At 35.3% G+C, this 57,671-nt stretch carries 47 protein-coding genes and 1 tRNA gene (2 of these 48 only partly in view); 22 read left to right on the top strand and 26 right to left on the bottom strand.

Annotated elements, in window-relative coordinates; genetic code table 11:
- The 3 genes in view from F1003_RS07035 to F1003_RS07025 are tightly spaced (at most 7 nt apart) and all read left to right on the top strand, a layout consistent with a single transcriptional unit that may run on beyond the window.
- Positions 1 to 522: the 3' portion of an RNA polymerase sigma factor gene (locus F1003_RS07035; protein ID WP_155088495.1), read on the top strand. It extends 57 nt beyond the left edge of the window; 522 of the gene's 579 nt are visible here — the last part of the coding sequence; its start codon lies off the left edge, out of view; the stop codon is at positions 520 to 522.
- Positions 523 to 527: 5 nt separating this feature from the next.
- Positions 528 to 1,262, top strand: a complete 735-nt coding sequence (locus F1003_RS07030) for a tetratricopeptide repeat protein (protein ID WP_235898285.1) — start codon at positions 528 to 530, stop codon at positions 1,260 to 1,262.
- A 7-nt stretch (positions 1,263 to 1,269) separates the two neighbouring features.
- Positions 1,270 to 4,512 carry a CHAT domain-containing protein gene (locus F1003_RS07025; RefSeq protein ID WP_162306914.1) on the top strand — a complete coding sequence of 1,081 codons (3,243 nt, stop codon included), beginning with the start codon at positions 1,270 to 1,272 and terminating at the stop codon, positions 4,510 to 4,512.
- Between the two features lie 5 nt (positions 4,513 to 4,517).
- On the opposite strand, the gene F1003_RS07020 is transcribed toward F1003_RS07025, so the two are convergent.
- Positions 4,518 to 4,976 carry an RNA methyltransferase gene (locus F1003_RS07020; RefSeq protein ID WP_155088492.1) on the bottom strand — a complete coding sequence of 153 codons (459 nt, stop codon included), beginning with the start codon at positions 4,974 to 4,976 and terminating at the stop codon, positions 4,518 to 4,520.
- A 105-nt stretch (positions 4,977 to 5,081) separates the two neighbouring features.
- Between F1003_RS07020 and F1003_RS07015 the strand changes: the two genes are divergently transcribed.
- Positions 5,082 to 5,621 (top strand): hypothetical protein, encoded by a 540-nt coding sequence (locus F1003_RS07015; RefSeq protein WP_155088491.1) that lies wholly within the window; start codon positions 5,082 to 5,084, stop codon positions 5,619 to 5,621.
- A gap of 48 nt (positions 5,622 to 5,669) precedes the next feature.
- Here the strand turns inward: F1003_RS07015 and F1003_RS07010 are convergent.
- The 7 genes from F1003_RS07010 to F1003_RS06980 form a co-directional block, all read right to left on the bottom strand.
- Positions 5,670 to 5,742 (bottom strand) — tRNA-Met (locus tag F1003_RS07010).
- Between the two features lie 173 nt (positions 5,743 to 5,915).
- A complete protein-coding gene (locus F1003_RS07005; protein WP_235898284.1) occupies positions 5,916 to 6,758 on the bottom strand; it encodes a leucine-rich repeat domain-containing protein in 843 nt (280 codons plus the stop codon).
- A gap of 131 nt (positions 6,759 to 6,889) precedes the next feature.
- Positions 6,890 to 7,072, bottom strand: coding sequence for a CPXCG motif-containing cysteine-rich protein (locus tag F1003_RS07000; protein ID WP_155088490.1), 183 nt, complete (start codon positions 7,070 to 7,072; stop codon positions 6,890 to 6,892).
- Positions 7,073 to 7,083: 11 nt separating this feature from the next.
- Positions 7,084 to 8,403, bottom strand: coding sequence for a TolC family protein (locus F1003_RS06995; RefSeq protein ID WP_155088489.1), 1,320 nt, complete (start codon positions 8,401 to 8,403; stop codon positions 7,084 to 7,086).
- Positions 8,393 to 11,608, bottom strand: coding sequence for an efflux RND transporter permease subunit (locus F1003_RS06990; protein ID WP_155088488.1), 3,216 nt, complete (start codon positions 11,606 to 11,608; stop codon positions 8,393 to 8,395). The genes F1003_RS06995 and F1003_RS06990 overlap by 11 nt, the downstream gene beginning before the upstream one ends.
- A gap of 3 nt (positions 11,609 to 11,611) precedes the next feature.
- Complete coding sequence (locus F1003_RS06985; protein ID WP_155088487.1) at positions 11,612 to 12,781, bottom strand: efflux RND transporter periplasmic adaptor subunit; 1,170 nt, start codon at positions 12,779 to 12,781, stop codon at positions 11,612 to 11,614.
- 62 nt (positions 12,782 to 12,843) lie between these two features.
- Complete coding sequence (locus F1003_RS06980) at positions 12,844 to 14,754, bottom strand: ABC-F family ATP-binding cassette domain-containing protein (protein ID WP_155088486.1); 1,911 nt, start codon at positions 14,752 to 14,754, stop codon at positions 12,844 to 12,846.
- Between the two features lie 110 nt (positions 14,755 to 14,864).
- Between F1003_RS06980 and F1003_RS06975 the strand changes: the two genes are divergently transcribed.
- Positions 14,865 to 15,260: a DUF983 domain-containing protein gene (locus F1003_RS06975; protein ID WP_155088485.1), complete on the top strand. Its 396-nt coding sequence runs from the start codon at positions 14,865 to 14,867 to the stop codon at positions 15,258 to 15,260.
- Between the two features lie 28 nt (positions 15,261 to 15,288).
- On the opposite strand, the gene F1003_RS06970 is transcribed toward F1003_RS06975, so the two are convergent.
- The 9 genes from F1003_RS06970 to F1003_RS06930 all read right to left on the bottom strand — a co-directional run bounded on the left by F1003_RS06970 (position 15,289) and on the right by F1003_RS06930 (position 26,405).
- Positions 15,289 to 16,335, bottom strand: a complete 1,047-nt coding sequence (locus tag F1003_RS06970) for an NAD(P)/FAD-dependent oxidoreductase (RefSeq protein ID WP_155088484.1) — start codon at positions 16,333 to 16,335, stop codon at positions 15,289 to 15,291.
- A 110-nt stretch (positions 16,336 to 16,445) separates the two neighbouring features.
- Positions 16,446 to 17,354 carry a type IX secretion system ring subunit PorN/GldN gene (gene porN, locus F1003_RS06965; RefSeq protein ID WP_155088483.1) on the bottom strand — a complete coding sequence of 303 codons (909 nt, stop codon included), beginning with the start codon at positions 17,352 to 17,354 and terminating at the stop codon, positions 16,446 to 16,448.
- Between the two features lie 68 nt (positions 17,355 to 17,422).
- Entirely contained in the window at positions 17,423 to 19,003 is a 1,581-nt protein-coding gene (porM, locus tag F1003_RS06960; RefSeq protein ID WP_155088482.1) for a type IX secretion system motor protein PorM/GldM, read from the bottom strand.
- Positions 19,004 to 19,056: 53 nt separating this feature from the next.
- A complete protein-coding gene (porL, locus tag F1003_RS06955; RefSeq protein ID WP_155088481.1) occupies positions 19,057 to 19,689 on the bottom strand; it encodes a type IX secretion system motor protein PorL/GldL in 633 nt (210 codons plus the stop codon).
- 88 nt (positions 19,690 to 19,777) lie between these two features.
- A complete protein-coding gene (porK, locus tag F1003_RS06950; RefSeq protein WP_497986919.1) occupies positions 19,778 to 21,124 on the bottom strand; it encodes a T9SS ring complex lipoprotein PorK/GldK in 1,347 nt (448 codons plus the stop codon).
- A gap of 166 nt (positions 21,125 to 21,290) precedes the next feature.
- Positions 21,291 to 22,457 carry a formimidoylglutamase gene (locus tag F1003_RS06945; protein WP_155088479.1) on the bottom strand — a complete coding sequence of 389 codons (1,167 nt, stop codon included), beginning with the start codon at positions 22,455 to 22,457 and terminating at the stop codon, positions 21,291 to 21,293.
- 6 nt (positions 22,458 to 22,463) lie between these two features.
- On the bottom strand, positions 22,464 to 24,971 hold the full coding sequence (gene topA / locus F1003_RS06940) for a type I DNA topoisomerase (protein ID WP_155088478.1): 2,508 nt from the start codon (positions 24,969 to 24,971) through the stop codon (positions 22,464 to 22,466).
- A 159-nt stretch (positions 24,972 to 25,130) separates the two neighbouring features.
- The gene (locus F1003_RS06935) at positions 25,131 to 25,568 is read right to left on the bottom strand and encodes a hypothetical protein (RefSeq protein ID WP_155088477.1); all 438 of its coding nucleotides are present in this window, start codon (positions 25,566 to 25,568) and stop codon (positions 25,131 to 25,133) included.
- A gap of 45 nt (positions 25,569 to 25,613) precedes the next feature.
- Positions 25,614 to 26,405, bottom strand: coding sequence for a hypothetical protein (locus F1003_RS06930; protein WP_155088476.1), 792 nt, complete (start codon positions 26,403 to 26,405; stop codon positions 25,614 to 25,616).
- A gap of 162 nt (positions 26,406 to 26,567) precedes the next feature.
- On the opposite strand from F1003_RS06930, the gene miaB reads away from it, so the two are divergent.
- The 8 genes from miaB (at position 26,568) to groL (ending at position 34,282) form a co-directional block, all read left to right on the top strand.
- Entirely contained in the window at positions 26,568 to 28,016 is a 1,449-nt protein-coding gene (miaB, locus tag F1003_RS06925; protein ID WP_155088638.1) for a tRNA (N6-isopentenyl adenosine(37)-C2)-methylthiotransferase MiaB, read from the top strand.
- Between the two features lie 16 nt (positions 28,017 to 28,032).
- Positions 28,033 to 28,968, top strand: a complete 936-nt coding sequence (locus F1003_RS06920; RefSeq protein WP_155088475.1) for a hypothetical protein — start codon at positions 28,033 to 28,035, stop codon at positions 28,966 to 28,968.
- Between the two features lie 2 nt (positions 28,969 to 28,970).
- Positions 28,971 to 30,236 carry a sigma-54 interaction domain-containing protein gene (locus F1003_RS06915; RefSeq protein WP_155088474.1) on the top strand — a complete coding sequence of 422 codons (1,266 nt, stop codon included), beginning with the start codon at positions 28,971 to 28,973 and terminating at the stop codon, positions 30,234 to 30,236.
- An 82-nt stretch (positions 30,237 to 30,318) separates the two neighbouring features.
- Positions 30,319 to 30,819 (top strand): LptE family protein, encoded by a 501-nt coding sequence (locus tag F1003_RS06910; protein WP_155088473.1) that lies wholly within the window; start codon positions 30,319 to 30,321, stop codon positions 30,817 to 30,819.
- 3 nt (positions 30,820 to 30,822) lie between these two features.
- Positions 30,823 to 31,746, top strand: coding sequence for a DUF8458 domain-containing protein (locus tag F1003_RS06905; RefSeq protein WP_155088472.1), 924 nt, complete (start codon positions 30,823 to 30,825; stop codon positions 31,744 to 31,746).
- Position 31,747: 1 nt separating this feature from the next.
- Complete coding sequence (gene secG / locus F1003_RS06900; protein ID WP_155088471.1) at positions 31,748 to 32,092, top strand: preprotein translocase subunit SecG; 345 nt, start codon at positions 31,748 to 31,750, stop codon at positions 32,090 to 32,092.
- A gap of 174 nt (positions 32,093 to 32,266) precedes the next feature.
- Complete coding sequence (locus F1003_RS06895) at positions 32,267 to 32,542, top strand: co-chaperone GroES (protein WP_155088470.1); 276 nt, start codon at positions 32,267 to 32,269, stop codon at positions 32,540 to 32,542.
- Positions 32,543 to 32,650: 108 nt separating this feature from the next.
- The gene (groL, locus tag F1003_RS06890; protein ID WP_155088469.1) at positions 32,651 to 34,282 is read left to right on the top strand and encodes a chaperonin GroEL; all 1,632 of its coding nucleotides are present in this window, start codon (positions 32,651 to 32,653) and stop codon (positions 34,280 to 34,282) included.
- 481 nt (positions 34,283 to 34,763) lie between these two features.
- Here the strand turns inward: groL and F1003_RS06885 are convergent, their stop codons facing one another.
- Positions 34,764 to 38,687 carry a LamG domain-containing protein gene (locus F1003_RS06885; RefSeq protein ID WP_155088468.1) on the bottom strand — a complete coding sequence of 1,308 codons (3,924 nt, stop codon included), beginning with the start codon at positions 38,685 to 38,687 and terminating at the stop codon, positions 34,764 to 34,766.
- 261 nt (positions 38,688 to 38,948) lie between these two features.
- Here F1003_RS06885 and F1003_RS06880 point away from each other — a divergent pair, with 261 nt between their 5' ends.
- Positions 38,949 to 39,587: a DUF6090 family protein gene (locus F1003_RS06880; protein WP_155088467.1), complete on the top strand. Its 639-nt coding sequence runs from the start codon at positions 38,949 to 38,951 to the stop codon at positions 39,585 to 39,587.
- 31 nt (positions 39,588 to 39,618) lie between these two features.
- On the opposite strand, the gene F1003_RS06875 is transcribed toward F1003_RS06880, so the two are convergent.
- The 5 genes from F1003_RS06875 to xrtF form a co-directional block, all read right to left on the bottom strand.
- Complete coding sequence (locus F1003_RS06875) at positions 39,619 to 39,993, bottom strand: heavy-metal-associated domain-containing protein (RefSeq protein WP_155088466.1); 375 nt, start codon at positions 39,991 to 39,993, stop codon at positions 39,619 to 39,621.
- Between the two features lie 123 nt (positions 39,994 to 40,116).
- Positions 40,117 to 42,354 (bottom strand): TonB-dependent receptor, encoded by a 2,238-nt coding sequence (locus F1003_RS06870; protein ID WP_155088465.1) that lies wholly within the window; start codon positions 42,352 to 42,354, stop codon positions 40,117 to 40,119.
- An 85-nt stretch (positions 42,355 to 42,439) separates the two neighbouring features.
- Complete coding sequence (locus F1003_RS06865; RefSeq protein WP_368732357.1) at positions 42,440 to 42,853, bottom strand: HYC_CC_PP family protein; 414 nt, start codon at positions 42,851 to 42,853, stop codon at positions 42,440 to 42,442.
- 49 nt (positions 42,854 to 42,902) lie between these two features.
- A complete protein-coding gene (locus F1003_RS06860) occupies positions 42,903 to 43,331 on the bottom strand; it encodes an exosortase F system-associated membrane protein (RefSeq protein WP_155088464.1) in 429 nt (142 codons plus the stop codon).
- Positions 43,324 to 43,875 (bottom strand): exosortase family protein XrtF, encoded by a 552-nt coding sequence (gene xrtF / locus F1003_RS06855; protein ID WP_155088463.1) that lies wholly within the window; start codon positions 43,873 to 43,875, stop codon positions 43,324 to 43,326. Before xrtF ends, F1003_RS06860 begins: the two co-directional genes overlap by 8 nt.
- 94 nt (positions 43,876 to 43,969) lie before the next feature.
- Between xrtF and F1003_RS06850 the strand changes: the two genes are divergently transcribed.
- Positions 43,970 to 44,425, top strand: coding sequence for a GAF domain-containing protein (locus tag F1003_RS06850; protein ID WP_155088462.1), 456 nt, complete (start codon positions 43,970 to 43,972; stop codon positions 44,423 to 44,425).
- Positions 44,426 to 44,478: 53 nt separating this feature from the next.
- Here F1003_RS06850 and F1003_RS06845 read toward each other — a convergent pair whose 3' ends face one another.
- Positions 44,479 to 45,732: an ABC transporter permease gene (locus F1003_RS06845; protein ID WP_155088461.1), complete on the bottom strand. Its 1,254-nt coding sequence runs from the start codon at positions 45,730 to 45,732 to the stop codon at positions 44,479 to 44,481.
- A 145-nt stretch (positions 45,733 to 45,877) separates the two neighbouring features.
- Between F1003_RS06845 and purH the strand changes: the two genes are divergently transcribed.
- The 6 genes from purH to rodA all read left to right on the top strand — a co-directional run bounded on the left by purH (position 45,878) and on the right by rodA (position 53,101).
- Positions 45,878 to 47,407 carry a bifunctional phosphoribosylaminoimidazolecarboxamide formyltransferase/IMP cyclohydrolase gene (gene purH, locus F1003_RS06840; protein WP_155088460.1) on the top strand — a complete coding sequence of 510 codons (1,530 nt, stop codon included), beginning with the start codon at positions 45,878 to 45,880 and terminating at the stop codon, positions 47,405 to 47,407.
- A gap of 113 nt (positions 47,408 to 47,520) precedes the next feature.
- Positions 47,521 to 48,549: a rod shape-determining protein gene (locus F1003_RS06835; RefSeq protein ID WP_155088459.1), complete on the top strand. Its 1,029-nt coding sequence runs from the start codon at positions 47,521 to 47,523 to the stop codon at positions 48,547 to 48,549.
- Positions 48,550 to 48,559: 10 nt separating this feature from the next.
- Positions 48,560 to 49,381 (top strand): rod shape-determining protein MreC, encoded by an 822-nt coding sequence (gene mreC, locus F1003_RS06830; protein WP_155088458.1) that lies wholly within the window; start codon positions 48,560 to 48,562, stop codon positions 49,379 to 49,381.
- Positions 49,374 to 49,880 carry a rod shape-determining protein MreD gene (locus F1003_RS06825; RefSeq protein ID WP_155088457.1) on the top strand — a complete coding sequence of 169 codons (507 nt, stop codon included), beginning with the start codon at positions 49,374 to 49,376 and terminating at the stop codon, positions 49,878 to 49,880. Before mreC ends, F1003_RS06825 begins: the two co-directional genes overlap by 8 nt.
- A complete protein-coding gene (gene mrdA, locus F1003_RS06820; protein ID WP_155088456.1) occupies positions 49,877 to 51,817 on the top strand; it encodes a penicillin-binding protein 2 in 1,941 nt (646 codons plus the stop codon). The genes F1003_RS06825 and mrdA overlap by 4 nt, the downstream gene beginning before the upstream one ends.
- 3 nt (positions 51,818 to 51,820) lie before the next feature.
- Complete coding sequence (rodA, locus tag F1003_RS06815; RefSeq protein WP_155088455.1) at positions 51,821 to 53,101, top strand: rod shape-determining protein RodA; 1,281 nt, start codon at positions 51,821 to 51,823, stop codon at positions 53,099 to 53,101.
- A 61-nt stretch (positions 53,102 to 53,162) separates the two neighbouring features.
- On the opposite strand, the gene F1003_RS06810 is transcribed toward rodA, so the two are convergent.
- Positions 53,163 to 55,796: a valine--tRNA ligase gene (locus F1003_RS06810; RefSeq protein ID WP_155088454.1), complete on the bottom strand. Its 2,634-nt coding sequence runs from the start codon at positions 55,794 to 55,796 to the stop codon at positions 53,163 to 53,165.
- Between the two features lie 187 nt (positions 55,797 to 55,983).
- Between F1003_RS06810 and F1003_RS06805 the strand changes: the two genes are divergently transcribed.
- Positions 55,984 to 56,412 (top strand): DUF1573 domain-containing protein, encoded by a 429-nt coding sequence (locus F1003_RS06805; RefSeq protein WP_155088635.1) that lies wholly within the window; start codon positions 55,984 to 55,986, stop codon positions 56,410 to 56,412.
- 30 nt (positions 56,413 to 56,442) lie between these two features.
- Here F1003_RS06805 and F1003_RS06800 read toward each other — a convergent pair whose 3' ends face one another.
- Positions 56,443 to 57,671, bottom strand: the 3' portion of a protein-coding gene (locus F1003_RS06800; RefSeq protein WP_235898282.1) for a pepsin/retropepsin-like aspartic protease family protein. The gene runs 61 nt beyond the window's last position; 1,229 of the gene's 1,290 nt are visible here — the last part of the coding sequence; the start codon falls outside the window, past its right edge — the gene reads right to left on this strand; its stop codon occupies positions 56,443 to 56,445.

Genomic DNA, 57,671 nt, shown 5'->3' with positions numbered 1-57,671 from the left:
AATGATTCTTCAACTTTAAAAAGTATTTACACCAAAAATTACCCGAAAGTTGAAATTCTTGTATTAAAAAATAATGGCACAAAAGAACATGCCAAGGACATTTATCAAGAAGCTTTTTTAGCCCTTTGGCAAAATATAAAACAAGATAAATTTGTTCCAGCAACAGAATCATCCATCAACGGTTACCTTTATACCATTGCTAAAAACAAATGGATGGATGTACTGCGTTCAAAAGGCTATAAAAAAACGATCGTAGCTTCCCAATTACAACATTTTGAAATAAAAGATGAAGAAGATAATGGCATCGATGATGACATTTTAAAGGATAAACGATTAGAAGATGTAATGCTAGCCTTTAAAAATTTAGGTGAAGCATGTAGAAGCTTACTACGTATGTTTTATTTTGAAAAAAAGTCCATGAATCTTATTGCTGAAGAGCTATCATTAGATTCTGCTTCAACCCGAAATAAAAAGTATCGTTGTATGCAAAAATTAAAACAAATAGCCCTAAAAAACAGTTAATAGTGATGAACCTAAATGATATTTCACAAGAAGAATTTGAAAGCATTGAAGCTTACCTTAATGGTCAGCTATCAGATGAAGATGTGATGGTATTTGAAAACAGACTGAAAAATGAAGAGGGTTTCGCCTCAAAGGTTGAAGACATAAAAACCATTTTAACAGGTCTTGAAACCCAAGTGATGAAAGAGCAATTAGATGAATTTCATGATGAAATGCCTAATTCGCAAGAAGACATTACAACTAATGAGCCAAAAGTTAAGTCACTCCACTGGAAACGTATAGCCGTTGCCGCAGTATTAATCATTGGGTTAGGAAGTTTTTGGCTATTCAATGGCAATAGCAACGATAGGTTGTATTCAAATTATTTTACGCCAGATCCTGGATTGCCTACCACCATGAGCAGTACTGATAATTATGAATTCTATGAAGCCATGGTAGATTACAAGCAAGGTGATTATAATACGGCTGGTCAAAAATGGAAGGTATTGCTAGAAGCTAAACCGAAAAGTGATACACTAAACTACTTTATAGGTTCAGCACTGATGGCAAATGATAAAATTAATGAAGCTATAAACCACCTTAAAACAGTAACCGAATCGAATGATGGTGCCTTTAAAAATGAGGCTTACTATTATTTAGGATTGGCATATTTAAAATCTGGTAATACAGATGCAGCGATTAGTGCTCTTAAAAAAACGAATGTACCCAAAAGCAAAGACCTACTTAAAAAACTAGACTAAGATGTATATGTCTAAAGCTTTTACACTATTACTTTTAGCATTAGTGGGCCTTGTTGGCTCAGTACATGGTCAAAACACTACAGAACAAAATCTAAAGCAACTAGACAAATTCCTTGCTGAAGGTAACCTTAAAAGCGCAAAGGCATTTACTACCAAACATATCGATTCCCTCATTGCAAGAAAGGAATTTATTAAGGTCGCCGATTATGTTTACTATTTAGGCAAAATTGAATCAAAAACAATCGGCAATACCTCTGCCAATAAGGCAATTAACAGCTTTGAAACTAAAATTGAGTCCTTAACGGATAACAAAAAAGCATTAAGGCAACTGGCATTAGAAACTGGCGCCTTTTATGAGTCTATTGGAGATTCTGAAACTGCAAAAAACTATAACCACAAAGCTTTGGAACTTACAAAACAAATGCCAAATGCTTCAGGAAGAGACTATGCTTTAGTACAGAGTAACCTTGGCGTATTCTACTCAAGGCTAGGGGACATATCCAAAGGAACAGAATATCACAGAAAAGCCCTTAAGTCTTTACAAAGCGATACTGATTCTGATAACGACAGCTATTATCGCACTTATAATTCTATGGGAGCCATGATGTGGTACGCTTCAAAATACGACAGTGCCGTCTATTACTTCAAAGAAGCAGAAAAAACACTAAAGTTATTAGAGAAAACACCATGGAATATGTATTACCGTCCTGCTTCACTAAATAACAATATCGCAGGTGTACATAGCCTCAAAGGCGATATGGATGCTGCTATTGCAGCCATGCAAACCACCGTTAACAACCTGTCGTCTTATTTAAAAGAGGATATTAGTGATGCACGGCGAAACAATACACGCGAATTTCTGTTTCAGGCCATAGAGAATTACGCTGGTATGTATAAAGATATTGGCGATTTTAAAAAAGCCCATCAGCTTATTACCTATGCTTACACACAAAAAATAAAACATCTAAATCCTGAGAGTCCAGAAATCACGAAAGGAAAAATATTGTTGGGACAAGCCAATTTAGCTTTAAAAAATTATGAAGAAGCTGATAGGTTTTTAGATGAAGGTATTAGAGCGTTTAGCACGAATAAGGGAGGAAATAACTATTGGTTAGCAGATGCCAATTACCACAAAGCCATGTTAAAGCTAGATACTGAAGACATAGTTGAAGCAAGAAGACATTTTGAAGAAAGTGAAAAATACTATAAAGCGTCATTGGGTAATTATTACGATGAGATTTATCTCGATTTTACTGTTAATGCTTCTAATTTCTATGCCCAAATAGGTGAAAAAGACAAAGCATTGTCCATGGCAACTGAAGCTTTGGAATATATTAAGGCCAATCAAGGAGAGCACACGTTGCTAGAGTATTACCAGAAACTCAATTTAGCTGACATTTATTATCAACTCGGAGATTATGAAAATGCGTTGTCCTATTGCAATGAAGCTATTGATTTATTAGACTCCAACGATTTTGTAAAAAATAGCCAACTAAACAACCTTCAAGTGGAAACTAATAGGGTTAGTGGTATTTTATTGAAGGTAAAAACAGAGTTAAAATTAAATCCATATAAAAGCATAGCCTTCTTAAAAGCTAAGCTGGTAGAAATCGACAACGCTATAAACATTTTAGAGGAAAAAAAATCAATCATTACCAATGACAGTTCAACTGCAATTTTAATTCAAGATAATATTGGTGTTTTTAGAGTTGCTAAAGAATTGAACTTAGAACTATTTAATCTAACACAAGAGGAAAAATACCTTGAAGATTTACTAGGCTATCACGAGTCTATGATTTATCACAAAATAAGAAATAGACTAAATTCTACTTCAGTTGAGCTTACCGCTAATTTACCTTCTGATGTTCTTGAAAAAGAAAGAACACTACGAAATCGACTTAACAGTTTTCTAGAGGGAGATGCTAATTTCAACACATTTATAGAAAATGAAAAGGCATGGAATAGTTTCTTAGAAGAACTTAAAGAAGACCATCCTGAATACTATAAACTTCGTTATTCATCCATATCTCAATCGCTTCAAAATATAAAGGATAAAATTCCTGAAGCATCCACTTTAGTGAGATATCTTTTCATTGATAATCAATTATATGCTTTTGTGATCAGCAGTTCTAAAATTGAATTGGCACCTATTGCATCAGATAATTTAAAATTCAAAATTTCGGAATTAAATGCCAAACTAAAGCAATTACAACCGTCCTTTCAGCTTCAATCAGAACTGTATAATATACTTTGGCAGCCGATAGCTAAGCATATTAGCACTAAGCGTGTTATTATAATTCCAGATAAAGAACTCTTTAACCTCAGCTTCGACTTATTGACTCCAGAGCCATGTGAAACATACAGTGAGCTCCAAACCAACAGCCTTTTAGCACAGCACCAGATCTCATACAATTACAGTTTATTTTTAATTGACAAAAACAGTCAACCTGTTGGGTATGACTCTAACTTTATTGGGTTCGCACCAGAGTTTAGCGAAGACATGAAAAACAATTACAAAATAGCAATTAAGGATTCGGTAAATATTGACTACACCTATTTAAAATTATTACCTCAGCCATTTGCCAAAGACCTAGCAGAGAGCTATTCGAAGTTCTTTAACGGAGATTCATTTTTAAATGAAAAAGCTTCAAAACAAGTTTTTACCAATAGTGCCAAAGAGCATAAAATTATTCATATTGGAACACATGCAGAATCAGATAATGTGTCCCCTGAATTTTCGAGGTTAATTTTTGCTAAAAATACTGAAGACGAAAACAATTCGCTTTACACGTTCGAAATCTACAACCAAAATCTAGCTTCTAACTTGGCAATTCTGACGGCTTGCGAAACAGGAAAACCTACATTTCAGCCAGGAGAAGGAATGATATCCTTAGCCCACGCATTTAATTATGCTGGTAGTGAAAGTATTTTAACCAGTTTATGGAAGATTGACGAAAAATCTAGCTCCAAGATTATTGAAAATTTTTACGGTCATTTAAAAATGGGGTTACCCAAAGATGAAGCTTTGCAAAAAGCCAAGTTAGACTATCTGTCAACTGCTGAAGGCAGAACTCTCTCTCCTGAATATTGGGCTGGGTTGGTATTGATTGGTGATGCTAGTCCAATTGATTTTCAACCTTTTAATTTATGGTGGATTTGGGCATTGCTCTTTGTAATTGTGCTTTTTGCATTGTTCTTTTTCGTAAAAAACAGAATAGCTTCAAAAAGAAGATTGAGAACATCTAAATAATTAACTTAAGAACGTGGTTTAGCTAAGCCACGATCGTACATTACAATACTTCCAGCAACAGAAACATTAAGGCTCAATTGCGACTTAAACTTAACCAAGAAGTGACTTTTCTCTATCGCTCGTTTAGACAGACCATGATCTTCTGCTCCTAATAAATACACACAACGTCTCGGATGATGAAATGTTTCTAAATCCTCTGCTTCATCAGTCAATTCAACTCCAACCAATCTTGCCCCTTTTGGCAAATTATTGAAGAATTCTTCAAACGTTTCATAATGAAAATAAGGCATAGATTTTACAGCATTATGTGTGTCACAGGCTTGTTTTGCATAACGATTGCCAATAGTAAAAATAAAACTGGCGCCAAGATTTTGTGCGGAACGCCAAAGTACACCTAAGTTTTCTGGTGTCTTTCCGTTTTGGATGCCTATTCCAAAGAATTCGTTGGTTAAATTGTCATTCATACAAATGCAAAAATAAAACTATCTGACAAAATGTAAGGCTCAGTATAAATTGGCATTTTTTTTGCGCAAAATTTAAGGTATTGTATAACTTAAAATTGTAATAAAATGAAAAAAGTAATGCTCTTTTTGTTTGTAGCAATTTTAGCTACAAGCTGTAACGCACAGAATTCCGAAACACCAAAAGATAAAATCGTAAAGTCTGAAACATCACAAGACTCTAATGCGAAACCTAAAGGTAGTTGGAAAGTCAATAAAGAAGTTGATGAAAATGGAAATATAATCCGTTACGATTCTATTTATTCTTGGTCTTCATCTGATAACTTAAAAGGCATGGACAATGATAGTATTTTCAATGAAATGCAGTCCATGATGCGCAAGCGTTTCTCAATGTTTCAGTCACAAAACGGCAATGGCTTTATGAAGCACGATTCTATTATGAAACAGTTCTTTTCTGATGATATTTTTAAGGAAGACTTCTTTTCAGGTGGCCTTAACTCAAATTTTCCAAATATGGACGATATGATGAAGCGTATGGAAGCCATGAGGCAACAGTTTTTTAATGACAACCATAGATATATCATCCCACCAGAAGAGACTGAAAAGAAAGAAAAGAAAACAAACACTATTGAAAAGAAGCGTGTTTAGCAGAATCGAAAAATAAAAGCCTCTTGAGAAATCAAGAGGCTTTCTTTGTAGCGGGAACTGGACTCGAACCAGTGACCTTCGGGTTATGAGCCCGACGAGCTACCTACTGCTCTATCCCGCGATTTAATTTCCAATGCTTCACTTAGCTTTTAACCTTCGGTTCATAATGCCGACAGAAATATTGGACTGCAAATATACAACGCTTTTTAATTTTAGCAAGTATTAAAACAAAAAAATAACGCTTAGATTATTTACTAAGCGCTATTAACTAACTCTTTTATAAGTAAGATTATTTTAATCGTCGTCGTCTTCAGTATCTAATGTCGCTAATGCACCTTTTTTATTAGCATCATCTATATCAAAATCTACGATGTTAGGCAGCTTATCCTTAAGCGCGGCATAATTACCTTTAAAACCATTATTACTTAATAACAAAGTCTTAAGATTAGTTAATTGTGCTAATTCACCTGGTAAATTTCCATAAAATGCATTGTTAGATAATACCAATTCCTCTAATTGGGCCAACTCACCTATTGCGGATGGAATCGTGCCTAATAAAGCATTATCAAAAAGACTTAAGACCTTTAAAGATTTGAGTTGAGAAATACTTACGGGCAATTTTCCCATTAATTGATTACTACTTAAGATTAATATTTCTAATTTAGATAAATTTCCTATAGAAGTTGGAATCTCACCAAAAAAGTCATTATTATATAATTCCAAAGATTTCAGATTAGTTAAATTTCCTATTTCTGAAGGAATAGATCCATTGAAATTATTTGAAAATAACTTGAGTTCCTCTAGACTCAACATTGTAGTTAGTGTTTTAGGTAATTCTCCCTCTAATTTATTAAAAGAAAGGTTTAAAACTCTAAGTGATTCTAAACTAGAAATTTCATTCGGTAATTGACCAACAAGGTTGTTAAAGCTTAAGTTAATAGCTACAACTTTATCGTTTTCAATAGTTAATCCATACCAATCTGAAACTGGCTGATCAATATCCCAAGAGGTATTCCATGAACTACCATTAGTCGCATTATAAAGTGCTAGTAGAGCGTCTTTTTCGCTTTGGGATACGTTTGCAAATGTAAATGCAGAAAGCAAGCAACATAGTAGTGTTAGTTTTATAGTTTTCATAATAGCAGATTTTTGTGGAGGGGCACATAAACTATTCGAATATAGATGCTATTCGCTTAAACTGCAAATTTTTTCGATGAACTGCATACTTAAAAAATATATAATGTTGATTTTCAGATACATAAGTATTTTTACTGTTCTATGTTTTCGGCCTGAAAACTTGTGATTTCTTGATCTAAAACAGTAATTGAAAGTTGAATAGGGTTGCAACATATTTCACAATCTTCAATGTAGATTTGGTGATGTTGTGAAGTATCAATTAACATGGAGATCTGCTCCCAGCAATATGGACATTGAAAAAATTGCTCTTCCATTTTACCAAATATTATAATTGAACATTTAATAATTCACCACTTAATTGCAGCACGGTCAGTTCCGCTAATTTAGCATCGTATTTTGCTTGATTCCGGCTTAGTTCTGCGTTTAGCAAATTGAGTTGCGCTTGTCTAAATTCTATTGATGTTACCTGACCTAATTTGAATTTTTCCTGCGTACGTTCAAAGTTATTTTCTGATGTTTTAATATTTTTTTCCTGAACTTGGTATATTACTAATTTATTTTGGTAATCATCCCATGCATTGTTGAAATTACGTTCTACATCCATCAACAACTGTTCTTGCTGAAGCTTTTGATTTTCTAATAAAATCTTAGTGTTTTTAACTTGAGTTATTGTACTACCTCCATCAAAAAGGTTCCAAGTAAGATTTAATCCTGCAGAAACACCAGAACTTGTATTCTGGAGCGTAAAGGCTAACGGACTATTATTATTGGATTCATTCCAACCGTAAGAACCTACCAGACCAAGATTTGGTAAAAATCGAGCCTTACTAGACTTTATATCAAATTGGCTTATGTTTATATTTCTCTGTGCCTGCAGAAGCGTTACGTTATTGGCTATCATCTTCTCTAACAATGTTTCCTTATCGAGTTGCAGTAGAAAATTGAGATCTGTATCTACATTAAAGTCTTGGGCATAAGCATTACCCATTACTACGTTTAAATCGCGTTTCGTATTTTTAAGTTGTTGCTTAATGTTTATTAAATTAATACTATCATTGTTGATATCTACTTCAGCATTTAAAACTTCAAGCTTAGTGCTTTGCCCATAATCAAATTGATAACCAGCCCGTGTCAATCGGTCTTTAGAGATTAGGAGTGTTTCTTCCAATGCCTCAGTGTTTTCAGAAAGTTGTGCCACAGAATAATATATGGTGAACATTTGTAACATCGTAGTTTCAATTGTTTCTCGAGCTTCCAATTCTGACAACTGATATTGTTCTTTTAAACGTCTGTAATTGTACAATCTCCCCAATCCATCAAACAGTGTGTAATTGAGGTTTATTGATGCATTGTATCGTCGTGTTTCCGCACCTTCTGCGACTCTTGTTTCTCCATTGGCCAGCTGACCTTCAGTGTTTTGAACGTCTATTGATGCTCCTGCATTTCCCGTAAGTGTTGGCAGATAACCAGAGTTTAAAATACCTTGGTTGTTATCGGCAACTTCGACATTATTTGTTGTAATTTTTATACCGTAATTGTTTTCCAACGTTAACCTAACAGCTTCTTCGGTAGAAAGTACCTGTTGTGCGTTCAAAAACATTCCGAAGACAACTGAAACTAATGTGATATATACTTTAATGTGCATTGCTTTCATTCTGTTCTTTAATGGCGCGTTCTACTTCTTCTTTTGAGATATCTCTATTCGTAACTAACCATTTTGTTTTCTGTTTTAGGAAATTACTAAAGGACAAGAAAATTGGCAAAACCACCAATGTTAAAACCGTGGCAAAACCAATTCCATAGGCAATAGAAACTGCCATTGGGATTAAAAATTGTGCCTGCCTACTTTCTTCAAAAATCAATGGTGCCAGACCTGCAACCGTAGTTATCGAAGTTAAAAATATAGCTCTAAAGCGTGAGCGACCAGCTTCGTAAAGTGCTTCATCAAACGATAAGCCTTCACGCAGATTACTGTTGAATTTACTTATCAATACCAAACCATCATTAACCATAATACCAATTAATGCGATGATGCCCAACATTGATAATATATTTAATGGGAAATCGTGAATCCAGTGTCCCCAAGCCACAGCTGGTAAACTTAACGGAATCATTAGCAGTAATAACAGAGGTTGACTGTAGCTTCTAAATGTAAAAGCTATGACAATATAGATTAGAGCTAGAACTATTAAGCCAACAGGGCCAAGGGAATTAGTCAATTTTAGTCGCTCTCTATTTTGCCCTTCATAAGACGGTGTTACGGTTGGATATTTTGATAAAATTTCTGGCATTACCTCATCTCTGATTTCGGCCATGACATCTGTAGAACTTGTTTTCTTTGGATCTTTGATATCTGCTGAAACTTGAATTTCTCGTCTGCTTTCCAAGTGATTTATGGCAACATCCCCACGTTCAATGGTATAATTGGCAATTTCTTCAAGCGGAACCTTTTGACCACTTGGTGTGGTAATTCGCATATTATCCAAATTATTAATCGAGGAACGGTCTTCACGATTATAGCGTACCCAAACCCTTATTTCATCCTGACCTCTCTGAAAACGCTGTGCCTGCGCACCAAAAAATGCTGATCTGACCTCCTGCATTACGGATCTCAAATTTAAGCCTAGTGCATAGGCATTGTCTTTGAGTTCTAACCTAATTTCCTTTATACCAGCAGGATCGTTATCAGTAACATCTTTCAGTAAAACATTACTTTCAAGATTCTGTTTTAATTCTTTTTTAACGGCTTTTAGTTCATCAATATTGTTACCTAAAAGTGATACCGAAACCGGACTCCCTCCAAAGTTGCCTCCACCTCCAAACACCAAACTTTCTACTCCCAATACTGGACCAACGGCTTCCTGAATACGATTGGTTACCAAAGATGAGGTAATTTCATTGGGACGCTCCTCTCCTGGTAATAAGTTAATGACCAAAGATGCTGTAGCTGAACCTGGTCCAATATTCCGAATCATATTCTCCACGAGATGTTTCTCGTATTCATCACCAAGGTATTCTTCGTCAATCGCATTGGTGACTTCAATCGCTTTATTTTCGATATATGTGATAATACTGTCGGTGACTTTTTCATTAGTACCATTGGGCATATCCAAATTTATGGTAACTTCATCACTGGCAATCTGTGGAAAAAAAGCAACACGTATAATGCCTCCATTGACACTGGCTTGCGTTAAGATAAAAAACACAATAAAAAGTGAAAAGGCTAAAACCTTATAATTAAGTGAAAATCGCAGTATTGGACTGTATACATTATCACGAAGCCATCGCATTATGCGATCTCCGAGCGTATTTGCATAACGTAATTTTGAAAACACTTTTTGAAAGACTCCAGCAATTCCTGTTTTCTGTTCTTTTTTTTGCTTTCGCAATGCCTTGGAATGTGCCAAATGCGCAGGTAAAATAATTAATGCCTCTACCAATGAGACGACCAAAGTCAGTATCACTATGACTGAAACCTCCCCAAAAAATTCGCCAATTCTTCCATCTAAAAACAGAAATATTCCAAAAGCTAAAATGGTAGTTGTAATGGCCGATACGATTGCTGGTAATACTTCCATAACACCATCGATAGCGGCTTGTTCTGGCGTTTTTCCTTTTTCGTAATGTTGATATATATTTTCGGCTATAACAATACCATCATCCACCAAAATACCAATGACAATTATCATCCCAAAAAGTGAGAGTACATTTATGGTTACATTAAAATAGCCTGCAAACATAAACATACCTAGAAAAGAAATTGGTAATCCAAATGCCACCCAAAATGCCAATCTTGTATTTAAGAAAAGTGATAAAAATAATAGAACGAGAATCATACCTATGATGGCATTTTCCGTTAGCAATTCGGTACGTTGAACCAATGTGGTCGATAAATCCCTGACCACATTGAGTTGAACATTATCATATTTCTGGTTGAATTCTTCAATATAGGCTTTTGTCTTATCCGCAGAAGAAATTAAATCTTCGTTATTGGTACTTGTAATAGTGACATTGATGGACAGGTTTTTATTGAAATAACTTGCATTTGGTGTTTCAGAAAACTGGTCGCGAACTTCAGCGATATCCTTTAGTTGAATTTTTCGACCTGAAGCATCAGACTTTACAACGAGATTTGAAAGTTCATCTGCATAGTACGACCGGTTATTCGCCCTAATCAAATACTCTTCTGCATCTGTTTTTATTGTGCCACCAGTAGTGATTAAACTAGCTTGATTAACAGCTTGAGCTACTTCTGAAAATGTAAGGTTATATGCTAAAAGACTTGTTTCATTAACGGCAATTTCAATTTCTTCTTGAGGATAGCCTGAAATCTGAATTTGCGAAATACCGTCAATACCTCTTAAATCATTTTCGACCTGTCTTCCTATTTGTTTTAAAGTTGCCAGCGGAATATTGTTTCCGCTTATTGCAAAGGTAATTGTTGGCCTTAGCGCTTCTTGTTTTGCAACAATCAAAGGTTCCATACCAACGGGAAAAGTTGGAACACGATCCACGGCATTTTTAACCTCGAGCAACATGAAATCGATATCCTTCCCTTTTTCAATTTCAACATTTATATTTCCACTGTTCTCGCGCGATGTGGAAGTAACACGTTCAATACCATTTAAGCCTTTAAGATTATCCTCTATTTTGAGCACAATGCCTTCTTCTACCTCTTGTGGCGAAGCACCAGGGTATGTAACAGTTATGTTTATGTTTTTTGAATCAACTAAAGGAAAGAATGACGATTTAAGATTGAATGCGCCAAAAAAACCAAACACAACAAATGCCAAAACCACCACATTCACAGCTACACTGTGTTTTATGAAATAAGCAATTACCTTTCTCATTTCCTATTCTGCAGATTTAGATTGAGCGTTAGCTGTACTCTGCCCATTTGTATCATTTTCACCAGACATAAAAGGCTTGACCAACATACCTGCATAAGCGCCAGGAACAGGTTTTGACAACATTATTGTGCCATCAGGTATGTTTTTAACCACTGCTTTGGTGTCCGAAAAATAAACAGGATTAACATCTATGACATCCAAAATGCTATCACGAACCACGAAAATCTGTTCGCCATCCAGAACTAAATTTCGGTTAATTTCATAAGCATTTTCTTCTTGTTTGGCATTTAGATTAGCCTCCAAATACATGCCTTCTTTAAGTGATTTATCCTTTACTTCGATAAAAGCGGTTATTGTTTGCGTTGTGGCATCAATTCTTCCATTGACGCGTGTTACCTTTCCTTTGTATGTCTCAGTATTATCGAGATTATTTAGTACGACTTCTTCTCCAACTTTCAATAGACTTGCATAGGTTTTACTCAATGCAACTTCCATTTCATAAATATCTGGATCAATATATTCACCTAATTTTTGGCCATTTCTAATTAGTGAACCTTCAGTAACCAATGCCTCAGTTAATATACCTGAAAATGGTGCTCTAATGGTGTATTTTCCTAAGCGCTGTTCTAAATTTTTTACGTTGTAATAGTTTGACACAATACCTCGACCAGTAATAAAGTAGTTTTCTTTATCAGAAGTCATTTCCGGTAACTTAGGTGTTGTTTTTTCTAAGTCGAATTCATTAAGATAAGATTGCCATTTTTGAAACACCTCCGGAAAGTCCAACCGTAAATCTGGCATTATCGCAGCGATGGAATTATAGAGATTACTTTTAGCAGATTGCACACTGGCATAATACTCGGAAGCATCAATACGTATAACCACCTCTCCTGCTCTGTATTCTTGGCCAGGCTTAAACAGTTTTCCACTGGACCTAAAAACGCCCTGAACTTCAGAATACAACTCAACACGACGCTTAGCCACTAAATTACCGTTTGCAGGTATTACGATTTGTACTGTAGTATTTTCTACTGTATCCGTAAATACTGTTTTAATAACTTTTTCAGCAACTGGTCTTTGTTTCTTTTTGTTATTACTAATATATCTTCCAACGAAAATAGCAGCTACAATTAGGACAATACCTAAAATGGCAAATATGACTTTTCTTAACATAGTGTAATGGTCAGTAAATTGCAAATTTACCGATATCGCTATAGGTAGCCGTTAAAATAATCTTAATTATTAAGGGCGTCTAATTGCTCTTGAATCGCTCCCCAGTCTTCCATTAGATTCTCAAGCGATTTTTTCTTCTTTTGGTAAGCATCAAAAAACTGAGGGTCTGAAGCCGTTTTATCGTAATCGGTGGCTAGTTTTACATCGTCTGATTTGATATCTTTTTCCAGCTGGCTGATTTTAGATTCGATATTACTGAGTTTATTGTTGAGTGATTTTAACTTCTTCTGATCTTCGTAACTCTGCTTATTACTTTCTTTGGGCTTTTCCGCCACAACAGTTCTTTTTTCAGCTTCACGAAGATTTTCAATATTGCGTTGTTCCAAATAAAAATCTATATCACCTAAATACTCTTTTATTTTCTGGTCTTTGAATTCGTAAACAGTGTCGGTTAAGCCTTGGAGGAAATCCCTATCGTGAGATACTAAAATCAAGGTACCTTCAAACTTCTTTAGTGCTTCTTTGAGGACATTTTTAGACTTAATATCCAAGTGGTTGGTTGGCTCATCCATAATGAGAACATTCAAGGGTTGCAATAACAATTTTGCCAATGCCAATCGGTTTCTTTCACCACCAGACAAGACTTTTACGTATTTTTCCACTTCATCTCCTCTGAATAAAAATGAACCCAGAATATCACGCACTTTACTTCTGTTAGTTTCGTTGGCAGCATCAATCATGGTATCCAAAATGGTTTTGTTACCATCTAAATATTCGGCTTGGTTTTGGGCGAAGTAACCAATCTGAACATTGTGTCCAAGTTCTAAGTTTCCCTTATGGTCAATCTCACCAACAATGATTTTTGCCAAGGTTGATTTTCCCTGGCCGTTCTGTCCAACAAATGCTGTCTTTGTATCTCTATCTATCGCCAAGTTTACATTACTTAACACCTTTAAATCACCATAGCTTTTTGAAACGTTTTCAGCTTTTATAACAACTTTTCCTGGCGTTACTGACACAGGAAAATTTAAACTCATTACACTGTTATCGTCCTCATCTACTTCAATTTTATCCATTCTATCCAGCTTCTTGATAAGCGATTGTGCCATGGTGGCTTTACTGGCTTTTGCTCTAAATTTCTCAATCAGTTTTTCGGTCTGTTGTATCTCTTTTTCCTGATTTTTTTGAGCAGCGAGTTGTTGTGTTTTCATTTCCTTTCGCAACTCCAAAAACTTGGTGTATGGTTTGTTGTAATCGTAAATTCTTCCTAATGAAATTTCAATGGTTCGGTTGGTTACGTTATCCAAGAACATTTTATCGTGTGAAACGATTACAACCGCTCCGCTGTAATTTTTAAGAAAGCTTTCTAACCAAATTATGGATTCAATATCCAAGTGGTTGGTTGGCTCATCAAGTAACAACAAATCGTTGTTTTGAAGTAAGAGTTTGGCAAGTTCTATTCGCATACGCCAACCTCCAGAAAAAGTATCGGTAAGTTTATCGAAATCCTCGCGCTTAAATCCTAAGCCTTGAAGAATTTTTTCGGTTTCACCTTGATAATTATATCCACCAAGAATTTCATATTGATGCTGGATATCATTTAAATCTATCATCAACTGATTATACGATTCGCTTTCGTAATCCGTTCGCTCGGCAAGTTGGGTGTTTATTTTTTCTAGTTGAGATTCACAGGCTTTAATCTCTTTAAACGCCTCGTAGGACTCTTCTAAAACTGTTTTTCCGAATTCAAAATCTATATCCTGTTTTAGAAACCCGATTTTTAAATCTTTATCTGCTGCTATCTGTCCTGTATCCGCTTCTTGTTCCTTAGCCAGAATTCTTAGCATTGTAGATTTACCCGCTCCATTCTTTCCTATAAGACCTACACGATCACCTTGACCGAGCTTAAATGTAATATCTTCAAAAAGATATTCGCCTTGAAACGAAATAGATAAATTATGGATATTCAGCATAGCATTTTTGAATATTACAATTGAGATAAAGTTACAATTGTTACAAATTAAAATCTATAAAGACTTAACTTTGTATTGCTTTAAAAAACTCAAAAGTAAAGGTTTTCGTTATGATTAGAAAAGGAATGAAACTTTATAGTATTCTTTTTGGTGCTTGTCCAAAATGCCACCATGAATCTATGTACACGGTTAAAAACCCTTATGTGCTTTCTGACACGTTAAAGATCAATGAAAATTGTTCTCATTGTGGAACAAAATACAGAATGGAACCTTCCTTTTTTTACGGCTCCATGTACGTAAGCTACGCTTTAGGTGTGGCCTTTGCCGTTGCTGCTTTTATTGTAAGCTTTGTGATTTTTGAGACTTCCCTTACTGTGGCGTTTTTTGCCATAATATTGACCTTAATAGGATTTATGCCAATAATTATGCGATTATCACGAAATATTTGGATTAACTTATTTATGGGTTATGATAAATCTTTAGCTGAAAGCAACAATCCATCCTAGCCTTACCAGAGGAAAGGAAAACTTACTCTTAACCCAGAAACCTATTTATATTAATCTCGCTATCTAAAGCTTCGTTATTTTCAATGAAACGGTAAAGTTTCTCTGCAACATAAGGTGCAATCATTACTCCTCTGGTCCCTAGACCATTTAAGACATACAAATTTTTGTGCTCTGGATGTTTGCCGACCAAAGGCCTTCTATCTTTAACGGTAGGTCTAATTCCCGCAACATGGTTTACAACATCAAAATCGCATGTTACAAAAGTTTTTAGTTTTGAAAGCAATTCGTTTTTGCCTTCCTGTGTAGGTGTATTGGATTTATCATCTCGATTATATGTAGAGCCAACAGTATAAAGATCATTACCCACAGGAATTACGAATACTGATGATTTAATAGCATACTCTAATTTAAGTTCTGGTGCTTTAATGGTTAAAACTTCACCCTTAGTTCCATTCAACGAAATAAAATTGAAATATGGGTTTTGTTTTACACCAAAACCTTCTGCAAAAACAATATACTTCGCAATTACATCTTCATACTGAAATGAACCTGATTTAATCTGAAGCTTATCGTATTTAAATCTAGTTTTATATAAACTATTGTTTTCTTTTAAAAAGTTCTTGTAAGCGCCTATAAGCGTTTCGGTATCTATACGTCCTGCATGTAACACTTCTCCAAATCCATAGGGCGCATCAATAGCATTATTAGAATTTTTGACAAGCTCTGTAGAAAGATAGGGCTCTAGCTTAGGTTTATCTGAGGCATTAAACCATAAGTTTTGCTCCTTTACGGAAGCAAATCGTCTTAAAATTTGAAGTCTGTAATCTATCTTAATATTCAAATCTGCTTCAATTTTATTGTAGACTGGCAAAGCAATTTCCAATTGCTCTTTTGCTCGCCAAACTTCTGAAAAACGTTTTAATATTACAGGATTGTATAATCCGGCTGCCACAATGGAAGATTGCTGCGATTCATCATCGAACACAACAAAAGACTTATTATTGGCTCGTAACTTTTCACAAAACGCAATACTTGCCAATCCACAACCAACAATGATGTAATCTACTTGTTTCATTTAACAAAAATAAGATATGCTTCGACAGGCTCAGCATGACACGTAGTTTTAATTCAATAAAAAACGCCCACTTAAAAAGTGAGCGTCTATATATTTATTATGAACGTTAACTAGTAACTCCACATATCTTGTTCAAAATCTCTAATCTTGTCTTTGATACGTTCTGATTCTAAAAGTTGCATCAATGCATTTTCAGCGATGTATTCTTTAACTTCCCTATCACCATAGACATTCTCTTCCTTATAGATTAATCCATGAAAGCGACGGCTATTCAATAAGTGATCGAAAGAAATTGGCGTAGAGCTATTATTATCATTAAAGGCTTTAGCTTCATGCAAAATATCTCTAACTTCTGGATAAAATACCCAGAACATAGGAATTGGTTCACTATTTTCTGAATCTTCCGAATCTATAAAGTTAACATCTGGAGCCGCAGGTGCAATTCCAAGAATTCTGTACTTTAATTCACCTTGACGCTTATCAAAATACCAAAGTCCTTTTATTAAATACGAGTTAATATCAGCTGCTTCAATATTCCTTTCTATAATATACTCTTCTGGTATCTCATCTTCCCCTACTCCGTTCTCGTTCATATATCTAATACCAGCATCAGTAATCTTCCTCATACTCAGTGAAGCTTCCATATCTTTTAAAGTTCGTTCTTCTGTAAAGTAAGAGTCTGCATAAACTTTAGGAATCATTCCGCTGTCCATATTATCTCTCAAAACTCGGTATAAGGACTTACGGTCGTCTCCTAAATTTCCTTCTACAGGAAAATATAAAGGAAAATTAACACGTTCATCTAAAACAACTTTTTCCCAAATCATCTTTGAAAATAAAATGTCTCTATCTCCAACATAGCCATATTCTAAAGGCTTATCGTTGTCTAGAAGTAGTTGCGCTTCAGTTTTCATACCAATTTCTTCTGGTATCTTAGCATTAAGGATATTGGCTTGGGCAAACATAGCATTGGTTGCCAAGAATGTTAATCCTACATATATTAAACTTCTTATTTTCATTTTACTTAATTTAATAATTTGGGTTTCTTTAAATCTGTAACGTTTATATTTTCTATAAATTATATCAATTAGTTACTTGTAACTTCAACAATAACTGGTGATACATTTTGTAGTCTATATTTTGAATTACCTTGAATTTTAGCGTTAATATCAAAAATTGTAATATTATCGCCTCTTCTTGCCTTTTGTATTGCAGATTTAGCCTGAGAATTCATTTTAGTTCCAGCTACATTAATTGTAGGTTGTCCTGGTACTTTAATCTTAAATGAAGTTACCTGTATTGGTAAATCAAAAACAAAATCTCTTAGCTCAGCACCAACAGTACCAATTTCTACATTACGCTTCGGTAATTTTACAACACCTATTTGACCAGCAATCTTGCCGGTTGGTGCAGGAATATCTTTAATTCTAAATGTTTTACTGTCACTTACTCTAGATCCGTCATCAAGAGTAGCAGTAACATTAATTGTCATTTCCTTACCAGCACCAGCGTTAACTACATATTTTCCTTGACCACCAACTCTTGATAAGCCTGGTCCTGAAGCGCTAACTTTATTGTCTGGTACACCAGCAAATGAAATGGTCATTGGGTTAGCCACACCACGATAAACAACGTTCATCTTATCTGCAGAAATAGTAGCAGAGTTTGGCCTTGGTACTACTACATAGTTACCAACAATTGGAATTTCTAATGGCTTACCATCTTCTAAGAAGGTAAATTTACCGTCTATTTGATGCTCACCAACATTACCAACATTAAAATCTAGTTTTGCAGCACCGGTAGAGTCTAATACTTCTGACACATTAATCTCATTTCCTTGAACCGTCAGTTTTGTAGGTGTAACATTTGCATATTTTCCTAAAACAACTCTACCTTGAAATTTTTCTCCTGCAAAGAATGCAGACTTATCAGCCAATACAATGGCTTGGTATTTTTTCAATGATACAGCCTCATCTAGAGAATTACCTAAAAATAGGTTAAACAAGTTAGCTTCAGTAACCATTACATCATTTTGCATAGCCGTAAGCTTAGTATATGATGCAATTGCCGGGAAACCTTGAAAATGATAATTCAACCAGTCAATTTCTTTACCTATTTTCTTATTTTCAACTTTGTCTAGGCTAAAACGCTCATCAAAACGCTCCAAAGCTTTTTGATACTTCACATCATTACCTAAAATTTCTTTGATTTCATCTTTATAAGCTTGAATCCTAGCAACAACTTCTTGACCTTTTTTGGTATAACGATCTCCTGTAAACCACATTTCATCAAGGATATCTGTTTTATCCATCGCTTCAAATGGTAATTCACCAGTTTCAGGGTCAATTGAGTAACCACCTTCTCTTAATAAGTCTTGCTTTAAAGTTTCAATATACTTATAAAACTTATCAGAAGCCGCACTTACTAAAGTGGCCTTGTTTGCTGGAACTCTAAATTCAGCTGGCTTCTCTTCAGCTTTAGTTGATAAATCAGCCAATAAAGCTTCGTTTTTTTCGTCAGCTACAGCGTTTGATGCCGAGAATTTTGCTTCCATCAATCCGAAAGCGGATAGTACTTCCTTAGACATATTCATCGCCATCATAGCAATAAATACCAAGTACATTAAGTTAATCATTTTCTGCCTTGCAGATAATTTTCCTCCTGCCATTGTAATTAGTTTTTAAATGTTAATTAATTAAATTGATTATACCTAAAAACTAATTAGTTTTTGTTCATTGCAGAAAGCATTCCGCCATATACACCGTTTAAAGATGAAAGGTTAGACGCTAATGATTGCATTTGCTCTTTAAGCTTGGTTGCGTTCTCTACAGCTTCTTCGTTGATAGCAGCTTGACGATTAGCACTTTCCATCTGTACTTTATAAAGACTGTTTAAAGACTCCATTTGTGCAGCAGCTAAAGATAATTCTTCGCTGTATTTCTTTTGAGCAGACATAGAATCTACAGTTGGATTTAAGTTTTTAGCAGCACCTTCAAAGTTTTTGATACTGTCGCCTAAACTTGCCATAAGTTCACCGTCTATCTTAGCCTCCTTTAATAAATTGTCTAATTTCTTTGACAACATACCTTCAGCATCTTTTGGTTCTTCTTTTTTCTTTTTACCTAGAGTCTGACCGCCAGCTAATTCAGGATATACCAAAGACCAATCTAAATCTGATTGTTGCTTTTCAAATGCTGAGTATGTAAATACCAGAGCTTCAACAATCATACCTATGGTTAAGATTTCAGAACCATAAGGCCAGTGTTGTATCTTAAATAATGCACCTACGATTACGATTGCTGCTCCTAATCCGTAGATCATGTTTGTTAAAGTCATTTTACCTTTCTGTGCCATAATTTTGTTTAGTTTAAGTTTAAGTTAATGGATGTGTAACTTAAGTAGGTTAATTTTAATTTGGGTTGTTATTTAATAATTTTAAATTTTAGTTCGTCGCTGCGTTTTTAGTCACTTCAGTTCCCATATAGTCCTGAACGGTTCTAAATCCGATATAACTTCTAGCTGAATCCGCATATTCATAATCTCTAGAACTTACTTGCAAGAAATAAGCAACATCTTTCCATGAGCCTCCTCTAACTACTTTACGTGAATTTCTTGGATCATTTACATTTGGATTTATAGTTGAAGAAAATTCGTAAGATGCTGGATCGTAAGAACCATGTACCCATTCTGACACATTACCTGCCATATTGTATAGGTTGAAATCATTTGGATCGTAAGCATCTGCTTCTACAGTATATAATGCTTGATCGGCTGCATAATCACCACGTAATGGTTTAAAGTTAGCCATAAAACATCCTCTATCATTTTTAGTATAAGGTCCTCCCCAAGGATAAGATGCTCCTTGAAGTCCACCACGAGCTGCATACTCCCATTCTGCCTCTGAAGGCAATCTGTAAGAGTTGACAGGTTGTTTCCCTTTACTTCTTTGGTAACCATTATGCTTTAGTGTTCTCCACTGGCAAAATGCTTGTGCTTGTTTCCAAGATACACCAACTACTGGATAATCATCATAAGCTGAATGCCAAAAATAATCGTTGTGCATTGGCTCATTATAAGAATATGCAAAATCTCTAATCCATGCCGTAGTGTCTGGATATACTTCAACTTCCTCTTGTTCTATAACCTCTGAACGCTTTAAGCTTCTATCTTTAGCAGCTTTAGCAATGTCCATATACGTGTACTGGAACTTAAATTGCTTAACATCCCATGTACGCTGACCGTTATAAGATTCTTCTAATGGCAAGTACATACCGTCCATTACCTCTGCATATAACTCATCTGGATAATCGTCCGTATCATAATACAACTCTACATCACGATTAATTTTTCTCTGCTCATTACCATAGGTATTTAACATATAGCTTTCATAAGCATTCATCTCTTCTGGATTTGAATCTAAATAAGCAAATTCACCGATATCACCATTACCTGGAGTCTTACCTTCTAAATCAGCCATTTCAGCTAATTTTAATCTTAAGATTGAGTCTCTTACCCAAAACACAAAGGAGCGGTATTCGCTATTTGTAATCTCGGTTTCATCCATATAGAATGCACGTACTGTAGCTGTTTTGGTAGGAGCATCTTGTACACCAGCTATATCATCATCTGATTTACCCATTATAAAAGCTCCACCAGGAACTAGTGTCATACCATACGGTTTTTCAGGGTGCCATTTTTTACCTTTGACTCCAACTAATTGGCCACGGTCTCCAGAATTACAACTGGCAACAAAAACCAATACAGTGGTTAGTAAAATAAACTTCTTAATATTCATAGTAACTCGAGGTTAAATTAGTCGTCCTTAATTTTAAGGTCGTAAACATATTTATATATTTTATAAAAAACAACTTTTTTCTATTTTTTTTTGCATTTCGTCCTTAAAAAATGCATTTCGTCGATGCTTTTAACGTTAAATCATCGATAAAATGTCATTTTTAGAAGCTGTTCTTCCTGTAGGCTTTATACCACCTTTCGGGTATTTCACCTTGGGTAGCAAGCACATAATCGGAATGCATGCATGGTAATAACGTATGCTTTTTTAATTTATTATTAACATCTGGCAAAAATGGAATCTCTATCCACCAGCGACCAGTTTTTAAGCTTTTAAAAAAAATAAGTTCATCATCATCTACCAATACATTAAATTTTTGGTAATGGTTTTCATTAGTAAAATCATCATCAGCAATGCGGCAATTAACACCCTCTACAAAATACCAAATCATCTGTGCAATAAGCATTGAAGTAGCACTGTCATTCTTTGAATTATGATATTCATAAATACCAAAGGACGACACCTTATTACTTATGCCTGCATACCTACTTATGGCACAAATTTCCTTACCCGAAAAACCATTAGGCGAAAATTTTTGACTCTCACTTACTTCTGCCGCTCTTACAGACTTTAAATCTATAGATACAATATGTGCATCTCTAAGCAACGGCTCCACTTTATTTATGTCTCCAGAAATTTCCCCCAAACGATAGGCTTCAAAATACAACTTTTCTATGAGATCTATCTCCTCTTGGGAGTTAAAATATGTCTGATAACCTATTGTGGCATAGTTGAATAGATTATACGGCTCTTCTACTATGACCTTACCAACATAACTATTATTCTTAATTGGAAGGTTGGCATCACCTAAATCGAAATTAGTATCAACACTAACAATATTTACCATTGGCTTTACAGAATCGTAGGCTCTATAATTGGCATAAGTTAAATCTTGACTACCTCCTAATATAATAGGTATGATGTTTTTTTCTAATAAAACTGTAATAGCCGTTCTAATGGCAAAATAAGTATCCTCAACGGACTCTCCTGATTCAATGTCTCCCAAATCGGCAATTGTAGTGTGCCAATTTCCTGGGAATAACGTATAGAGTGTTTTTCTAATGGAATCGAAATTAATATCAGCTCCCATAAAGTTGACATCATTTCTATTTTCTTGAACTCCAATAATGGCCATTTGCACATCATCTAAATCTGGAATTCCGTTTTGTCTTGAGTGGACTTTAATTTTTTTTCCTAGCGCTTGTTGCGCTATTAGTTCATTATGAGCTAAAACCGCATCAGATACAGACGTCAGAAAATTAAAATTCATAGTGTATTACTTCTTTTTAGTCGTCGCTTTTTTCTTTGTCTTTTTTCTTGTCTTCTTTTTTGGGGCGTTCTTCTCTAAAATGGCTTTAGCTTCTACTAATGTCATATCAGATACATCAACTGTTTTAGCCAACTCCACTTTCTGCTTACCTTTTATAACATTGTGTCTTCCCCATCTCGCCTTTTCTACCCTTATACCTTCATCTTCCCAAACATGGATAAGTTTATCTTTTTCCTTTTGGATTTTATCCTCGATCAAAGTTACAATGTCTTCTTCAGATAAATTATCCCAATCGTATTTTTTATTGACATTTATAAACATGTTGTTCCATTTAATAAATGGCCCAAAACGCCCTTTGCCTTTAGTAACTTCCAAACCGTCATACATATATATAGGAGCATCAGCCTTTTCTTTTTCCTTAATATATGTAATTGCTTCTTCCAATTCTACACTTAAAGGATCAACTCCTTTTGGCAATGACACAAACTTTTTACCAAATCTCACATAAGGCCCAAAACGCCCATTGTTAACTTCAACTTCATCATCCTTATAATGTCCTAATGCTTTAGGAAGCTTAAATAAGTCCATGGCTTCCTCATATGTGATGGAGTTTAATTGTTGATCTGGGGACAAACTTGCAAATTTTGGTTTCTCTTCATCATCTACGGTACCAACCTGAACCATTGGTCCAAACTTCCCTAAACGCACGCTAACTTGACGACCAGTCTTTGGGTCTGTACCCAATATACGTTCACCAGATTCACGCTCAGCATTTTCCTGTACATCTTCCACCTGCGGATGAAAACCTTTATAGAAGTCTTTCATCATGGCGCGCCAATCTTCTTTACCTTCGGCAATATCATCAAAGCTTTCTTCTACTTTCGCAGTAAAATTATAGTCGAGAATATTTTCAAAATGATTTACCAAGAAATCGGTAACAATCATCCCAGTATCAGTCGGTACTAGTTTACCTTTATTAGAGCCAACTTTTTCTGAAAGTGTTTTGTCCTTTATAGTATTATCCTCTAAAACCAGCTGCTTGTATTCCCTAACATCACCCTCGTGCGTTCCTTTTTCTATATAGTTTCTATTTTGTATCGTAGAAATTGTCGGTGCATAAGTAGATGGACGACCAATACCTAATTCCTCTAATTGCTTTACCAATGAAGCTTCTGTGAATCTTGAAGGCGGTCTCGTAAAACGCTGTGTAGCTGTGATATAATTTTTGTTAAGCTTCTCACCTATCTCTAAATCTGGCAAAATACCTTCTTGTTCTGTGTCTTCATCATCTGTACCTTCTAAATACACCTTTAAGAACCCATCAAACGTGATGATTTCTCCGTTTGCAACAAATTGTTGACTTACCTTACTCGTTGCATTAACCTTAACTTTAAGATTTGTTCGCTCTAATTTTGCATCGCTCATTTGAGAAGCGATAGCACGTTTCCAGATTAAATCGTACAATCTCGCCTGGTCGCGCTCAACACTTACAGTATGATTCGCAAAATCAGTTGGTCTAATGGCTTCGTGAGCTTCTTGAGCACCTTTAGATTTTCCTTTATAATTTCTTGGCTTACTATACTCCGAGCCATAAGCTGAAATAATTTCGCTTTCAGCAGCTTTTCTTGCCTCATCAGAAAGGTTTACACTATCTGTTCTCATATAAGTAATGAGACCAGCTTCGTACAAACGCTGAGCGTTACTCATAGTTCTACTTACCGAAAATCCTAATTTTCTTGAAGCCTCTTGTTGCAGCGTTGATGTTGTAAATGGTGCTGCTGGTGATTTTTTGGCCGGCTTTTTTTGCAAATCCGAAACCTGGTAACCAGCCTCCTTATTTTTGTTTAAAAAATCTAGTGCCTCTTCTTCTGAATCGAAATTCTTTGGGAGTTTGGCCTTAAAGGATTTTCCATCATCTGTTGTAAATTCAGCATCTACTCTGTAAGATGCTTTAGTATCAAACTCTTGTATCTCACGCTCACGTTCAACAATTAATCGTACTGAAACAGATTGCACTCTACCAGCCGATAGACCTCCTTTAACCTTTCTCCATAAAACAGGAGATAACTCATACCCTACAATTCTATCGAGCACACGTCTTGCTTGTTGTGCATCTACTAAGTTATAATCTATACTTCGAGGGTTCTCAATTGCTTTATTAATAGCACTCTTTGTAATCTCGTGGAATACAATTCGCTTTGTCTTTTCTTTATCTAAATCCAAGGCTTCGGCTAAATGCCATGCGATGGCCTCTCCTTCTCTATCCTCATCACTTGCTAGCCAAACCATATCGGCTTTCTTTGCTAACTCCTTGAGTTTTTTTACAACATCTTTCTTATCTTTAGAAACTGTGTATTTAGGTTCAAAATCTCCTTCTACATCTACTCCCAACTCTTTTGAAGGTAAGTCGGAAATGTGTCCAAAACTAGACTCTACTTTGTAATCCTTTCCTAAAAATTTTTCTATTGTTTTTGCCTTTGCAGGTGACTCAACTATGACAAGATTCTTCGACATGCTTTCTTTTTTTGAGGTTACAAATGTATATGAAAATAAATTTACAATCCTAATTTGGTCTTAAATACCATGCATTTAATCGTAGTTTTCTCAACTTGAATAATGAAAAAAGCCTTGTTAAATACAAGGCTTTAATTATAAATGTTAATGTTCTTATAATTAATACGAATATAAAATTGGTTCTGAAAAATCTTGAAGATTTAAAGTAACCTGACTCTCTCCATCGACTTGCAACGGTGTTAAATCAAATGTCCACTCCCTACTAAAAACCGCCAAACATGCTTCATTATTGGTTAACACAGCTTTTATATTGCGTTGCACCGGAAACGACTCCATCACATCCTCACTTCCAATCAACTCCAATTCCCATGAATCACCACTGCAACCACTCGCTGAAATGGTAATAGATAAACAATCTTCGCTTATTTCAACATTTCCGAAACTGTAGAATGCCGTTTGCGTATTTTGATACAAATCATTATCTACAGTCGCAACCTCATCGCAAGACGTTGATGACCTTACATCATCTTCATTGCATTGCATATTCAATAACAACATTGTGAATAATAATACTATACCAAATTTTGAAAATTTCATGACTCTTGTTTAATTATAAGATACTGAAATTATAAAAAGGTTGCGCTACAAACTTGAATTTTCTTCTATATGCAAGTTTTCATTGTCATCATAGAACCCTACCACATCTTTATATATTAAGTATGGTGGTAAATAAGAGAACGATGCAGTAACATATATTCCAACAAAGCACATTATAAAGCCAACTATTCCAGCTAATAGACCAGCAACGATTATTAGGCCAAATGTAATTAACCACTTTTTATTACCAAGATCAAAACTCAGCTTAATTATTTCAGAAACAGATTTATCAGGATTAAATGCATAAATCACAAATACATAAGTCAAAGGCACAATGGCATAAATTAATGGTAGGAAACACAACAAAGCAGCTATTAAAGTAATACCTATATAAGCCAAACCGAGCTTAATCGTTTTTCCTAAGTAAGGTTTCTTAAAAAAATAGAAATAATCTTCTTTACCCATTTGTTCAAGGTCCTTGAGCTTACATATTCTATAAAAAGCGGACTTAAGCCCTAAACCTATAACACTCATTCCCAACATTGCAATTAAATAAAGAACAAACAGTATTATCATCGCTATAGGACTTATGTCTGGTTCTGAATAGTAAGGATTATAAGGATCGTAAGAACTAGCATATACATCTGCCATACCTGTAACAATCATTGGTATGTATATTAGCATCATTAACGGAATAGCCAATACCATATTTAGAAGCAAGGTAACCAAACCTTGCACCCAAACTTTCTTAAATAGCTCTATGGATTGATTAAAAATTGTTCCAAAATCTAAGTCCTTAGCATTTTGTATACGTTGTTGAATTTCTGAAATACTCATTTTATCTGAATTGGTTAGTACCTCAAAAATAAATCTTTTTTTGAGATTTGTTCAAATAATTAATATGGCTGACACATTGTCATAATGCCTAAAAAATCCTATCTTTGCATGTTTATTGAGAATATAGAAAACATTAGAGATTCCGGATATACGGGAATAGATATGGAAAAGATAATAGACGAGAACAAACAAGGTGAATCCCTAGTTTTAGACCAAAAAGAAGGTAATGATAAGAAGCTCTTTATTGAGAGTTATGGCTGCCAGATGAATTTTAGTGACAGTGAAATTGTAGCTTCTATATTATCTAAACAAGGTTTTAATACCACCCAAAATCTAGAAGATGCCGATTTGGTATTGGTCAATACCTGTTCTATCAGAGATAAAGCTGAGCAAACTGTTAGAAAGCGCCTTCAGAAATATAATAGAGTAAAGATGAAGACCAACCCTAAAATGAAGGTTGGTGTTTTGGGTTGTATGGCAGAGCGTCTAAAAACTAAATTTTTAGAAGAAGAAAAAATTGTTGACTTAGTCGTTGGACCAGATGCATACAAGGATTTACCAAATTTACTTGCAGAGGTAGATGAAGGTAGAGATGCCATAAATGTTATTCTCTCTAAAGAAGAAACCTATGGAGATATTGCTCCTGTACGTTTAAATAGTAATGGAGTTACAGCCCTCGTATCTATTACACGTGGTTGCGATAATATGTGTACCTTCTGCGTAGTGCCTTTTACAAGAGGTAGAGAACGCAGTAGAGATCCGCAAAGTATTATTGAAGAAGTGAACGATTTATGGTCTAAAGGTTACAAGGAAGTTACACTTCTAGGGCAAAACGTAGATAGTTACCTATGGTATGGTGGTGGATTGAAGAAAGACTTTGAAAAGGCTTCTGAATTGCAAAAAGCTACTGCTGTAAGATTTGCCAAACTATTAGAGCTTTGTGCTAAGGCGCAGCCAAAAATGCGTTTCCGTTTTTCTACGTCTAATCCTCAAGATATGACATTAGATGTTATTGAAACTATGGCAGCTCACGAAAATATTTGTAACTACGTTCACTTGCCAGTACAAAGCGGAAGCAACCGTATCTTAAAGGAGATGAATCGTTTACATACACGCGAAGAGTATTTTGAACTTATCGATAACATCCGTCGCATTATACCAGATGTTGGCATAAGTCAGGATATGATTGCTGGTTTCCCTACTGAAACGGAGGAAGATCATCAAGATACACTGAGCTTAATGGAATATGTAAAGTATGACTATGGTTTTATGTTTGCCTATTCAGAACGCCCAGGAACACTTGCTGGCCGTAAAATGGAAGACGATGTTCCTGCAGACGTAAAGCAAAGACGCTTAAGTGAAATACATACGTTGCAACGCCAACATAGTTTATACAGGATACAGAAACACGTTGGTAAGACCGAAGAATTTTTAATCGAAAAATCTTCAAAAAAATCAGATAAGCACTGGGCTGGAAGAAATAGCCAAAATATGATGGCTGTTTTTCCGAAGGAACATTACAAACCAGGTGATTTTGTCAATGTGAAAATTACGGATTGCACTAGCGCTACACTTATAGGTGAAGCTGTTGGTTATTCAAAAAACAATTAATCAAACCAATCATTTAATGAAAAAATTACTATTACTATTATTGACCTTATCTCTAGTTACAGCTTGTGAAAACGAACCTCTTGATTCAGGATTAACAGGGCAAGACGGTAGTGACGATGGTGGAGATGACGGAAGCGAAAGCAGTGATTTAACGCTTTCACTTTATGAATTAGATACAGATTTGAGTGTTAATTTCCTCGGGTTGTCAATTCAAACCGTAACCAATTCAGACATAAATATCTCCAATGACAAAATAGTATCGTCTACAACTAGCGTATCTGTTGAGGGCTCTCCGTCTGAAACTGAAAACCAAAGTTTTACTCGAAATGCTTCTGGTCAAATTACCAGCAATATTTCTGTAAATTCTGAGGGCCAAACTACTAATGAGTATATTATCTCCTACTCTGATGGTTCGGTATCACAAATCACTTATGATTATTATGAAGATGACTTTGATGATTACGTTTATAATTTCACTTACGATGGCAATGCCATTACGAGAACAGAAGTAGGCTCAAGTATTTCAACGGTTTTTACATTAGATGGTTTCGGTCGTGTTATAAAAAAAGAATCCTTTGATGGCACGTTTTTAATACAGACGGAATCTTTAACATATACAGGTACTGGCAACATAAACACCAGTACTGCTTCTGGAGAATTTGATAGTAATAATTCATACGATTTTGATGATAATACCAATCCGCTGCAAGTAGTTTATAACGACAACTATTTATTGAACTTTCTTACCGATGATTATTCAGATGAGATTGGTCCTTTAGTTGCTCAGTTCCACTCATCTAACAATTGGAATGGTGCTACCTTCAGTGGAGAAACTTTTACATTCGATTTGGAGTATAACACCTCAGGTAGAATTACAAGCCGCGATATCGTTTATGATTTTGGAGAAGATCTTATGGTAGAAATTAACGAAAGATTTACTTACGTCAATTAAACATGGAATCCGTACAAGCCATAAAACAACGCTTCGGTATTATAGGAAACGACCCTAAACTCAACCGTGCCATAGAAAAAGCCATACAAGTTGCGCCAACCGATATTTCGGTACTGGTCACAGGTGAGAGTGGTGTCGGTAAAGAGAGTGTACCAAAGATTATTCATCAGCTTTCGCATCGCAAACACGGCAAATACATTGCTGTGAATTGTGGAGCCATACCAGAGGGCACTATTGACAGTGAGCTTTTTGGTCACGAAAAAGGCGCTTTTACAGGTGCCACCCAAACCCGTTCTGGTTATTTTGAAGTTGCCGATGGTGGTACCATATTTTTGGATGAAGTTGGCGAGTTACCATTGACTACTCAGGTTCGTTTGCTTCGTGTACTCGAGAATGGAGAATTCATAAAAGTCGGCTCAAGTAAAGTCCAAAAAACCAATGTTAGAATTGTCGCTGCGACCAACGTCAATATGTTTGAAGCTATAAAAAAAGAAAGGTTTAGAGAAGACCTTTATTATCGTCTCAGCACTATTGAAATCAATTTACCTCCTCTGAGAGATAGAAAAGAAGACATACATTTATTGTTCAGAAAATTTGCCAGTGATTTTGCATTAAAATATAAAATGCCAACGGTAAAGCTGACCGATGATGCTATTGCTTTACTTTTAAAATACCGCTGGAATGGAAACATACGTCAACTACGTAATGTAGCAGAACAGGTCTCTGTTTTAGAACACAATCGCACCATAAACGCAACTACCCTCCAACATTATCTACCAAATACTGGCAGTAATTTACCTGCAGTTGTGAACAATTCTAAGTCCGAAAGTGACTTTAGCAGCGAACGCGAGATTTTGTACAAGGTTCTGTTTGATATGAAGAGTGATCTTAACGATCTTAAAAAGCTCACCATGGAGTTGATGAAGAATGGCAGCAACTCAGATGTGCAAAAAGAAAACGAGCATCTTATTGAAAAGATTTACGGAGACGATAAAGATGAGGAGTTTGAAAATGCTGTAGAAGACCTAGAGGTTCTTACAATACCTGAACATGTCCAGGCAAAGGAAGATGAACCTGAACAAGTGGAAGACAAATATCATTTCGCTGAGGAAATTGAAGAAGAAGAAACCTTATCTCTACAAGACAAGGAATTAGAACTCATCAAAAAATCATTGGAGCGCCACAATGGAAAGCGTAAATTGGCCGCAGCAGAATTAGGCATTAGTGAACGAACACTGTACAGAAAGATTAAGCAATACGATCTTTAAGAATTAATTATGAAGATTGTAGAAATATTTAAGGTTTCTATTGCGTTTTCAGCAAACACCTTAAACCATTAAAAGCATTTAAATGAAATTAATAAAGGGCAGTATCTTACTTCTAGTAGCTATCACATTAACAAATTGTGGCATATACTCTTTTACCGGACTTACAGAAACACCAGAAACGTTTCAGGTCAACTTCTTTCAGAATAATGCAGACTTGGTTGAACCTGGATTAGATATTCAATTTACAAATGCGCTTCAAGATATCATCCAAAACCAAACAAGTGCTCAATTGGTCAATTCTGGAGGTGAAGTTATTTACGAAGGTGAAATTATTGAGTATAGAATCGCACCGATGACTGCTACTGCTCAGAATACGGCAGCACAAAACCGACTGACTATTAGCGTAAATGTTCGTTATTTTAATACCCAAGATTCCGAAAAAGATATGGAACAGCGTTTTTCATTTTTCTATGACTATGGCGCTAACGAACAATTAGTTGGCGGATTAAAAGATGAAGCCTTCGAGGTTATTTTTGAGCGTTTGACACAAGATATAATTAATGCTACTTTAGCAGATTGGTAAACTATGCAGCTTCAAGAACTCACATATCTTTTACAACATCCTGAAGCCATAACTGGCTATCAAGCTGATATGCTTTCCTCAACAATTAATGAGTACCCATACTTTCAACCCTTACGAGCTTTACATCTTAAAGGTCTAAAACAGAAAGAAAGCTATAAATACAATAACGCATTAAAGATTACGGCTGCTCATACAGCGGATCGCAGTGTTTTGTTTGATTATATTACGTCAGACGTATTTAATCAGAATGAGATTTCAAATCAAATCAAACAAAATTCTGAAAACATTAAGTCCATGGAGGTTAGTGAAGTTGATGATATTTCTGTTGACAAAAGCGTAATGATCGATGACGCCTTAAAAGAGCATATCAAGGCTACTGAAGGTGTACTAGACCCTAACTTATTTAAAGCTAAAAGTAATCCTATACCAAAAACCGAAATCCAAAACATTGAAGACTCTGTCATTTCCATAGATGTAGATAATATTGCGCCAGAGAAAAAACTTAACATAGGAAAGCCTCTTGAGTTTGACAAAAAAGAAAGTCACTCGTTTGCAGAATGGTTAAAAATTACAAGCTTTAAACCTATTGTAAGGGAAGAAACAAAAGATAACGACAATAGCAATTCTGAAAGCAAAAGCACTACACCATTAGAAGAAAAACTGGCTATCATAGACAAGTTCATCAATGAAAATCCTAAGATAAAACCGGTTGCCAGTAATGCACCAAAACCTAAGTTGGTAAACAATGAAGCAGACGTTTCAGATAGCTTAATGACTGAAACCTTGGCACGGATTTACCTAGAGCAAAAAAACTATGATAAAGCCATTCAATCTTATAAAATTTTAAGTTTGAAATATCCAGAAAAAAGTAGTTTCTTTGCAGACCAAATAAAATTGGTAGAAGAATTAAAAGATAATACAATATAAAATGAGTCCATTTACAATATTTTTAATCCTTATCGTAATAGTAGCATTTCTATTAGTAGCAGTGATTATGGTTCAAAACCCAAAAGGTGGTGGTTTATCATCTTCATTTGGTGGCGGAGGTACACAACAATTAGGAGGTGTGAAGAAAACAGGTGATTTCTTAGATAAGAGTACTTGGTTTTTAGCCACTGTACTTATTCTATTGATTTTGGCTTCAAATTTAACATTGGATATAGGTGGTAGTGCAGAATCTACAGCATTGGATGCAGACGAAGCCGTTGAAACACCGTCTTCATTACCAGCCTCAACAGAAGATGCTGTAAATTTAAATGATACTATACAATAGGAAAATAATTTTCTGTTATATAAAAGTTTAAAGCCAACTGTTACAGTTGGCTTTTTTTATTTCTATCTATTTAAAGACTAAATCTGAAACTTTGTCAGTCTCATTGCCTTGGCACAATTTTCGAAATACGCTTTAGCGTAAATTTTAATTAAACAACTAAAACATATTTAAAAAATGGCTTTAAACATTAAACCTTTAGCAGACCGAGTTCTAGTAGAACCTATGGAAGCTGAAACCAAAACAGCTTCTGGTATTATTATTCCAGATAATGCAAAAGAAAAACCGCAAAAGGGAACTGTTGTTGCTGTTGGCAACGGAAAAAAAGACGAACCTTTAACTGTAAAAGTAGGTGACACTGTACTTTATGGAAAGTATGGAGGCACTGAGCTTAAACTAGAAGGTAAAGATTATTTAATGATGCGCGAGAGCGATATTTTGGCAATTATCTAAATTGTCATTCCTGCGTAGGCAGGAATCTCATTAATCCAAACAAAATTATCAAACTAAATAAAAACAGATTCCCGTTTTCAAGGGAACGCTAAAATTAAATTTTTAACGATGGCAAAAGATATAAAATTCGATATTGAAGCACGCGACGGCATAAAACGTGGTGTCGACGCATTAGCAAACGCAGTAAAAGTAACCTTAGGGCCTAAAGGTCGTAACGTAATTATTGGTAAATCCTTTGGAGCACCACAAGTTACTAAAGATGGTGTGTCTGTAGCAAAAGAAATTGAGCTAGAGGACGAACTAGAGAATATGGGAGCACAGATGGTTAAGGAAGTGGCTTCTAAAACCAATGATTTAGCTGGTGATGGTACAACTACCGCAACCGTATTAGCTCAGGCAATCGTAAAAGAAGGCCTTAAGAACGTTGCAGCTGGTGCCAATCCAATGGACTTAAAACGTGGCATTGACAAAGCTGTTGAAGCTATTGTAAATGAATTAGACAAGCAGTCTAAAAAAGTAGGTAACGATTCTGATAAGATTAAACAAGTTGCAGCAATTTCTGCAAACAACGATGATACCATTGGTGAACTTATCGCAAAAGCTTTCGGAAAAGTTGGTAAAGAAGGTGTTATCACTGTTGAAGAAGCCAAAGGATTGGATACTTATGTAGATGTGGTTGAAGGTATGCAGTTTGACAGAGGTTATTTATCTCCTTACTTCGTAACGGATTCTGACAAGATGGTTGCAGATTTAGAGAATCCATATATCTTATTATTCGACAAGAAAATTTCTAACTTACAGGAAATCCTTCCAATATTAGAGCCAGTAGCTCAATCTGGTCGTCCATTATTAATTATCGCAGAAGATGTAGAAGGGCAGGCTTTAGCAACATTGGTTGTGAACAAATTACGTGGTGGATTGAAAATCGCTGCTGTAAAAGCACCAGGTTTTGGCGACAGACGTAAAGCGATGTTAGAAGATATTGCTATTCTTACAGGTGGTGTTGTAATTTCTGAAGAAAGAGGCTTCTCTCTTGAAAATGCAGACTTGTCTATGTTAGGTACAGCAGAAACCGTAACTATTGACAAAGACAACACAACTATTGTAAACGGTGAAGGTAAAGCTGCTGACATCAAAGCGCGTGTTAACCAAATAAAAGCTCAGATTGAAACCACAACGTCTGACTATGATAAGGAAAAGCTACAAGAGCGTTTGGCTAAATTAGCTGGTGGAGTTGCTGTACTATATGTTGGTGCGGCTTCTGAAGTTGAAATGAAAGAAAAGAAAGACCGTGTTGATGATGCATTACACGCAACCAGAGCTGCCGTAGAAGAAGGTATTGTTGCTGGTGGCGGCGTGGCGTTTGTTCGCGCTAAGAAGGTTTTAGAGAAGTTATCTACTGAGAACTTAGACGAAACTACTGGTGTTCAAATCGTGAATAAAGCTATTGAGGCTCCACTACGTACAATTGTAGAAAATGCTGGCGGTGAAGGTTCTGTAGTCATCAACAAAGTGATGGAAGGTAAAAAAGATTTTGGTTACGATGCCAAGTCTGAAGAATATGTTGATATGCTTAAAGCTGGTATCATTGATCCTAAGAAAGTAACTCGTATCGCATTAGAAAATGCCGCTTCTGTGGCTGGTATGATTCTAACAACTGAGTGTGCTTTAGTGGACATCAAAGAAGATGCGCCTGCTATGCCACCAATGGGTGGAGGCGGAATGCCAGGAATGATGTAGGCGGCGAATCGCCACAGATAATTTATTGACTTAGGTCAGTTATAAATTTAAAAGCCCTTGATGAAAATCGAGGGCTTTTGTTTTATAGACCTCACAGGTTTTAAAAACCTGTGAGGTCTTGTATTTTAGTACATCTATGCTTTTAACACAATATAAAACCACCTTTTTTAGAGGTGGTTTTTTTAATCTTTTCTTACTTGAATAAAAGGTTTATACGAAATAAACCTACCACAAATTACTTCTTCTTTGGAGAAGCCTGTGGAGTCTTCTTAGGCGCTTGTTTAGGCGCAGAAGGCTTACCTTTAGACTGAGTTTGTCCCATAACTTTATTGTTTTTAAAAGAACATATTAAAGGTAGATATAATGCGAATCCGTGATACTTTCATTGTGAATAATTTAACTAAAAAATTAAATATATTTTACTTCCATAAAATCGTTGAAATAGTACCCAGAACAACACATCAAAAATTAAGGTTTTGTTTTATCTCATTACGACTTTCTTTGAGAATGTGTTGGCAGATTCAAGTTTTAAATCAATGAGATAAAATCCAGAATTTAAGTCTTGAAGTTTTAAACCATTCTCAATCTTATCTTGGCTAATGTTTCTGTAGGTCTGTACTTTTTGACCCAACATATTTGTAACACCAACTTCCAGAACACTTTGATTCAACCCTTTAACGTGCAATTTATTGGTGTTATAGTCTAAGTACAAACTAATATTTTCGCTATTAATTTCATTTACAGACAAAGTATCACCTTGTGAAAATACAATCTTAAAACGATCAGCTACTTCACCTGAAATTTCTGATGTGAAATCATAGTTAGCGTTTCTTAAATCAATATAAACGTTCTGATAGGCATCAAACAAATAAATATCGACATCATCATCAATATACTCTGTTTCTATCATATTTATAGTATAGCTTTCAATGCCATCACTGCTTAAAACTAAGTCTATTTCCTTAGTTGGCATTATTGAAGAAAATGATTGAATAAGGTACTTTTCTCCATTCATTTCAGTTGTTAAATCATTAGGATTTAGTTCATCTAGCTTAGCGTCATATCCATAATCATAATCATCAGTTGTAAGATCACTAAAAGCTAAAGCCAGCTCTCGTGATACACCATTACTAACTATGAACTCTAGTTTAATGAGTTGCATTACGTCTTCTTCTTCAGTACCAGTTGTATTTTCCGCACTTGGATTATTTTGTCTAAAAAATACGGATTCACCTAAACTTTCTTGCTTAAATATTCTTTGGTCATTATTAAACTCTATAGTTCCATCCGCTATAATTTCGGTCATAAAACCTTGTCCCACAGGAATAAATCTCGTTGGTGTTTTTGTACCATCTTGAGAACCATTATCGTCACCAGATATACCTTCAAATTGGTATGCTCTAACCTTAGCAGCTTTGTTGAGTAGAGCGTAACCACCTTCATACTCATTTAAAATATGACTATCACCAGACCATTGCTCCCATAAATAAATTACACCATTAGTAACGCCTGCATTGTCGTCTATGAATTGGTGCGCATCTATTGCAGAAGGGTAAGGATTACCTAATAGATAATCGGTTTTAGAAACATCTGGGACAGAACCAACTCCTCCCGTATCCGTGACGCTAATCAATATCTCACCATTATTAGGTTTACCTGAAAAAATATACTGATGTTCCGTACCAGCAACATCTGGTCCTTTTTGCGTGTAACCTGTACCAACAGGAATATTTGTAGATGGTGTTATGGCCTGCCAGTCGTAATAGGTTAAGCCATTAATATAGGTATACATCCAATAGGTACTTAAAGTAGCTGGAGATGTCACTGGAACATCGTAAGTACTCACAAATTGAATGCTACCTGCGGCATCTTCTAACATCGACATATTATAGTCATTGTTATTTGATGTTGTATTTTGAATTCCAACAGGAGAACTCCAATAATTGTATCTATACATACTAGAGAGCCCTTCTTGTCTTCTTAAAATTTTACCTGCACTAGTTACTGCAAGATCGCTAATGTCTGTCTGTACTAGTTGCGAATCTTCCTTAAGGTCAATAGTACCATTTAATTCTAAATACCATGTGTTGTTTAATTCATTAGTGCCATTTATAGTCAAAGTTTTATTGGCATCAACAATTAAACCTAAGTGTTTGTGTGATGCTGTTGTGCTCACATTATCCTTAATATGAACAATAGCCCAATCTTTATTTGGCAGATCGGTAATATCCCATTGACTACCATTTTCCCATGTAGAGGCATCTGTCCACAGCCCATCACTGGTTGTTGTATATGGCATAGGTGCACCTTGGGCTAGAAGAGAACCTGTAGCAATATTCATAAGAGATCCATTAAGAAAATTATCTGATCCATCCACAATACAATTGCCACGAACAACATTTAAGGTGTAATACAAGGATAAAGATGACCAATCTACTGTATTATCCGTAGCATGATCTTTTATAGCCTTAGGGATAACACTTCCAGAAACATTACCAGACTGATCTTCTATTTCTTGATAAACCATTTGCTGAATCTGCTCATCTTCTAAAGCTATAGAAAACACTCTTACTTCATCTATTTCACCTTCAAAATTATCTCCTCCTAAAATTGAGGTAACATTACCTCCAATATTAAATGTAGCTGCCGAAGTTAACCCTAAGACCGTATTACCTAATACATTAACAACTGAATCTACAAGTTCACCATCAAAATACATCTTTACATTTCCATCTTTAAAAGTTGCTGCTATATGATGCCAAGTTTGAGAAGTATTCCCAATACCTGTTTGTGTAAGATTAAGACCTCCAACTATATTACCAGCAAAATCTACAGTAAGATCATCGCCCAAAACAGATAAACCAAAAATACCAGGCTGACCTATTATACCTGTTTGAAGTAACTCGGTGTCGTTTGTTCGTTTTACCCAACACATAATTGTAACCTCTGGCAACCCACTAAGGTCTAAACCTGTTTCAATAACATCATCAACACCATCAAAAAGCAAAGAAAATGAGCCAGAAAGCACGTTAGGTTCAGCTAGTGTAAAGAATTGACCATCTTCTAAATCGATGAGGTTATAGGTCAAAATTTTTGTAGAAGAATCATACGTACCTGGGTAATTTTTATAATTGTTTAAACTTGTATCATCAGCCACATACAAATCTAGATTTGAAGCAGTGCCATCTGAAATTGATGTCGTTGATAAATCAAATTCCAACTTCATTAACCCTGTTTCTGAAACGGCTTCACTAACCTTCCACATTCTATTGAACATGGACGTTGTTCTGTCTGGTGTCCCAGTTGAAGTTAAGGTAGCAGGTGCACCATTATGACCAACTATTAAAAAGCTGTTGTTATTTATAAAGCTGCCTACCTCACCTTCTATAGTAACAATATCTGAAGTTACCACACTAGACGATGTTGATTTAATTTGCAATAACCCAGATGAGTTGTCTCTACCAAGACCTATAACATTGTAACCATAACCAGCATTTGATGGTCCATTCCATATTATGGTACCAGCCGAACTATAATAATTACTGCTTGTGCCAGAATATGCTATAGAAGAACTTGTACTTGTTGCAGAATCCCACAGCTCGTCATTTGCTCCTAGTGTAATACCATATTTAATTGCCAAATAAGATTCTATCTGCTGTATTTCGAGCATGGTTAAATCCCTATTGTAAACTATAACTTCTGCAATATCACCATGAAATTCTTCATCTGATCCTGTATTTCCTGTATCGCGTCTTGCTCCTACCAAAACATCTGTTGTTGCTACTGTACCAGAACCTGTTCCGTCATTAACATCAATTGCATCTACTACTCCATTAACATAAGATGTTAAACGTAATAATGGATTAGGAAGAATGGAAACCACTCCTGTATTGATTTTTGGTTCATTCTTAACATGAAATGTTCCAGATTTCCTTCCTCCGTCAATAACACTTTTACCAAGGGTATAATTTGCAACTCTATCTGTATCATCAAACCATAATTGAAAATTTCTTGTAGCGTTGTCTCCTTTGGATATCACAGTTCCACCATTAGTTTGGTCTGAAGTAACTACTGCAATAATTGATAAGGTTTGTAACGATGGGTTAATATTCAACAAGGCAGGTGTACCATAATTATAGAAATTATCACCGTTGAAAGTAATAACGGGATTAAAGTTGATACCATCAGCAGTATACTGAGCATCTGTAGAACCATCTGAAGATCCCGTAATATTATTAAGGGACTGATCCGTCCAAGAATTTACATTGGTACCGGATAAAGAGACTCCTTCATCAGCTTTAAGCCACATTTGTAAACCTAGAGGAACATTCCCTGGGTTTTGGGAATACATGTTAAACGATAACAATGAGACTAAACTCATTGTAATAAGTAGGTTTTGCTTCATTCGACAATTTTTATAAACTGTATTGATATTGGGTAGTTAACACAGTTAGTTATATAATCGTCATTAACTAAGGGTAGATAAAAAGTAGTCAATCATTCTTAAACTAGTCACTTAAATACGTATATTTTAGACGTATGGTAATTATTTATATGTTTTTTCGTACGTTTTGTAGTCTTTATATTACATATTTAACTTGTTGTTCAGTCTATAAAGCTTTAAATGCTTTTTATTCCTTAGCTTTAACTAATCAACCTTTTTAAAATGAAAAAGAAACTTACTTATGCTCTAGGGGAAATACTCATAGTAATTATTGGTATCTCGTTAGCATTTACTATGAATAAATGTGCCGATGAAAAAAAGGACAATGCCTTAAAACAGCAATATTTAGAAAATATAAAAAGTGATATAGAGGTTGATAAAAAGAATCTTCAATCCAATATTGAAGTCATTGGTGAAAAAATGCAATCGCTTAATGAGGTATTGCCTCTAATAAATACCGATAATCCGCAAAAAATGGCTTCAATGAATAAGTTATATCCTGTTTTTTCATCAACCGATTTTTTCCCAAAAGATGTTACTTATCAAACCATGATAAATTCTGGGGATTTTAAACTTATTGATGATTTTGATTTAAAAGCGGCTATAGAGTCGCACTATTCCAATTATAAAATTATACTGAAAGATTATGAACGGTTAGATATTATTCACAAAGAATATTTGGGTGAATACATTATTAATAACTCTGATTTTGACGCTATGCGGCAAGGTAAATTTCCATATAGCAATGAAAAATTATTTAAAAACATCTTACAAAGTATCAATGGAGCGCTTCGTTTAAAAATAATAGCTTCAGAACGTGGTGTTAAAAGCTGTGATAGTATTTTAACTATTTTAAAATAAAAAAGCCTGAACTTACATTCAGGCTTAAATATTAATTATCGTTTTTCTTCTTTTCTCCTTCGTGGTCTTTTACCACATCCTTATCGCGATACTTGCAACATGGGTGTACTGAGTTGTAAGCTTCGTCTGTCGCCTTAATCTCTTTAGTGTCATGCCCAACTTCAGCTATCTTTTTAGAAATGGTCTTTAAATCGGTTTTACGCTCATCGTAAATGAGTTTTAGCTCGTGCGTATCTACATTCCAAACCGCTGATTTTACACCTTTGGTTCTAATGGCTGCTTTTTCTATACGTTCTTTACACATCATACAGACACCATCGACTTCCATACTCGCCTTGGCATTTTTGTTTTGGGCGAAAGTTGCTGTTGTTACTAATAATATGAAAATTAAAATTATTTTTTTCATTTTGTTTTGTTTTTATCTGTCATTGCGAGTCCCGAAGCTTCGGGACGTGGCAATCTGTTTAATTTTAGTTTCTATATAAAAGATTGCTTCGTCGCTGCGCTTCTCGCAATGACGTTTCATTTATTATTCTATACGATACCGCAATCCTGCGTAATACATACTTCCAAAAATTGGACCATACACAAAATTACTATCAAAATTTGAATCAAACGGATTATCTGGACTAACAATTGGGTTCGGCTGACTAACATTAGTCACATTTTCTCCACCTACATATATTTCAAATTTTGGAGAAAACACTTTAGTAATCTGTAAATTTAATGTCCCAACTGTTGGTGTTTCATCAGGTAATTGAAATTCCATAGGACTTAAATCCGTATTTGGGTATCGCTGTTCACTCAACCAATTGTATGTGGCGTCAAATTTCCATTGGCTTCCGTTCTCCTTCTCATTCGTTTCATAAGATGCGTTGGCGAATAAACGGTGATCTGGAGTCAAAGGCTTCTGTAATTTACCAGAATTATAATCCGTTTTTACATCGTAATATTTATAAGCTGTCCTTAAATCAAAATTATCAAAGACATTATAATTAAATTCTAACTGAAAGCTATTGGCATAACTATCACCTTTGAGATTATAGAAATTAATTTCAAAAGGATTTTCCCAATCCACTACCACCTGATTTTGAAAATCGGTTCTGTAAAAATCGAAAGTGATATCCGCTTTTCTTTCAAAAAGATTGAAGCCCTGTAAATAGCTAAATCCGTAATTCCATGCAATTTCTGGGTCTAGACCATAAATTTTTCCTCCTGAATTTAAAATGTTGATTTGCCTTGAACTAGAGAACATATTCTGGTTTTCAGCAAAAATATTGGCGCTTCGTTTTCCTCTTCCCACGGATACCCTAAATGCTGATTTCTCCCAAGGTGTATATCTAATATGCAATCTTGGCGTTACGAAAAAGCCAAGCCTGTTGTGCTGATCTACACGCACACCAGCTGTCATCGTAAGCTTATCTAAATTATCGTAAGCATATTCAAAAAACGCTCCGACGGAATTCTCGGTTCGTTCAAACATATCGGTATTTACTACCTCGTCATAATGATCGTAGGTAAAACTCAATCCTGTTTTTACTTTATGGCGCGAATCTGAAATGATACTATTATACACCAAGTTAGAATAAAAACTATTGTGCTTTATATCGTATAAATTGAATCCAAAGTAAGACTCTTGCTTGTGGTGACTAAAAGCAGTCTGAAATCCTAAACTTTGATAGGGAATTTCAGGATTTACATAGCCGAGTTTAGTTGTCACATCAATACGCTCGGTATTGATTTCGCTTCCCCAGAAATTGGTGGTTCCTTTATCTATATCTGGATTAAAATCCACTTGACCAGATTGCGTATTGTCATTAAGGTATCGCAGATTAATAAAACTCACCACTCCTTTTTCACCATTGGTATATTGCCAACGGTTCATCACATTGATTTGCTCTTTTAATGGCACGTCTAAAAAAGAATCATCATTTTTATCGAACTTCTGATTTCTTAAATTTCCATGCAAGTATAAACCTGTACTCCATTTATCTGAAACCTTTTGATTAATGTGCGTATTCAACTCCAATCGACCATTGACGCTACCATAAGCATTCACGAATAATTTATCGTCTGTTGTAGGTTTTACCAGCTCTGCATTGATTTGGCCAGCAATGCTTTCGAATCCGTTAACTACACTTCCAGATCCTTTTGTAATCTGAATACTCTCTACCCAAGTCCCAGGAATAAAACTTAACCCATAGGCTTGAGACGCACCTCTAATTGCTGGTACATTCTCTGTGGTAATTAAAATGTATGGAGAATTTAATCCCAACATTTTAATCTGTCTAGTTCCTGAAACTGCATCTGCAAAATTGACATCAATAGACGGATTGGTCTCAAAACTTTCTGAGAGGTTACAGCAAGCCGCTTTTAACAATTCATCACTACTTACAAAAAGCGTATTTGTAGCTTTTAGATAAGATCTGGCCGTAGCTTTCTTGCGTGATGTTACGGTAACGGCATCCAATTCTTCAGATGCTTGTAAAACGTGCTTAATGTATTTGTTTTCAGTAACGGTTATGGTATCGGTTTTAAAACCCACATAACTTATCACCAATTTATTGAATGAGAATTTATACGGTAAGGAAAACGTTCCGTCTTCATTGGTAATCGCACCTACTGAAGAGCCCAACCAGTACACATTGGCACCTGGCAATGGCCTTTCTTTCCCTGAGCTCGATTCTAAAACAATGCCTTTGAGCTGCTCTTGCCCTGAAATAATCAGTGACAAGAACAAGAAACATAATATTAAAAATTTTTTCATTTGCCTGATTTGTATGTATAACTAAAGTTTATTCCTACCGTCCAATTGAGCCCAGTAGAAATTCAGTAAGAAGGTTTATACAAAATCAAATAAGGTAAACTTCGTCAAGGACTTGTATATCCTTGATAAGTAATGGTTGTGAATAATCCTTATGAGGGACTACAAGATTTGGTAAACTTTCAAGCAGATTAACATAAGAGTTAAAATAAGAAAGGAGTAGTTGTTTTTGTATTTCGTCTAAATCCTCAAAGGAGGTTGTGGCTATTAGGTTAACACCATCTAAAACATCAATTTCGTCCTTACAACAAGATATCTTCGTGATTTTTTCTTGCTCTATTTCAAAAGCTTCCATAGCACATTTTTCAGTTTCTGTAAAAATGGCAACATCGATTAACACATCTCCACAAAAATGCTTCTCTATGGCCAATGACAATGTTGAAAACATTACCAAAAACGATAGTGCTACAGAAAAAATCTTATGTGATAGTAGAATTTTCACACTGCAAAAGTATAAAACTGAATGGATTTAAGGAGAAATTTATGAACTCTTAACGTTTCAACTTATAGTAGTAAAACGCTGGAAGCAGCAATATTAACAGTATAGGCTGAATTAAAAATCGTCTGATATTGAAGAACAAGTAGTAATCCTCTTGCTTAGGGTTGATGACGAAATAGAGAAATGGAATAATCAATAATACAAAAGCAACTGTATATATCAAGGAAGCAAACTTTATCATAATCTTATCATTGAAAATAAAGTATAAAATTCCCAATGAAGCCAATGTATTGAGAAAGTATCTTAGGCTTGTAAAAAAAGTCAGTTTTGCCACTTCGCGTCTCGGGCTGTCGATATATAAATATTCACTCTCAAAAAACACCAAATAAGGGTCATAGAATAATTGATCCTCAAACCCACGAATCGCCATTAAAACCAGAAGCAACAAAAATGCAATGATGTAACGTGTTAGTTTAGGCATTGGATTTTACGGATTTAGAAAAGCGATTTACCCAAACCATCCATAACACAAAGACGGTTCCATATATAATCATAGGAAAAATAACATTGTGTAAAATCTCACGCCTCCATGGATAGTGATAAAGACCTGCAGATAGTATCACAATACGAATTAAATTAAATGCATAGATAACAATACTTCCTGCAAAACAATATAAAAAAGTGGTTTTAAACTTACCCGCAAAGGCAACTACAAACGATAAAAACAAAATAATAATACTTACAGCATTGCAACCTTCAATGACTCTGGCTACAAATTTTCCGTTTATAATAACTTTCATTGAAGGCTCATGAGGATGCGGCAGAATATTGGTATCATAACCAATACTATTGAGCAATGTGTTAGTTTGTCTTGCCACTAAATTAGTCATATAGTCAGGATAAAACTTAGAACCGCTTGAAAAGCTCAAATACAAATGATAACCAATACTAAGCACTCCATAGACCGCTAAAAACGTGACTATGAAACGGATAACCAATTTATATTTTACTAAAAGTTCTCTCAGCTGAAAAAGATAATGTTAGTTTGCTGTTAAATTTATGAAAACCCTATTTCAAAATTGAAGGTTTTAAATACTTTTACCAAAAGTTTTTTTACTAATGCCATTTGAAGCCTTAAAACCTGAAATAAAAAAAATCGCCACTCAAAATAATTTGAGTGTTGACGAACGCCTACTCAACATATGCGAAGTCCTTGAAGCCAACATAGAATACTACAACTGGGTTGGCTTTTATTTTAAAAATGGTGATAAGCACGAATTAAAACTAGGGCCTTACGTTGGTGAACCGACGGATCACACTATAATTCCATTTGGAAAAGGCATTTGCGGACAAGTAGCTGTAAGCAATCAGAATTTTGTAGTACCAGATGTGTCTGCCCAAGATAATTACATTGCCTGCAGTATAACCGTAAAGGCAGAAATCGTTATACCAATTTTTGTCAATGGTGAAAATGTTGGTCAAATAGATATAGATTCAAATACTCCAGATCCTTTCACGGAAGCAGATGAACGGTTTTTGGAATTTGTTTGTAAGGAAGTTGCAAAGATCATTTAAAATTCCTCTCAAAGTCGCAAAGAAAAAACAATCAACAACCTACAACTAAAATACTACATCCCTGTCCTAATAGCCTCAACAGGGTCTAATTTAGATGCTGATATGGCCGGAACAACTCCAGAGATTAAACCTATAAATGTTGATAAAGCAAAGCCTAGGAACATGTTTCCGAAAGAGAGTACAAATTCAAAATCATCACCGACAACCCCATTCATCACCATTGCTATAATCCAAACAAACAACAGCCCAACTAAACCTCCAACAACAGCTAGGATAACAGCTTCAAACAAAAATTGAAATAAAATAAATCTGTTTTTAGCGCCTAAAGACTTTTGAATTCCAATAAGGTTGGTACGTTCTTTAACGCTTACAAACATAATATTAGCAATACCAAAACCACCTACCAATAGAGAGAAGCCACTAATAACCCAGCCCACTAAATTCAGTGTAGCTATAATTGCATCAACAAAAGATACCAAGCCAGCTATTTTATTTACAAAAAAGTTATCATCTTCATCTGCTTTTAAGCCACGAAAAGCTCTAAACTTTTGTTTTAAAACGCTCTCAAAAGCACCAATATCCACACCTTTTTCTGGCTTTATGATTATCGCTCCAGGCAAACCGCTTACACCTCCGTTTTTAAAACGTCTTACAAAATTAGCTGGCACATAGGCCCTGTCGTCTGGAGAATCTCCTAAGCCAGCACCTACTTTTTTAAGCACACCAATAACGCTGAGTTTTCTACCATACACACGAATTTGCTTCCCAATAGGATTTGATGTATCAAAAAGATTTTCAGCCAAACCTGCACCCAACACTATAACCGGAGCACCAGTTTCAGATTCTAGTTCGGAGTAAAATCTTCCTTGTTCAACTTTAAAGTCTTCAATAGTATAAATTTCATTAGAAACCGGAGTCACATTAACACCAGATACCGTTTCTGCCTGATAACGTACCGTTTCATTACCACCAAATATCATGTAAGCAGAAGCTTCAATATCCGGAACATTTCTCCTCACAAAATCAAAATCATCATAATCCGTTTGAGGAAAGTTATCGCGTTTCCAACGTGGAACCTCTGTTGGCCCAAAAGAAAATTTCGATAAGTAGATGGTATTTTTATCTAAACCAGATAAGCTATCTTTAATATTCTTATCCAAGGAATCTACCGCAGCCAGAACAGCGATAATGGAGAAGATCCCAACCGTAACGCCTAACAGCGATAAAAATGTACGTAGTTTATTGTTTCTAAGCGCATTTAACGCGAATGAAAAACTCTCTTTAAATACTCTTAAATAGACAAGCATAGGTTGGCAAAATTAAATCAATTTAAAGATAGGACGTTTTCAACAATTTATTGTTACAAAAAACTTAAATAAACTCGTTTTACCACTACAATTTTACTAGTGAATATGTTTATTTTTGCAACATCAAAATTCACAACACAACATTATGAGCAACAAAACTATGTCCTCTGCGCTAATCTCAGTATTTAGCAAAGATGGATTGGCACCAATCGTCAAAAAACTCAACGACCTCAACGTTACCATCTACTCTACTGGAGGAACAGAAAAATTCATCAAAGACCTAGGCATCGATGTTATTGCTGTTGAAGATGTCACTTCTTACCCTTCCATTCTTGGTGGTCGTGTAAAAACTTTACACCCTAAAGTTTTTGGCGGTATTTTGAATCGTCAAAATCATGATGGAGATGTTGCTGAATTGGCAGAATTTGAGATTCCTCAAATCGATTTGGTTCTTGTTGACCTCTACCCTTTTGAAAAAACCGTAGCTTCTGGAGCAAGCAACCAAGATATTATTGAAAAAATTGATATTGGAGGTATTTCCCTAATCAGAGCTGCAGCAAAAAATTACGCTGATGTCACTTGTGTATCTTCGGTTGATGATTATGCTGAATTTTTGGAACTACTTGAAACTAAAAATGGAGAAACTTCTGAAGATGACAGAAAACGATTTGCCGCTAAAGCATTTAACGTATCATCTCATTACGATTCTGCGATTTTTAACTACTTCAATAAAAATCACGATATAGCTTCGCTAAAAATCAGTAAAACCAATGGTAAAGTTTTGCGTTATGGTGAAAACCCACACCAAAAAGGGTTTTTCTTTGGTGATTTTGATGCCATGTTTACCAAACTTCACGGTAAAGAATTAAGCTACAACAACTTGTTAGATGTTGATGCTGCCGTAAATTTAATATTGGAATTTAAAGGCGAAGACCCAACTTTTGCCATCCTAAAACACAATAATGCTTGTGGTTTTGCTCAAAGAGCAACTGTGCATCAAGCTTATGTGGATGCTTTAGCTGGCGACCCAGTTTCAGCATTTGGTGGTATATTAATTTCTAATACAGAGATTGATAAGGCTACTGCAGAAGAAATTCATAAATTATTTTGTGAAGTGGTCATTGCACCTTCATTTAGTGACGAAGCCTTAGAAATTCTGAAAGGAAAGAAAAACAGAATTCTTTTAATTCTCAATGACGTAGAATTACCAAAAACCACAGTTAGAACTTGTTTAAATGGTGCATTGGTACAAGAAAGAGATAATAAAACCGACAGCCTAGACGATTTAAAAACCGTTACCAATTCAACACCGTCGCAAAGCGAATTGGAAGATTTAATATTTGCTTCAAAATTGTGCAAGCACACCAAATCCAATACCATAGTTTTAGCGAAGAATAAGCAATTATGTGCAAGTGGTACAGGACAAACAAGTCGTGTTGATGCACTTAACCAAGCCATACATAAGGCGAAGTCTTTCAATTTTGATTTAGAAGGCGCTGTAATGGCAAGTGATGCGTTCTTCCCTTTCCCTGACTGTGTGGAGATTGCCGACAACGCAGGCATTACTGCTGTTATTCAACCTGGTGGGTCAATTAAAGACGAATTAAGTATCAATTATTGTAATGAAAATAATGTCGCTATGGTGTTTACAGGAACACGTCATTTTAAGCACTAAAAAAAATCAAAGCAATAAACGTCTATAAACGAAGAAATAACGTATAATTTATTACATTTACGCGTAGTCATATATTTTGACCCGATTAACCCAAATTAATATTAAAATAGCGCATGGGATTTTTTGATTTCCTGACGGAAGAAATAGCCATAGATTTAGGAACCGCAAACACATTAATTATACACAACGACAAAGTTGTAGTTGATAATCCATCTATAGTAGCCAGAGACCGCATTAGCGGAAAAATTATTGCTGTTGGTAAAGAAGCCAACATGATGCAAGGTAAAACGCACGAAAACATAAAAACCATTCGTCCGTTAAAAGATGGTGTAATTGCAGATTTTGACGCTTCTGAGCAGATGATTAGTTTGTTCATCAAGAATATTCCCGCATTAAAGAAAAAGTTTTTCAATCCTGCGTTAAGAATGGTGGTTTGTATTCCTTCAGGAATTACAGAAGTTGAAATGCGAGCTGTAAAAGAATCTTGTGAGCGCGTTAATGGCAAAGAAGTTTACTTAATCCATGAGCCAATGGCTGCTGCTATTGGTATTGGCGTGGATATTATGCAACCAAAAGGAAACATGATTGTTGATATTGGTGGTGGTACAACCGAAATTGCAGTAATTGCCCTTGGAGGTATTGTTTGTGACAAGTCGGTGAAGGTTGCTGGTGATGTATTTACTAACGACATAATTTATTATATGCGCACACAACATAACCTATATGTTGGAGATAGAACCGCAGAAAAAATTAAAATACAAATTGGTGCTGCAACCGAAGATTTAGATTTACCACCAGAAGACATGAGCGTTCAAGGGCGTGATCTATTGACAGGTAAACCAAAACAGGTTAATATTTCTTATCGTGAAATTGCCAAGGCTTTAGATAAGTCCATTTTACGTATTGAAGATTCTGTAATGGAAACCTTATCTCAAACTCCGCCAGAATTAGCAGCCGATATTTATAATACAGGTATTTATCTTGCAGGAGGTGGATCCATGTTACGTGGATTAGATAAACGTTTATCCCAAAAAACAGATTTACCGGTTTATATTGCCGAAGATCCTTTAAGAGCTGTAGTTAGAGGTACAGGAATTGTACTTAAAAACTTATCTAAATACAAAAGCGTATTGATAAAATAAGAAGTAAATAATGCAACAAATCATCAATTTTGTTATAAGAAACAAAACCTTTCTGTTGTTTTTATTGCTTTTTAGCATTGCCTTAGCTCTCACCATTCAATCGCATTCCTATCACAGAAGTAAGTTTATAAATTCAGCTAATGGATTAACTGGAGGTGTTTACGGTGCTGTAAATTCAGTCGATAAATATTTCGATTTAGAGCAAGAGAATAAAATCCTTTCAGAAGAAAACAAAAGGCTTAGAGAACAATTATTCAATTCGGAAACAACCGCAGATAGTATTGTAATCGACACTAGTTATTCAAGCGGACGCTATAGAGTTCTAGTAGCCGATGTATATAAAAACAGCTACTCACTAACCAATAATTATCTCACTATAAACAAGGGAAAAAAAGATAGTGTGAAACAAGATTTTGGTGTCATTACCTCAAAAGGTATTGTTGGTATTATAGACAACACTTCAAAAAATTATGCAACAGTGCTTTCTATTTTAAATAAAAGAAGTAGAATAAACGCAAAGCTAAAATCTTCTAACCACATAGGTTCTTTAATCTGGAATGGCAATTCCCCAGAATTTGCTCAACTCATTGATGTTTCAAAATTTGCACCTGTAAAGGTTGGTGATACGATTGTAACTGGTGGGCAATCAGCAATTTTCCCAAAAGGCATTGGTATCGGTAAAATAGAAAGTTTTGAAACCGATATTAGCGGAGACACCTACACCATACAAGTAAAGTTGTTTAACGATATGACCAATATTGGAACAATTTACATTCTTGAAAATCTTGATAAAGAAGAAATTAAAACACTAGAAAGCAGTAGTGATGAATAATGTTGTAGCATCAAATAGCATCCGATTTGTTGTACTGTTACTGGTACAGGTTGTGTTGTGCAACAATGTTAATTTTATGGGTTATATCAACCCGTATATTTACATCATTTTCATCTTTCTTTTCCCAATTAGAGAAACTAGAATGGTTTTGCTAATCACAAGCTTTCTTTTGGGTATGTTGGTAGATATGTTTTCTGATTCAGGCGGAATACACGCAGCTGCAGCTGTATTTTTAGCATACTCAAGGCCAGTGCTTTTAAAAAGCTCTTTTGGTATGTTATACGAGCATCAAACCATTAAGTTTAGCAATACGGATTTAGGTAGCCTAATCACCTATGTAAGCTTTGGAACTTTAATCCATCATTTTGTCTTGTTTTCCCTTGAAGTTTTTAACATTTCGAGCATACTATTAATATTGAAAAAGACGTTATTCTCTAGTATTTTCACTATAATACTCAGTGTATTGATTGTAATTTTATTTAGTAGAAACAAAAAATGAGAAAACTATTACTCCTAACTACTGTTGTACTTGTTGGTCTTGTTTTTATAGCGCGCTTGTTCTATCTCCAAATCTATGGTGGTTATGAATATGATGTTTTTGAAGACACAGCCATCAGAAAAGTTTACAACTACCCCAAACGTGGTTATGTCTATGACAGAAACGGTGAGCTTTTGGTTGCTAATCAGCCTTCTTATGACGTCATGGTAATACCACGGGAAGTAGAACCTTTGGATTCTTTGGAGTTAAATGAATTCTGTAAACTCTTAAAAATAACAAAGGAAGATTATGCCAGAAAATTAGAAAGAGCCACAAATTATTCACCTCGACTTCCTTCACCTTTTGTCCCTCAATTGTCTAAAACGGATTACGCCGTTTTACAGGAAAAAATGAGAAAATACGAAGGGTTTTATATTCAAAAACGTTCATTACGCTCATACCAAACCACAATTGGCGCCAATGTACTTGGTGATATTGGAGAAGTTAATCGCAGTATTATTGCCCAACAACCTTATTATAAACTGGGGGATTTAATTGGTAAGCAAGGTGTAGAAAAAACTTATGAAGACATCCTCAGAGGTGTAAAAGGGATTAAGTTCATTCAAAAAGACCGATTTAATAAAGATATAGGCCCTTTTAAAGAAGGCAAACTTGACACATTACCTGTCCCAGGAAAAGATATAACTATTACTATAGATTCTCAACTTCAGGCTTATGGTGAGCTTTTAATGACTAACAAACGAGGTGGTATTGTTGCCATTGAGCCCAGTTCTGGTGAAATTTTAGCTATGGTCTCAGGCCCTTCATATAATCCTAATTTATTGGTAGGTAGGAATCGCTCAGAGAACTTTAATAAACTTTATAGAGATAGTATTGCAAAACCTTTATTCGATAGAGGGCTTCAAGCCATGTACCCACCTGGTTCGCCATTTAAAACTTTAAATGCTTTAGTGGCATTGCAAGAGGGTGTGGTTACTACAGAGGAACGTTTTAGTTGTGCGATGGGTTATCGGTACGGTAACCGTAAAATGGGATGCCATGCCCATAGAAGTCCAGCGAATATGAATATAGGTATTTATGAATCATGTAACGCTTACTTTGCCAATGTTTACAGGAGGATAATGGATAAATATGACACTCCAGCAGAAGGCATGGACAATTGGAGTAAGCACATCAAAAGTTTTGGCCTAGGCGATTACCTAAATAACGATCTATCGGTTGGTCAGCCTGGAAAAGTACCAACTGCAGCCACTTATGACAGAGCTTACGGTAAAAACAGATGGTACACTACTTTTACTATTTCTAATGCTATTGGCCAAGGAGAGGTATTGGCAACTCCTATTCAGCTAGCAAATATGGCAGCAGCGATTGGTAATCGTGGTTACTATTATACACCGCACATTATTAAAGATATAGAAGGAGAAACCATACCCACGAAATTTACGACTCCAAACCATACTACCATAGATAAACGGCATTTTGAACCTGTTGTAGAAGGCATGTATGATGTTTACAACAAAGGGACGGCAAATATGTTGCAAGTAAAAGGTATCGACATATGTGGAAAAACTGGTACAGCAGAAAACTTTGCAATCATAGATAGTGTTAAAACTCAACTTACAGACCACTCCATATTTGTAGCATTTGCTCCAAAAGACAATCCGAAAATTGCTATAGCAGTTTTTGTTGAAAACGGATATTTTGGAAGTCGATTTGCAGGAAGAATGGCAAGTTTAATGATAGAATATTACATTAGAGGCGAAATTACCCGAAAGGATATGGAGAATTTTGTGCTTCGTTATTCACTTGAGCATGAATACGAAAAACCATATTCAGGTGAATCCTTTGGCATTAATAGACAAACTACATTAGAACCAATAAGTGAAGAAGAATTTCAAAACCTGTTGAAACTTAAAGCCGAAATCCCAAAGTCTTAATGTATGCTTAGAGAAAACCAAAGACGTTTTAAATTTGATTGGCTAACTATCATCTTATTCTTATTACTGGTTGGTTTTGGGTATCTCAATATCTTATCGGCATCGCATGATGGCGATATCGTCAATTACTTTGACACCTCACAACTTTATGGAAAACAGCTTATTTTCATAGGTCTCACATTTGTGCTCATCGTACTGATTCTCTCTTTTGAAGCCAAGTTTTATGAACGCTTTGCCAGTATCATATATCTCGTCGCACTATTGGCATTGATGGGTTTATTTTTATTCGGCAAAGAGATTAATGGCGCACGCTCGTGGTATGCCATTGGCAGCATGACTCTACAACCTAGTGAGTTTGCCAAATTTGCTACAGCTTTGGCAGTTGCCAAGTATATAAGTGATCTACAGACTAATATGCAAACCCTAAAAGACCAATTACGGGTTGTTGCCATCATATTTGTACCAGCACTATTGATACTACTTCAAAATGATGCAGGTAGTACTATTGTTTACCTTTCGTTTTTCTTTGTTTTTTATCGAGAAGGCCTGCAACAAATCTATCTTATTGTAGCATTATCATTGATAATATTGGCAGTTCTGGCATTGAAATTTGGTATGGTGACAACTGCTATGGCCTGTTTAATTGTTTTGGGACTACGATATTTTTTAAGAAAAAAGAAAAGAGCGTCTATTCTGCAATATTTGCTTGTCTTGGGCGTAGCTATAGGATTTTCTTATGGTGTAAAATTATTTTACGAGCATGGTCTAAAAGTTCATCAACAAAACAGAATCAGTCTTTGGTTACGACTGGAAAAAGACCCAGTGAAACTAGAGCGGATGAAAAAGGATGAAGCCTATAACCTCATCCAATCCGAACAGGCCATAAGTTCTGGTGGATTAACAGGAAAAGGATTCTTACAAGGTACCAGAACCACAGGTAAATTTGTACCTGAACAAGAAACCGATTATATATTTAGCACGGTTGGTGAAGAATGGGGTTTTTTGGGTAGTAGTTTTGTAGTCTTGGTATTTGTGCTTCTTATTATTAGGGTCCTGTATTTGGCAGAATCACAAAAGTCACAATTTAGCCGTGTCTATGGTTATGGTGTGGCTTCTATTCTCTTTGTGCATTTTACCATTAATATTGGTATGGTTATGGGCTTAATCCCTACGGTTGGTATTCCTCTACCTTTTTTTAGTTATGGTGGCTCAGGACTTTGGGGCTTTACAATTCTACTGTTTATCTTTATAAAGTTAGATAGCAATAAGATTAACGAATGGTAAATAAAAAAAGGCCACTAAATTAGTAGCCTTTTTTTTTATTAATTGTCAAAATTTACTTAGTTCACTTTAAACTATCTAAACTTGTTTTAATTGTTTCTATCTTAGCCAGTGCATCCGCTTCTTTCTTTTTCTCAGATGCTACAACTTGCTCTGGTGCATTATTTACAAAACGCTCATTAGACAATTTTTTCTGAACAGACTTAAGAAAACCTTCTGTGTAATTTAATTCTTCAGTTAATTTTTTAACCTCTGCTTCTACATCGATGCTACCTTCCATCGGAATAAAATATTCGTTGGATTTTACTCTAAATGTCAACGCACCATCGACTGCTTCCTTTACATAGTCGAAGCTTTCTAAATTACCGAGTTTAGCGATAACCTCATCAAAAGTTGAAGCTTCATTTTCATTATTAACAACAGAGAAACCAATAGCATCCTTGAAGGCTATATTCTTTTGCTTTCTAATGTTTCTTATACCAGATACAACCTCGCTTGCAAAATCAAACTCAGAAATCAATTGTTCATTGATCAGTTTTTTCTCTGGCCATCTTGAAACTATCAGAGCATTTTCAGGAGAGCGTTCTTCTATATACTGCCAAATTTCTTCAGTTAAGAATGGCATAAAAGGATGAAGAATACGTAAGAGGTTTTCAAATATAGATATAACCTCTTCCAAAGTTTTCTTATCAATAGGCTGTTGGTAAGCAGGCTTAACAATTTCCAATAACCAAGATGCAAAATCATCCCAAATCAGCTTATACGTTGCCATTAAGGCATCGCTCAATCTATATTTACTAAAGTGATCTTCAATCTCTACAATGGTCTTTTGAAATTTAGCTTCAAACCATTCGATAGCAATTTTACTTGAGTTCGGTTGGGTGATATTATTATCAACTTCCCAACCTTTAATCAATCTAAAGGCATTCCAAATTTTATTAGCAAATTGCTTTCCTTGTTGGCATAAGGCTTCGTCAAACATCAAATCGTTTCCTGCGGCAGAACTCAGTAATAATCCAACACGTACGCCATCTGCACCATATTCTTCAATCAACTTTAAAGCATCGGGAGAATTTCCTAATTGCTTAGACATTTTTCGACGTTGCTTATCTCTCACCAATCCTGTGAGATAGACATTTTCAAAAGGTTTTTCGTCCTTATACTCATAACCTGCAACAATCATACGAGCCACCCAAAAAAATAGAATATCTGGTCCTGTTACCAAATCGTTCGTTGGATAGTAGTACTTTATGTCTTCGTTTTCTGGATTTCGAATACCATCAAATACACTCATTGGCCATAACCATGAGCTGAACCACGTGTCTAGTGCATCAGTATCTTGTGTTAGGTCGTTGGTTGTTAGTTGCTGATTGTTTGTTTTTTCTCGTGCTAATTTTAAAGCATCTTCTTCATTCTCAGCAACAACAAAATCTTCTTTGCCATCACCATAGTAATAAGCAGGAATTTGCTGTCCCCAAAGTAATTGACGAGAGATATTCCAATCCCTTATGTTCTCCATCCAATGACGATAGGTGTTTTCAAACTTTTTTGGAAACAATTTAACCTCATCATTCTTTAACACAGCATCTATAGCTGGTTTAGCCAAATCTTCCATCTTTAAAAACCACTGGTCACTTAGACGAGGTTCGATGATCGCTTTGGTACGTTCGGAAATTCCAATACGATTGGTATAATCTTCAATTTTATTAATCTGCCCTAAGGATTCCAACTCTTTAACTATCGCTTTACGAGCTACAAAACGGTCTTGTCCTTGGAAATGCAGACCATAACTATTTAAGGTTGCATCATCATTAAAGATGTCTATAACCTCTAACTTATGCTTATCACCAAGAACCTTATCATTTTCGTCGTGTGCTGGTGTTACTTTTAAACAGCCTGTACCAAACTCTACATCTACATAGTCATCCTCTATAATAGGAATAACACGATTACAAATTGGTACAATCGCTTTTTTACCCTTAAGGTTTTGATGTCTTGGGTCTTCGGGATTAATACAGATGGCCGAATCACCTAAGATGGTTTCAGGACGTGTTGTGGCAATAGTCAATGTCTCATCGCTTCCTTCAACTTTATAATTGACATAGTATAGCTTTCCTTGTTTTTCTATGTACTCAACTTCTTCATCAGACAAGGTTGTTTTTGCTTCTGGATCCCAATTTACCATTCTGTAACCTCTGTAAATGAGTCCTTTATTGTATAGGTCTACAAAAACTTTGATTACCGCTTCAGACATATCGTCATCCATGGTAAATTTGGTTCTGTCCCAATCACAAGAGCAGCCCAATTTCTTTAACTGTTCTAGAATGACTCCACCATACTCTTCTGTCCAATCCCAAGCATGCTTTAAAAACTCCTCGCGAGATAAGTCATTTTTATCAATACCTTCCGCTTTTAACTTAGCAACAACTTTAGCTTCGGTTGCAATAGAAGCATGGTCTGTACCTGGTACCCAACACGCATTTTTGCCCAATAATCTTGCACGACGTATTAACACATCTTGTATGGTGTTATTAAGCATGTGACCCATATGTAATACTCCAGTAACATTTGGAGGAGGAATTACAATGGTGTAGGGCTCTCTTTCATCTGGTGTTGAGTGAAAATAACTGTGCTCCATCCAGTAGTCATACCACTTCTTTTCTACTGACAGCGCATTATATTTTGATGGGATTTCCATATTTTGGTATCGTTTTTGCTAAGTAACTGACAAAAGTACTTATATTTCTTTTTTTGAAAAATTATTAGGTGATTAATATGCGCTTAAAGCCTTAAATACTGTTAAATACAGTGCATTACATCTAATTAATTTTGAGGAGAGTTAAAAAGTAAGTAATTTTGATAGTATCAATTTAAAAATTTAAATGATGAAAAATTTAATAGCAATTTTATTTGTAGGTCTAATTAGTCTGGGATCTTTTGCACAAGAGAAAAAAGTAGCAAAAATTGAATTTAAGACAGACGTTATTGATTATGGTACAATTGAAAAAGGTGCTGACGGAGTAAGAACTTTTGAATTTACCAACACTGGTAATGCTCCATTAATAATCTCTAGCGTAAAATCTACATGTGGCTGTACAGTGCCTAAAAAGCCGAAAGGACCAATTATGCCAGGAGAAACAGGTGAAATTGAAGTAAAATATGACACCAATAGAGTAAATCCTATTAGAAAGACTATTACTGTTATCTCTAATGCTGAGACACCTACAGTGGCTCTTAAGATTAAAGGTTTGGTAGTAGACCCAGATAAAACAAGTGTCTTAGAAAAGAAAAACAAAAGCGTGGTTGAGCAATAAGCCTCAATCTTATAATAGAATTATGAGCTCTCATTCTGAGGGCTCATTTTTTTTGAAGGCATTGTCTAACTTAAACTTAAATGTTAAGGTTTCACCGTTTCGAGCTGCTTTTAGCTTAATGCTCTTCCCTGTTTTGCCGTGAAAAATCTCATTGATTTCTGGCAACTTATAATCAAAGACCTCTTTACCATTAATACTAATGATAATATCACCGACTCTTAAACCTGATGCATACGCGTTAGACGATTTTCTTAATTCCACCACCTGGTATATGGGTTTTAATACCACTCTATGATTTATAGAAAAATCGATTTGTATCGCATTTTTATTGTTTGGGCTAAGTTTATCATTCGAGGGCACCCTAATCTGTTCTTTTACAAACATGGTTCCGTTATGCTCTAAGACTATTCCGCTGTTGTTGTAAGTAAAAGGATCTTTAAAAAAACTATTCTTTCGTAGATGCAATTTATTATTGGCATAGTCAAAAAAGAGGTTGAAGCGCTTCAAAATTTCGCCTCCCAAACTGCCTTTTCTACCTCTGTATATTTTGCTCAGATCAATGGAGATTGAATCTGGAAAAGCCACATTAACATCGTTCAATTCAAAATTATTTAACTCAAATTTTTTGATTTTAGACCGTTTCCCATAAACCGATCCGCTAAGTCCTTTGCCTAAATAATCAACAAAAAACATATCCTTATTTGGTTTTATACTATCATCCTCAAATAACCACAATGCGTCGCTACTACCAGTATCTATGAGTAATTTTACAAGTTTTTCATTGCCATCTAGTGTGATTTTAGATTCTACATATGGTTTTTTTCTATGAATCTCAACAGGAATCGTTTTCCACCTTTTTGAAGTTTTTGGTTTAAATGAGTTCGGTTTGTATAATCTTATATATTTTGAATTATAGTTAATCTCTACAACAAAATCCTTAAAAACATCATAACCGATAATACCATGAACCAAAACACCTAGTCTTGGCGTAAAATTTATGGTATTATCAAACACCACATACAAATCCTGATTGTTACTTACCGCATCACCGATCTTAAACCTATTATTACTAGATCTTAAAGCTTCAAGTTTTCCATCAGCACCTAAACCATGTAGATAAAAAGTTTCTGTATTTTTTAAATCTAAAGAATCTCGCTCCGTTAAATTGAAAAGAATAGGTTTACTCACACCAGTATCTAACACAAATGATAAGGTTACGCCGTTTATCTCAATTGGGATGATAATTAGGTTACTCGTAA

Origin of the sequence: Winogradskyella ouciana (genome assembly GCF_009709615.1) — a bacterium.
Lineage (GTDB): Bacteria > Bacteroidota > Bacteroidia > Flavobacteriales > Flavobacteriaceae > Winogradskyella > Winogradskyella ouciana.
Note: the sequence above shows the minus strand (reverse complement) of the source record. Positions and strands in the feature narration are given on the sequence as shown.

Bases quoted from the DNA above. Each gene is read 5' to 3' on its own strand.
- F1003_RS07030 (WP_235898285.1), top strand. From the start codon at position 528: ATGAACCTAAATGATATTTCACAAGAAGAATTTGAAAGCATTGAAGCT.
- F1003_RS07025 (WP_162306914.1), top strand. From the start codon at position 1,270: ATGTCTAAAGCTTTTACACTATTACTTTTAGCATTAGTGGGCCTTGTT.
- F1003_RS07020 (WP_155088492.1), bottom strand. From the start codon at position 4,976: ATGAATGACAATTTAACCAACGAATTCTTTGGAATAGGCATCCAAAAC.
- F1003_RS07015 (WP_155088491.1), top strand. From the start codon at position 5,082: ATGAAAAAAGTAATGCTCTTTTTGTTTGTAGCAATTTTAGCTACAAGC.
- F1003_RS07005 (WP_235898284.1), bottom strand. From the start codon at position 6,758: ATGAAAACTATAAAACTAACACTACTATGTTGCTTGCTTTCTGCATTT.
- F1003_RS07000 (WP_155088490.1), bottom strand. From the start codon at position 7,072: ATGGAAGAGCAATTTTTTCAATGTCCATATTGCTGGGAGCAGATCTCC.
- F1003_RS06995 (WP_155088489.1), bottom strand. From the start codon at position 8,403: ATGCACATTAAAGTATATATCACATTAGTTTCAGTTGTCTTCGGAATG.
- F1003_RS06990 (WP_155088488.1), bottom strand. From the start codon at position 11,608: ATGAGAAAGGTAATTGCTTATTTCATAAAACACAGTGTAGCTGTGAAT.
- F1003_RS06985 (WP_155088487.1), bottom strand. From the start codon at position 12,781: ATGTTAAGAAAAGTCATATTTGCCATTTTAGGTATTGTCCTAATTGTA.
- F1003_RS06980 (WP_155088486.1), bottom strand. From the start codon at position 14,754: ATGCTGAATATCCATAATTTATCTATTTCGTTTCAAGGCGAATATCTT.
- F1003_RS06975 (WP_155088485.1), top strand. From the start codon at position 14,865: ATGATTAGAAAAGGAATGAAACTTTATAGTATTCTTTTTGGTGCTTGT.
- F1003_RS06970 (WP_155088484.1), bottom strand. From the start codon at position 16,335: ATGAAACAAGTAGATTACATCATTGTTGGTTGTGGATTGGCAAGTATT.
- porN (WP_155088483.1), bottom strand. From the start codon at position 17,354: ATGAAAATAAGAAGTTTAATATATGTAGGATTAACATTCTTGGCAACC.
- porM (WP_155088482.1), bottom strand. From the start codon at position 19,003: ATGGCAGGAGGAAAATTATCTGCAAGGCAGAAAATGATTAACTTAATG.
- porL (WP_155088481.1), bottom strand. From the start codon at position 19,689: ATGGCACAGAAAGGTAAAATGACTTTAACAAACATGATCTACGGATTA.
- F1003_RS06945 (WP_155088479.1), bottom strand. From the start codon at position 22,457: ATGAATTTTAATTTTCTGACGTCTGTATCTGATGCGGTTTTAGCTCAT.
- topA (WP_155088478.1), bottom strand. From the start codon at position 24,971: ATGTCGAAGAATCTTGTCATAGTTGAGTCACCTGCAAAGGCAAAAACA.
- F1003_RS06935 (WP_155088477.1), bottom strand. From the start codon at position 25,568: ATGAAATTTTCAAAATTTGGTATAGTATTATTATTCACAATGTTGTTA.
- F1003_RS06930 (WP_155088476.1), bottom strand. From the start codon at position 26,405: ATGAGTATTTCAGAAATTCAACAACGTATACAAAATGCTAAGGACTTA.
- miaB (WP_155088638.1), top strand. From the start codon at position 26,568: ATGGAAAAGATAATAGACGAGAACAAACAAGGTGAATCCCTAGTTTTA.
- F1003_RS06920 (WP_155088475.1), top strand. From the start codon at position 28,033: ATGAAAAAATTACTATTACTATTATTGACCTTATCTCTAGTTACAGCT.
- F1003_RS06915 (WP_155088474.1), top strand. From the start codon at position 28,971: ATGGAATCCGTACAAGCCATAAAACAACGCTTCGGTATTATAGGAAAC.
- F1003_RS06910 (WP_155088473.1), top strand. From the start codon at position 30,319: ATGAAATTAATAAAGGGCAGTATCTTACTTCTAGTAGCTATCACATTA.
- F1003_RS06905 (WP_155088472.1), top strand. From the start codon at position 30,823: ATGCAGCTTCAAGAACTCACATATCTTTTACAACATCCTGAAGCCATA.
- secG (WP_155088471.1), top strand. From the start codon at position 31,748: ATGAGTCCATTTACAATATTTTTAATCCTTATCGTAATAGTAGCATTT.
- F1003_RS06895 (WP_155088470.1), top strand. From the start codon at position 32,267: ATGGCTTTAAACATTAAACCTTTAGCAGACCGAGTTCTAGTAGAACCT.
- groL (WP_155088469.1), top strand. From the start codon at position 32,651: ATGGCAAAAGATATAAAATTCGATATTGAAGCACGCGACGGCATAAAA.
- F1003_RS06885 (WP_155088468.1), bottom strand. From the start codon at position 38,687: ATGAAGCAAAACCTACTTATTACAATGAGTTTAGTCTCATTGTTATCG.
- F1003_RS06880 (WP_155088467.1), top strand. From the start codon at position 38,949: ATGAAAAAGAAACTTACTTATGCTCTAGGGGAAATACTCATAGTAATT.
- F1003_RS06875 (WP_155088466.1), bottom strand. From the start codon at position 39,993: ATGAAAAAAATAATTTTAATTTTCATATTATTAGTAACAACAGCAACT.
- F1003_RS06870 (WP_155088465.1), bottom strand. From the start codon at position 42,354: ATGAAAAAATTTTTAATATTATGTTTCTTGTTCTTGTCACTGATTATT.
- F1003_RS06860 (WP_155088464.1), bottom strand. From the start codon at position 43,331: ATGCCTAAACTAACACGTTACATCATTGCATTTTTGTTGCTTCTGGTT.
- F1003_RS06850 (WP_155088462.1), top strand. From the start codon at position 43,970: ATGCCATTTGAAGCCTTAAAACCTGAAATAAAAAAAATCGCCACTCAA.
- F1003_RS06845 (WP_155088461.1), bottom strand. From the start codon at position 45,732: ATGCTTGTCTATTTAAGAGTATTTAAAGAGAGTTTTTCATTCGCGTTA.
- purH (WP_155088460.1), top strand. From the start codon at position 45,878: ATGAGCAACAAAACTATGTCCTCTGCGCTAATCTCAGTATTTAGCAAA.
- F1003_RS06835 (WP_155088459.1), top strand. From the start codon at position 47,521: ATGGGATTTTTTGATTTCCTGACGGAAGAAATAGCCATAGATTTAGGA.
- mreC (WP_155088458.1), top strand. From the start codon at position 48,560: ATGCAACAAATCATCAATTTTGTTATAAGAAACAAAACCTTTCTGTTG.
- F1003_RS06825 (WP_155088457.1), top strand. From the start codon at position 49,374: ATGAATAATGTTGTAGCATCAAATAGCATCCGATTTGTTGTACTGTTA.
- mrdA (WP_155088456.1), top strand. From the start codon at position 49,877: ATGAGAAAACTATTACTCCTAACTACTGTTGTACTTGTTGGTCTTGTT.
- rodA (WP_155088455.1), top strand. From the start codon at position 51,821: ATGCTTAGAGAAAACCAAAGACGTTTTAAATTTGATTGGCTAACTATC.
- F1003_RS06810 (WP_155088454.1), bottom strand. From the start codon at position 55,796: ATGGAAATCCCATCAAAATATAATGCGCTGTCAGTAGAAAAGAAGTGG.
- F1003_RS06805 (WP_155088635.1), top strand. From the start codon at position 55,984: ATGAAAAATTTAATAGCAATTTTATTTGTAGGTCTAATTAGTCTGGGA.